The organism is Paenibacillus sp. DP01, assembly GCF_044784315.1.
GTDB lineage: Bacteria > Bacillota > Bacilli > Paenibacillales > Paenibacillaceae > Paenibacillus > Paenibacillus polymyxa.
The window spans coordinates 2,444,456-2,497,500 of record NZ_CP173059.1 but is presented as its reverse complement, the minus strand read 5'-3'; the positions used below and the strand labels follow the sequence as shown (position 1 = coordinate 2,497,500).

Below are 53,045 nucleotides of genomic sequence, written 5' to 3'. Positions count from 1 at the left end.
AGCTAAATTGTATTGATGAATCTCAAGTGAGTATCCTGCATTTTCTATAGGCTTAGAAGTATCTCCTACCGGATTGTAAAACAGCTCAATGGCAGTACGGGTTTTATCCAAGGATAGATACTGAGAAAAATACAGTTCCTCCGGTCCTTGAGGATTTGAGATCACTTGAAATACAGTAGCAGATCCGTTTGCTCCGATTACCCAGAAGTATTGAAAAACACCCCCGTTCCACGTCCAAACCGTCCCATTAAGAGGGGTTGGTCCAGTAAAGGTAGAATCTGCCGTACCCGAATAGACTTTAAATGAAGTTTCACCTGGGAACACTGTTGACATGTCATAAGTAATCGGATCTTTGACCCCTTGCTTAGTCCGGATTTGAATAATTCCATTCGTTGCAAGAGGGGCATTCGTTACCTGAAAATTATAGGTGGCTTTTCCGCCATGCCCATCATCCGCAGTAATCGTTACCTTGGTACTTCCTGCCTGATTACCTGGAGTAAGAGTCAGCGTTGATCCGTTAACCTCTGCATTTACCATACCGCTTGATTCAACAGTAGAAGTAAACGTCAAGGCATCCCCGTCAGCATCACTGAACAATTGAGATAAGTCGTAGCTTCTTGCATTCGTAACTCCTGCAGTCAACACTTGTTCATAAATGACCGCATCTACTTGAGGCGGCTGATTAGAAGACGGGTTAGGCAAGCCGGATGATTGGACGCTGACCTGGAAGCTGGTTGAGGTTTCCCCTCCACGACCATCCATAGCTGTGATTTCTATGCTCGTCGTTCCTGCACTTAGTGCCTGAATTTTCAATTGAGCTCCAGCGATTTCCGCCGAAGCAACGGACGGATCGGAAGAGGTTGCCTTAAAGGTCAACGTATCCCCATCAGGATCAGTAAAAACGGAACCTAAATCGAGTGAGTAAACCTCACCACCTATAGTAAGCGACTGGTCGGCAGGTTTAGTTTCTACTGGATTCTGATTCTCCGGAGTTCCAGCTGTGACGGTGGTTTTAAAAGTTTCGATCACTTGCCCTCCCCGGTCATCTGTTGCTTTGATCGATACTAATGTGCTACCGATCGTTAACGGTGTAAGAGTGAGCATATCCCCATAAACGTCAGCCGTCACAACAGTCGAGTCAGAAACACTAACATCGTAAGTTAAAATATCGCTATCAGGACTGGAGAAGAAATCGTTTAAGGACAATTGAATATCGCCTGTATTTATTTCTTTTATCTGGTCCGGAATCCCTGACGAAACTGGGGATTCATTGACAGTAACATCAAAATCAGTAGTGACCTCGCCCCCGCGACCATCTTCTGCTTTAAGCTGAATCGTTGCTGTTCCTGAAGAAATTGCATGGACGGTGACTTGGTTTCCGTTAACGGATACAGCAGCAACTGATGAATTCGACGATTCTACCGAAACATCCACAGGATCGCCATCGGGATCGTGAAATACAGAAGATAAATCCAGGATATAATCTGCATTGCCTAAAATCAGTGTCTGATTATCAGGCTTCTGATCTATAACCGGTTTTTGGTTAGGAACAGCGGTTACTTCCATTTGGAATGACTGGCTTGTGCTGCCTCCATGGACATCAGATGCTTTAACGGATACTGCTGTGCTGCCAATCTTTAATGGTGTAATGGTAAGCGTGTCCCCATTCAACACTGCAGTCGCAACCGAAGAATCGGAAATATCAATGCTGTATGATAACGTATCCTGCTCATGGTCGGTAAAGAAGTTGTTTAAAGATAATTGAATGTCGCCTGAATTGATTTGTTTCGTTTGATCCGGAATTCCCAAGGATGCCGGAGGTTCATTAACGGTAATATCAAAATTGGTCTTAACCTTGCCTCCAAGGCCATTTGCCGCTTTTAGCTGGATGTTTGCTGTTCCTGAGGAAACCGCATGAACCGTAGCCTGGTTTCCGTTAACAGAGACCGTCGCAATGGATGGATCCGAGGATTCTGCCGATATGGTTAGTGGATTGCTATCCGGATCAAGGAATACCGGGGATAAATCCAGGATGTAGTCCGCATCGCCAACAGTAAGCGTTTGGTTGCCTGGCTTCTGATTTACAACCGGATTTTGATTAGGTACTGCAGTTACCGCCAATTGAAACGACTGGCTTGCGCTGCCTCCACGACCATCGGATGCCTTGACGGTAACTTGGGCATGTCCTACAGTTGCCGGAGTTAATACCAATTGATCACCAGTCAGGGTAAAGGTGGCAATGGAAGAATCATCGATCGCAACCTCATAGGTCATGGGATCATTTTCAGAATCCGTAAAAAACGATCCCAAAGATAAGTTTACGTCGCCGCTCCCCAACTGCTTGCTTTGATCAGGGATACCCGATGAAACTGGAGATTCATTGACACGAACTTTGAAATTCGTTCCCGCTTTTTTCCCGGCCTGGTCATCGGCGGCAATCGTAATAGTTGCAGTCCCTTTGCCAACAGCCTTAATAAATAGATTTGTTCCCTCTACTCGAACTGTACTGATTTTTGTACTAGACGACAGTGCCGTATATTTGAGCTCGGACTGCTCCTCGTCCGTAAAATGACCAAGCAAGTCAATTTGAAGTTCAGAATCGCCCACCGTTACGGCCTGATCGTCATATTTGGTCACTAACTTCGGCGCTGTATTGGTCACAACCGTAGAACGCGAGCTGCCAGAAGAAGTTGTAGTGACTCCTGATACCGTCGAAGAGGACACACCTGCTGCAAATGAAGTATTCGTGACTTGGCTGGAGGAGGTTACACTAATATTTGCTGCAGAGTTATTTACTTGTAAATTTGAAATGGTTCCAGCTACCTCCAGACTGACTGGAGAGGAACTGTTCACAGTCACTGTATTAATAGAGGCTTGGCCTGTCAGAGCTACGGACCGATCGCTGTTGACCGACAATTGCTGAATAGTCCCCTGTAGCTCTACCTGCTGTGCACCGGCAAGAACATTCAACTGCAGTATCGTTGAGGATGAATCATTTTCAATTGTTGCATTGGAAGTCAACGTCATTTGATCCACCGTCGAATTTCCTTGAATGACAACGTGGACATCCTGTTTGGAAACCTCGACATCCTTCAGCTCAGATGCATCAAATAATACGGTGTTCTGGTCACCACCCTGAATATATGTTTTTCCTTGTACCGTAAATTTAGAGGCATAGAAATCATGTCCAAGGCTTGACGTAACTGTAAAGCTATTTTTGACATTCAAATTCATAACTGAAATGTAATCACCGTCAATAGTTAAATCTCCGTCAATCGTAGAGTTATGACCGTCTAATACAAGATTACCACTGAATTCGGAAGCTTGCCCTATCGGGGCTTGCCCGCTCGCATGGATGACTAGTTTGGTGATCGATTCAATGGTCCGCTGTGATGCTACAAATTGAATATCTGCTCCTTTGAGAATCTCCTGGTTAGAGGTTTGCAAGATTCCTTTAACTGAATCCGAAAGTTTATATTCAATCCCGTTAATCCAAGCCTTTCCATCCTCCACTTTTTGGAGTTGGACAACATGGTCCTTAGGGAAAAAGGTAGACATCATATACTGGGCTATATCTTGACGTTGAACAGACGATTTAGGTTTGAAAGCGGATTGATTCGTCCCCATGGAACCCGACTGTAAAGCCGTATTTACGTAAGGCCGTGCCCACGGGCTAACCCGATTCCAATCAGTAAGTTTAGCAGACTCCGTGGCGTCAGCTGTGATAGGAAGCCCGGCGGCCCGCATAAGCAGTACTGCCGCCTCCTCTCTGGTCACTACCGCTTTGGGTCTGAATTTGTTACCGTCGTCTCCATTCATGAGTCCTGCACGGTGTACAGCCTCAATATAGGGACTAGACCAACTTTTCGAGTCTACATCCGCAAAGCTGCTGGTTGCTGCTTTAGAAATAGAGAGTTGCAGAGCTTGAGTTAATAGAACCGCCATTTCTTGACGAGTCAACAAATCCGTTGGCCGATAAGATCCGGATGGGTCTCCACGCAGAAGCCCAGCTTCAATGGCTTGGAGGATGCTTGTCTTTTGCTTAGAAGCAACATTATTGATGTCTTTAAAAGGCAGGCTGGCCAGAGCTGCTCCGTTTGATGCATCACTGGCAGCAGATGCAATCGTCTGCAAGGCTGTTGGAGCAACAAGTGCAGCTAAGGCTAATGTAATCAGCCATTTATTAGGTTTAGAACTCATGATGTTCCCTCTATTCTTTTTATTCATTATGGCGCCTCGCTGCTAAAGATACCGATATTATCCGTATAATCGATTCCTTCATCAATCCATTCACTTTCCTCGTAGTGGCCTGCATTTCCATGGGTAACACCGGATTGTCTAGCTATAGTGGTATGAGGCTGAAACACCGCCGTATCAATCAACTGATTATCGTAATAGAGCGATAGAGTGACAGGTGCTGAATCATCGTTATAAAATCCCATATCCGTGAAGTAATCTACATGTGCATCACCAAAATACATGGTATCTCCTATCACAAAAGTAGCTCCACCTGGAATAAAAGCACCAGCGTCTTGACTTATCTCAATCGAATTTCCACCGTTACTGCGTTCAATTCTAATTTTTGAAGCATCCAATCTCTCTGAACCCGCATTATAAAGCTCAATAATCTGCATCATAGGGTCGCCCTCCCCCCATGCCAACTCGGAGAAGAAAAGTCCTTTCTTTTCTCCAACAGTGACTTGGAAGATCGTTTGAACGGTTCCCCCCTTTCCATCATCTGCGGTGACTGTTACTGTAGCACTCCCGACTGCTAGCGGAGTAATAATCAGTTGATCGCCTGTAACGGAAACCATTGCTACGCCAGGGTTCGATGAATCAGCAGAATACGTTAGCAAGTCCAAATCTTCATCTGCAAAAGTTGAAGCAAGTCCGATAGTTGTGTCCATAGCACCCGCTTCTGTAGAAATATCATTAATCGCGCTTTGAACAACAGGAGCATGATTAACAGCGGGTGGAGGAGTCACCGTTAGAGTGAAATTCGTATCCACCGTGCCACCGTTTCCGTCATTTGCCGTTACCGTAATCGTGGCTGTACCCGCGTTCACTGGCGTTATTTTCAGATCGCCTCCGTTTACCGCTACCGTCACTACGCCCGTATCTGTTGTAGTTGCGGTGTATGTCAGTACGTCACTGTCTTCATCTGCGAACACACCTGCAAGGCTCACCGTTTTGATGCCGTCTGCGACTCCTGTCGTTACATTGCTGATCGACGTTTCCACCGTCGGCGCATGGTTCACAGCTTCGGGAATCACCGGTGTGATCGTCACGTTGAACTGCGTATCCACTGTGCCGCCGTTTCCGTCATTTGCCGTTACCGTAATCGTGGCTGTACCCGCGTTCACTGGCGTTATTTTCAGATCGCTTCCGTTTACCGCTACTGTCGCCACGCCTGTATCTGTCGAAGTTGCAGTGTATGTCAGCGCATCGCTGTCTTCATCTGCGAACACACCTGCAAGGCTCACGGTCTTGATGCCGTCTGCGGCTCCTGTCGTTACATTGCTGATCGAAGCTTCCACCGTCGGCGCATGGTTCACAGCTTCCGGAATCACCGGTGTGATCGTCACGTTGAACTGCGTATCCACTGTGCCGCCGTTTCCGTCATCTGCCGTTACCGTAATCGCGGCTGTACCCGCGTTCACTGGCGTTATTTTCAGATCGCTTCCGTTTACCGCTACTGTAGTCACACCCACATTCGTCGAAGTTGCAGTGAATGTCAGCGCGTCGCTGTCTTCATCTGCGAACACATCTGCAAGGCTCAACGTCTTGATGCCGTCTGCGGCTCCTGTCGTTACATTGTTGATCGACGTTTCCACCGTCGGGGCATGGCTCACGGCTTCGGGGATCACCGGTGTGATTGTCACGTTGAACTGGCTGTTTATGGTCCCGCCCTTGCCGTCGTTCGCTGTAACCGTGACATTGGTTGTTCCTGCACTCACCGGTGTGAGAGTCAGCTGACTTCCGTTCACTGATACCCTCGCTACGTTCGTGGCAGAAGATTCTGCTGTGTAAGTCAGAGTGTCTCCATCAGCATCAGTAAAACTATTTGCCAGATTAATCTTTTTAGGCTCATCTGCTGTACTTAACGTAGTATCAGTAAACCCAGTAGTAACGCTTGGCGCATGGTTAGTCACTGAGTTTGTTGAAGTTCCACCTCCAGAGGAAAATGTCACGCTACTCGACGTAGCTGTAGTCGCTTCATGAACCGTCCCGTCAGCCGACTGAATTTTTCCAATCTGTTTTTGTACTTCGTTGTAATTTTGGATAACTTGTGAAACAGATACATCTTTAGGCAGCTGAATCATTTCAACTTTAAAATTCGGGTTCAATGTCACTTTAGCATTTGCGTTGGCAACTTTAAGCTCCCCAATTGTCCCTGTTCCTTTAATAGAAATACCATTGTTGGAATTCACAATAAGATGGTTTGCATTTCCATTCAGTTGGGTATTAGAGACACCGTCGTTAAGCTCGATTACTCCTTTGATATCTCCTTTAATCTGAACACCATCACCTGAAATTCGAAGCAGACTGCTTTCCGGTAGACCATTGGTGTTTAACACAACATCTTTTTGCACGATCTCCAATTGTTGCAGCCCGTCCACATTACGATTGCGCGAATTAAACTTTAATATAGCTCCTTTTAACGCATCTTTATTGGAGTTTCCGATCAACTCTTTCAACTTTCCTTCTATTAAATAAGGAACATTATCAATCGTTACAATGTCTCCATCAATGCTATTGATCGTAGCTGTTTGCTCTTGAGTTTTGAAAATATCCAAGAGAAAAGGAGCAATATCCTCCCTTTTTACTTCACCTGTGGGATTGAGCTTGCTGTCATGAATGTCAATTAAGCCCAGACGAAGTGCCGTATCTACCGATCCAGCCGCCCATTGGCTTACCAAGGACTGATCTTTGGGCAAAATGCTTGATCCGCCCTCTGCATTAACCCCTCCAACTGCACGAACAAACACGGCTGCCAGCTCTTCACGTGTAACAGGATCGTTCGGACGGAAATTCCCTAATCCATCCCCGGATAGAAATCCAGCTTTTTGTGCGGCCTCTATATATGGCGCAGCAAATTGTTTACTTTGCACATCTTTAAAAGTAGAAGAACTCGAAACAGGGTCCAATTTTAAAGCTCTGACCAATAATACTGCCAGTTCCTGACGAGTTAATGTTGCTGCAGGGCGAAAGGTTCCTTGAGGATCTCCCGATAAAAGCCCCTGGCGTACAGCTTCTTGGATGGCTGCCATTTTATCACTCGTCGTCACATAGGATGTATCTGAAAACAAATTATCGGCAGGCGTTGCAGCGTAAGCAGAAGTACCAAACGTCGCCTGAAGAGCAACAAGAGCGGCTGCCCACTTAAGTGAATAAACCTTCAATGGTTGTACCTCCTAATTTTACTTTTGAGTAAAACGATCCTATTCGATCTTCGAAATGTTTTTACATAATTCAAAATTAATAAAGCCTGTTCACTGAATTTATCGATAAATAATGCGTTTATATTAATTTTTATTCATATATTTGTCGAAAAAAAGTGATTTATGTCGTTTCAATTAATATATATGAAAGCTCTGAACCAATTCTGAACAAAAGTTATTATAATGATGCTAGTTGCATTAAGTCCCCAACTCTATTCTTCAAATAACTCATTTCCGCGTGTGATTTATCGAAATCCTCTCTTAACCGCGACTCTTTTTCTATAAAAAAATAATCGCAGGCTAGATACCTGCAATTATTTTTAAGTAAGACAATCTTATTCGAAGTATAGAATTACATTATAAAATGATTAGTTTGCCAAGATTAGCATTGTCGACAATTGTGCGCGTTCATTTTACATTGGAAAGCAGCAACTTCTCGTACCGTTCCGGGGAAACTGCTGCTTTCATGTTCTTATTACACTTTGGCACTTGCAAAATGAGCATGTTATCAAACAATCAGGATAAGCGGTACCGATTAACAGTGTTGGGATTGGAACAACGTGCAGTTTGAGCAAAACGTGCGTGATGCGATCTACGGCTTTTTCCAGAGGAGAAGTGATCCACATGGCAATGACAAATCGGGTTACTTGATTAAGCTTACTTAAAGCTAGTAAAAGAGTGTTACATTTGAGGCGCAAAATACATTTGTTATTCGCATTGTTTTCGGACGTAACTAGTCCGTAGATAACAAAAAAGCTAGGTTTACGAATTATCAACATAATCCGTAAACCTAGCTTTCGAAGAGTCTTACTTAAGGTTGTATTTTTTGTTAAAGCGATCCACACGTCCACCGATATCCACGTTTCTTTGTTTACCAGTGAAGAACGGGTGGGAAGCGGAGCTAGTATCTACACGGATAACTGGGTATGTGTTGCCATCTTCCCATTCCATCGTTTCTTGCGAATACTTAGTGGAAGCACTCAGGAAAGAGAATCCACAGCTAGGGTCTAAAAAGATAACTTTATTCAATGTTGGATGAATATCTTTTTTCATTTGTTTCACCTAATCTTTCATGTAGTTTTAGTTTCAAACTCAAACGTACTGCAGCAATGCTCCATCAGTTAGCAAAAAGAGCGGTTATGTCTCAGAAAAAAAGACGACAGATCGTAACAGTTGCGCTCAAGGTCGTAAACGACAAGCGAACGATGCCGTATATATTGCATCGCCCATTACACGAACGCTCCGTATCTTTCGTTAGCCTCCATCGTTATATAAGCATATTGTGAATGGTTCTCCGGCTCGTCCTGCATGCTGACATCAGCATAGGAGAACTCGGTGGCCCCGTGCTATCGATTCAAAAGGCAAAGCGTGCCATGTAGCTTAGCATCTATCAAACAACCATGAAAAGAAGCCGTCCTCTTAGGTGCTAGCTTTAACTTTGGACACTCTGTCCACTGGACTAATTCAAGTTTTCGCCGGTTCCATAACATAGGCTTTATGCAAACTTAACAGGCTCCGCTCACGAAGCAGAATCATTTAGGTTGCTATGCAGCAAACCACAAATTATCTAGTTTCACGATGAATCGTGTACTTTTTCAAACGCGGAGAGTATTTTCTCATTTCAATACGCTCCGGATGATTTCTTTTGTTCTTGGTTGTTGTATAGTTGCGATCACCGGATTCGGTGCATGCCAAGGTAACAATAACGCGCATTTGTTCTTCCTCCTCAATTGGAATACATGGTATACAATTACAATAGTAATTTTTACGATTAGTTCTATTCTATAATTCATGCTCCTCTTTGTCAACCTTGGAGTCGCGGTTTGTTGCTTCTTTTACCGTGTTCCAGCGATTACGGTACTGTACTAGCTTAGGATGAAGTTCCAAGGGTTCACTCGAAAGCACCAACCTGACGTTTCTAATCCATTCTCCAAAGGATACATAGGAAGCGCACAAATTAGCAGTTTCAGGACTCATATACAAAAAAAGCGGAGTTGCATACTTTTCCGCCAAAAAACGAATGGCTGCTTCAATCGGCGTATACTTTTTTCGCTTACCTTCCCAGTTCTCAATCACAACAGCACTCAAAGCCTGCTCTCGCTGCCACTCTCCCAGCTCGTCGACCCGCTTATAATACGAGCGTACTGGCTGCTTCCACATTCTTCTGACGGTTTCTTCATGTAGTGGATACAGCACCAACTTTGTAAAAGATAGTGCAGCCCCCGTTTCGGCAAAAAGCTCCAGCTCACTGGCTGTAGTCTGCTCAAACGTATCATAGTAGACCATAGTCCCTTTGTAGGTTTCGATTGGTGGTTCATAACCATAGGGTACATATTGAAGGTTTCTTGTCATGCTGGGCACTCCGTCCTTCCATAGAAAATTTCTCCTTCTATATTATACCCTTGTTATGGCATGAGCTTACATAAAATGTTTATCCTTATTCGACAGCAGGCCTATTGCCACGTGCCCCTCGCCGGAACTGCAACGCATAAAGCCCCATCGTCACAAGTGCAATCAGCGCAAGCACCGTAAATATATTGCTAAAATTGAACACCTGGACATTAGATACAACAGGATTCAAATGAAAGGACGAGGAACTATCTAACGTTTTGCCCAAAATACTTGTTGTGATCGCCCCGGCAATGAAATTCAACAGAGATAACAGCCCCATTCCAACACCAATCTGATCTTTCGACAAAGTACGAGAAATTGTGTTGGACATGGCAATCTGCATAAAGGTCTGACCTACATTCCCGAAAATAAGCAAAAACAAAATCAGATACGGAGACGCACCTACAAACGTGGACAAGCTGATAAAGCAGATAAATAATAGCGATACGGCTGTATACACCAGAACTGAATTCCCTTTGCTATCGGCCAAGCGCCCCCCTTTTTTTCCTAATAGAGCTGACGCAATAGCAGCGGGAAACATAATCAGTCCAATCGTTGCTGGTGTAAGCTGGTTGAGACTATTCAGAAACTGTGGTGCCAAGTAAGGCAATCCAAAGCTAATCCCCGTCCCTAAAAAAGCGATAAGAAGCCCATATGAATATTGCTTGTTACGGAACAGCTTCGGCTGGATGAACGGATCGTGGGCAGTATTAATGCGCCATATAAACAGTCCAAATAAAACCACACCGATCAGAAAAAATAACATATTGGCTTGTGAAATGGAAAGCAACAAGAAGGCCACTGTTCCACCCAGCAATAATCCACCCAGAAAATCAAACTTCTGATCCTCTCCTCGCTGATCGTCCAAGTATTTGCGAAAGAACGGCAAAGCGATCAGTGGCAGCATGGAAATGACGAACAGAAAACGCCAGCTCGCAAAGCCTGTAATCAAACCAGAAATAATAGGAGCCAGTGCAGTGCCTAATGCTAAGCCGATTGCTGTGACGCCCAAAGCTCGCCCTCTTTTTTCAGCCGAGAAATAACGAACAGGAACAATCATAGCAGTTGCCGGAATAACAGCAGCCCCTGTGGCCTGAAGCAAACGAGCTACAATTAACATCCAAAATTGATTGGCCAACAGCCCAATAAGCGAGCCTAGTGCAAAAAAGATAATCCCAAATGTCAGCAAATCCTTGAGACGATACTTATCTGCCAGCTTACCGTAGGTCACCGAGCCAACCGCATACACGATCATATAACCCGTCAGCAGCCAGCTTACATCGGAGGCACTAATATGAAATTCCTCCCGGATCACAGGCATTACTACATTAAACATAAAAGCGTTCATCACTGAAAAAACAAGTGTGAAGGCCAAAACACGCATAAGCTTATCCGCATTGGGATAAGTTTGTTCTTTTATCATTTGGTTTCTCCCTCTCCTGTTAACACCTTATCTAGGTGACTTTTTATAGCTTATGGATTCCCCATCCGGGCACATTTTTCTATTTATCCGTTCAAACGCAGGTATTCGCAGGACGGTAATCGTGAAGAATTTTTTTGAGCAAACCGCGCAGCGCCTCTGACTCTCCGACAGATAACGTTTTGCCTACGGAGCTTTTAATTTGCTCAATGGTACGTTCGGCTACCTTGTGAATCTCCAAGCCTTCCTCGGTCAAATAGATTTGCTTCATTCGCGCATCTTCCGGATGACTTTGGCGTACTGCCCAGTTTTTCTTAACGATCCCGTTAACCAGGCTGGTAACACTTGATTTATCAATAAGCAATAGCTTTTCCAAATCCGTATTGGTGACTCCAGGCGACATCGCCAGTATATAGAGCGTCTGCGATTGTGGGGAGGTAAGCCCCAAAGGGCGCAGTGCTGTTTCAATCTCACGCCGGACGGTGGTGAAAATCCATTTAATTAAATACATCGTGCTCTCTTCCTCCCATGGAAGACAAACGGGGTACACCTCACTTCCCATTTTACTGCTAACCTCCATATCTATCGAATTTTAATAGTTTGAATTCCAACTAATTTTAATCAGCCGCCTATTTGGTGTCAATACCTTCGTAAAATGATCGTCTATTAAATACAGCCAGTTTCAAAATAACGAATACATTCTATATATACTTATACATAGCAAAAAAACAGGCCCTGAAAGGAACCCGTCTTTTTACTGTCTATAGTTGCTTAGTCCGCAGTTTTCACTTGAACTAGCGGATAATCTTTCCCATCAACGGTAACCGTGCTAGCATCATTTAGCTCTAGCCGTTGCCAAATGGTCAACAACGTACGATAAGGATACTTGTCGAGGTCATATTCCGTTATTCCTGTACCATTATCGGACGTGCTGGTCGTGGTTTTATCAGTTGCTATACCGCTACCCTCAGTTGATATCTCTGAAGTCGCGCCTCCATCTGTGTTGTCTGTCACTGCTCCAGTCTGATCAGCGGTTTTTCCGCTGGATGTACCGTTCAGATCTGTAGAACCACCACCTGTGGATTCTCTGTCTGCTGTCTTACTTTTGGTGGTAGCTCCCTCAGTGTTAACGTCACCGGACGAACCATTGTTAGCTTTACTGGCTGCTTCCTTATCATTCTGTTCAGCAAGCGTAAAATTTTCGTATGAGTGCTCCTGTTGATCCGCGCCGACAATGACGAGTTTTTTAGGCTTAAATTCTGCCTGCTCTGCCGATGTTTGAAACGCAAACAACAGCTTGACCATTTTCGTAGTGGACTTGGTATTAGGTACATGTGTCACTATTGCAGTAGGCTCCTCTTTTACCGGCACTATAGGCTCTACTGGCTGTTGTACAGGCTTTGGAGCAGCGGCAGGCGTTGGTGTGTCAACAGATCCGATTACCCCGGTTGCTTTCAGGCCGCCTAATGTACCTGCAATAATGATTAATACGATCCCGGAAATCACCCCGCCTTTGCGGAAACGACGAAGCGTTTTGACCAAAGGCGTATCTGTCTCACGCTTTGCTGCCAAATAGAAATTTTTAAACACAGGCTTAGCAGATTCAAAATATTGACGCCAAAGCGTCTTTTTATGCAGTCCCTCTCGTCCTTCCTTTTGGAAGAATAAAAGCAACGCACGCCGATAGGCTGGCTCAAAACCACCACGTGGAGTAGCAAACTCAGCGTGTTCCTCCGACCAGCGGATAAAGCGGTACATCGTATCGTTATCCTTCGCCCATTTGCGGATCGAACTGACCAGGCGAGCAAAATCCAGTATTCCCTCGCCAGTACCATCAGAACGATAGAAAGCTGGCAACAGACGGGCAAAATGGCCTTCTGCAAGCTGCTGGGGCAGCCAACCATAAGCCCAATCTTGCACCTTTTCTACTTCGCTTGGCTCCAGACCGTCTAGCACCGATGGTTCCGGGTCCTCCGTGTTAAACCAATCATAAGCCGCAATCAATCGCACGGCTTGTCCCTTGAGAGGAGCAGGCAACTTTCCAACCCACTGTACCAAATCGGGCCGTGTGAAAAACGGAATCTGTACGACCTGATCAGGTGAAATTTCTTTAAGCTCTACTTCAGTGAGCAAATACCGATCCGCTGCTTCCCGTAAGCGCTCTGTCAATCCAGATTGCTCCAGCGGGGACAGTGTGCCCACGGCAGAACTACTGTCCCATTGACGCAAGCGTTCGTGAATGGCAGCCACAGCCTCTACCGGCTTTCTCTCAGCACGTAGCTTGCCCATCAATGCAGATTCGGCCAAAAGCTGAAAGTCGGCATTCGCCGACACTTCGATATACCGACTGCCCCATTCATGCACCACGGCCAACAGGCCCTTTACATCAGGCGTTCTTTTCATCTGACTGTCCATGTAGGGAATGAACAGCATTTTGGTGAGTGCCGGATTACCCAGTACTTTCGTAAAATAGACCTTGCCTAATGACGGATTCTCTTCAATCGTATGATAAATATATGTGACTGCTTCCGTATTCCTGGCAGTATAAGCATTGTTTAGCGAACGGATTAAATATTCTACCAGCCGATTTTCGCTGCTGCGTGCATGAACTTTATAATAGTCCTTGAAGCAATCGACCAGCCCTACATCTGGAATATGTCCATCCTTCACCCGATCAAACTCATGATCAAAAAATGAAAGAAACAGATCATTCAGCCGCATTTTACGTGGTAGCGCATCAGATGGCGATAAATAATCAGTCAAGCTTCGTAACACAGTGATTCGCTGCTCGTTGTATAATGACCGCTCTCCCTGTTCAATTCTGTACAGCGTAATGAGCTCATGATAGCTGGAAGGCATTAGTTCACGTCCTGCCTCCATGCCTGTCAGCATTTGCTCGGCAAATTTGAGAAAATCGTCCGCAGCCCCGCCATTCAATAGCGTACGGACAATCCAGTCAAAATAAGGCTGTTTCACCTGTTCTGCATCCACATTCAGTATTCGACTATTGTTAGAGAGGTCAAATACAAAGTCCTTTTCTACATTCCGATCACCGGGACGCAAGCTGAAAGGCTCAACAAACATTAAGTGAATGCCTTTTCTGCTGTTCGGTTCCTGCGCATATGTAAGAAATCCGAGTCTGTTGCGAAATGCATAAGGCAGTGCCGCGTACAACACACCCAGCAGTTGCTTGGCTGAGGATGCTACCACTTCTGCTGGCACATTCAGCGCTACATATACCTTTTTGCGACCCGCGGCTGACATCATGACTGCGTACAAGAGCTGCTTGAACACTTCTTCGCTCAGCTGCAATTGAGCCAGTACTGCAGACGGGTCAACAGCGGGAAATACACTTCCACCTGGTAGACGCTCTAATTCCGGTAATTCCGTTCCCTGCTCAATATCATAGGTATCGACAAACGAAGTGTTCAGCCACTGCTTATAATCAGATGGAGACTCACCATGTCCGGCCGGAATCACATAGTTATGCGTAAAAAAAGCGCTCCGCAGCCCAGTGAAATCCGCTGCTTTATAAATACTGCGTCCGAGCACTACATCCCCGGACTCTGTCCGTACCAGATGTAAAGCTTCTGGATAGACACTCTCCTGCTTCTCACCACGCGCTGTCAATGCCGCAGGCGCATCATACACACATAAAGGATGCAACACCTTTTTAATAAATGAAGTATCCAGTCCTTTGGAATTAGCCACGGTATCAAAGCCTTCGGTAGAACGGAAAATACCACGCCGTTCCCGTGTGTACATCTGCTGCTGTATCATACGAGAGGTAGGATAACTCACTGTGATTCTCTCCCCTCGATGTACTTCAACTTGTATAGCAGCCAAATGAATGGCTCATCTACACGGATCGGACTAACCAACCCTTGCAGCTTTTGCTCCACCGGATTGCTACCTAGAGCAGAAACCGCGAAATAGGCTGTATCTGTAAAATATACATCCATTGTGCCCTTGAAAGGCTTATCCACCTTCTCGATAAAGCGCCGAACTTCGCCATCAATGTTCGAGAACTCATCCAAATCCATGTATTTGCGATGTTCCATTGGATTAAAAATATTGCTGTTCGTCTTGATATAAGTGCCTTCTTCATCTGCCAGCGCAGTAAGCATGTCGCTTTTGGTCAGGACCACAGCGGTTGGAATGTCCGTCTTGCCTTTTTCCTGGTATGCGATAAAGTCACCGAACATCGTAAGTACGACATCACGCGGCTCATCATATTGCGAGACCCATTCACCAGGCTTATCGCCAAGATTAATCTTAATACGTTCCCGGATAGAACGGATTTGCAGTGGATCGACCATAAAAAGAATACCCGCAGAATTTTTAATATGCTGTCCATGCAGTCCCAGATAGTCCTGATCGACCATCCCCTCACCAGCTACATCAAAAAATACCAAAGTCAGTGGTGGCTTTTCCTCATCCTTAAATATAAACTGGAAAATAAAAGGCTCCTGCATCTTTTCTTTTTGCGTCGATGTAAGCAGATCGCCACGTTCAAACAGTGGTTCCTCATACATCGTTCGGAACTTGCGGCTGATCTCTGCATTGAGCGGCATGCAAGCCGCGTCAAAATGATCGGCCGTCACATGCTGCAGCGTGTGAATCAGGGAGGTCATATATACAGATTTCCCCGCCTGTGAAGCTCCAATAATCGAAATGATATTACTCGGCACCTTGCCTGCAGTTACAGGCAGCTCGTTATGGCAGTGTGGACACAGTCGGTGACGCGTCAGCTCACCGTAACGGTCCGTCAGACCTGTCAGCACATGATCTGAATACAAGCGATGCTCCTCAGGTACATCATAGGGATGAAGAATTGCCTCCATATCATGCACACTATCCAAGCCAAAACGCTCCCGATATTTGTTCAACAGCTCATCTTCACCCAAAGCGTAATCCTCATCATCTTCGCGGTGATGAGAAGCACGGAATACCACTTCCTCTGGTGAAAATTTACTAAAGCAATAAGGGCACACAATATCATAGAATAACGGCCGTGGCTCGGCCTGTGGCTTTCTTCTAAATAAATTGCTAAGAAAACTCATCGGTTGTGGCCTCCTTTCATTCAGGGACTAATTCATATATCGTGCCATACTTCTGACCGTCCGTAAAAAACAGCCGCACATACTCATCTCCCCCCACTTCAATAGCGGGTAAAACATTCCGTCCTGCGGCAAAGGGTGCCGTGAACGCATACAAGGTTCCATCGTCCCGGTCTGCCGGATAGCCACCGCGCTTCTTCACGTAGCAAAGCGCCTCCTGCGGAACAGGAACTTCGGCTGTCACCTGAATCTGGACTGTTTTGCGACTGCGAAACCAGCTTTTTTTATGGTGAACCGCATATTTGATTTTAGCCCTACCTGTGCTCAACTCCAGTTGGTTGGCTCCGTCTTGCTGGCGGATTACAAAGGTTTCACCAGCCTCCCGAACAGCTGGATACACGGTATACCGCACACGTCCAATGCCTTCAATTCGGTCACGATAGCTGCCAGCGGCTTTATATTCCTCGCGTGTATAAAGCTTCAGTCCAGAAATCGGTGCTTCATTCTGTCCATTCGCACCTGTATCAGCTGATTGTTTGGCAATATAGACCACGGCTACGCCTTCAGGCCACTGCCAGCGTAACACAACCCGGTTGTCGTCAATTTTGTGGCTCAGCTCCGAAATCACAGGATCATCGGGCTGTGCATCCCTATAATGCATAAGTTCCAGCCTCCCGTTCTAAAACCCACTGTTGCGTCGATTGCGCGTCGGGCCTTCTGGTGTCCCTCTCCGGTGGCCTGACGGTCCCCCCTGGCTCCCACCACCAGAAGATCGGCGAGTATTTTCCGCAATCGGCAGAACAAGCGAAAAGACAGCAATAAGGGCCGCCAGTACGAGCGCTGCCAGCAAACGAATCATCAAGTCACCTATAGGCGAGCCAGATAACCCTCTTTCCAAAATCAATCCAGCGAGCAAGCCGGCTGGAACTCCGCCAATTGCGAAATTCCGCGCGAGAAAACGGTTATCAAACATCAATCCAAGAGCCAACCCTAATAGAACCCCAATGATAACTAGAGCCGTTACGCGATAAATGGCAAAATACAGACTGTCGGCATACTCACCTGTCCGCTCCGTTACCAGCGTGCGATCACCAATTTTGTTATATATTTTACCGAACGCCTGAGTAAGTCCTTGGGCATTAGCTACATTAGAATAAGTTCCGCCCGTTAGGCTGGCAATATTTTGCAACAAAGCTATACCTTCCGATTCTGCCAGTTTCAGGCCGATCGTATTAATCGGAATCTGACGGGCAATGTAAGGAGCTAATGCGGTTTGCGTATCCAGTTCGCTAAAGCCGTCAGAGAGCATAATAACGAGTGAACCTTTTTCCGCATTGCCTTGGGTTTCAATCTCCTTGATCGTCTCGTCCAAAGCAAGCCCAATGTCTGTACCGGCTGACATTATAGTCTGCATACTATCGATTTTGGAATAAACCGCTTGCTTCTCTGCGTCTGTGCCAACGGGAGTAAATGGCTGCACCAACTGCGCAGTGGATTCAAATGAAACAATGGCTACGCGCTTATCACCATCCATTTGCCCAATTAGACTCTTGGCAGCCGTTAGGCGCTCATTATCGGGATCTGTTTGCTGCATACTCCCGGAATTATCAATCACAAGCACGAGGTCCTGTACACTCTTGCGCCCTTCAGGGTTAACCTGATAACCCAGTTCTAATAGCAGACCTGCCACGAACAACATGACGAGTGTAGCAGGTACTAGTAATTTCCAGGACAATCCGGAGTATCGTTGTCGCCATGAATGTCCATTTAACTGTGGCGAAATCAGTTCGCCGATAAGGCAGCCTAGACCAATGCACAGCGCCATGATGCCAAAATATAGCCCGATCACGATGATATGCGGCCAGTGGCCTATTAATTTGTGAAGAATAAGCTCTCCCAAGATGAAGCCTACTACAGCGCCCAGCAAGCCAAACACCAATAGGAGAACGTTAAATTTACGTTGCTTCATAAGATTCGTTGCTTCCTTCCATCATTAAAGTAGGATAATTATGGCTACCGCAATTCCGGCAACCGGTCCACGTCGATTCCATGAAACACGAAACCATTCGCAGTATATGTCTCATAATACGTTTTGCCGTTGCGGTAAACCATCAGATCCTCCAGATGGAAGCCGCCCATCAAATGCAGTTTTTCCACCCCGCTGCTGCGACGCTCATGTACAAAACCCAGCTTGTAAATTCGCGAAGTAATGTCCACATCCATCGCATAAGGAAGAAACTCGCCTTCGTAATCACCAAAGAAGTACTTTTCTTCATACCGATGCTCATGGGTGTAGTCGAGCAAACGTACATTAATTCCGCCATGCTCTTCTAACGTTTGATACAGTTTTTTAAACAGTTCATCCTTTGGAACGACCAGCCGATTTTCATATGCAGCAGCTACATTGGCACGACGTAATAATTCTTCTTCGAATGTCTGATTAAATGGCTGTGAGCTGAGAATCAAGGTACGGCAGGTCTGTGTAAGTCTATCCACCAGCGCGGATAAACCTCCATCCAGCAACCCAGATACAGGTCCCATATGCCGGGTGTCAAAGAATATAGATTTTCCCCGCTTGCTTTCTAGCTCACGCATGACATCCTCCGTCACACGCTCATAATACTCGAACAGGTTTTGGCCTGTGTAACTGTCAGCCTGTCGAATACTGTCCGTTGCAGTTTGATGTAATTCACGCTCCAGGTTGGCAAGCTGTACTGTAATATGCTTGGCCTGTGCATGCCATTTTTCCAATGCCAGTTCATAGCGGCGAAGTAGCTCCAAATCCACTTGAATCCGCAACATGTGCAATTTATGTCCGTAGACTGTCTCGGTCAGATAACGGATCAAGCTACGCACATTATGTTTATCCATAAGTGGCAGTCGTTGAAAGGGCTGATCCTCCACTCGTCCGCTATACAGCGCATCCAGTTCGGCTGCACTAATCTGCAAATCATTGGACGTATCACGAATCAGTCCCCGAATAGCCGTAAGCACATTTCCTGTTTGATTTTCATCTGTCCAATCTGACAGCTCGAAAAAGCCGATATGAGGATGTTCTTTAGCAGCTGTATTCACAGCCATCTGCAAACGCAAATCCGCCTGAAAATCTCCCAAGCGTTTATGTACGATCCGTTCGCAGTTGTCACGGAAAAAGGCTTCGCAGCCCTGACCAAACAAGGCTTCCTCTGCTTCACGTAATGTCATTCGTTTCAACGAGCCGTAACTGGCTCCGCTGGTCATTAGTGCGCTCATGTCCATGATCGCCTCATTGCCAGGAACTAGATCATTTCGCGTGCGGCCACGCTCGGCAGCATCTAAACCAAAATAAATTAGCTTATCGCGTATGTCCCACTCTTGCTCGGTTCTCATACGCTCTAACAACTTCACATAAAAGTGATACAACACCGTAAGGGCAATCGATTGATTAGGGCGGTTAACTCGGGAAAATCCAGCCGACACATAACCCTGCCGCCCGGATTCCGTCATGATGTTGTTCTTAAACGATGTATTATTGTAGCCCCCATCCTGTGACCGATAGGAATCTCCTGCCTGATAACGGTTTTTTAGAAGCTGAATGTGACAAATAATATCACAGCTCTCGCGCAGACTATTCGGTACCGTTACGCCGCGCTCATTCTTGTCTGACAGCACATAGACAAGATCAAACAACGGAGATGGAGCATGGGATACCGGGATGGTCAATTTGTCCTCGGTCATATGCAGCGGGGCGGTAAACGTATATGCTGGGCTCTGGATATAATCCAACTCCCGCATAAAAGCAACGGACGTTGCACTCCTGTAGCCGAATTGGGCAGTCTGATCGCTTTCGCTCACCAACACATACAGATCCATTTGTACTGATTTAAAAGATTGCGCAAAAATATACTCTGCCAACAGCGTAATTTCAGGAATTAATACGTTCATGGGATCATCCGCTGTTGTCAAGATCGACAAATGTACACGCTCGAACGAGGAATACAACCGTCCGTAATCGGCCAGATGTCCACTAGCACGGCGCAACGCGGTGTTAAGTTCAATTAACTTCGATTCATGGGTATAAAAAGCCTGGTGCAAGTCACGGCGTAGCGTTTGGTGGCTACTTTCTTCCGGTACTGCTATCGTATGAACGAAGGCATCCACCGAGCGGTCTACAGCCGCATGCTCATCCTGTGAGCGAATCTGAATATAGGTTACCCCTGTGCTGTTATCCCACTTGGTCCGGTTGATATCTGCAATTGTGTTCATCACCGGGCTCATGCGATCGCCGATAAAAAGAAACACGGACGGGAAATGGATGCTGCTGCGTCCATCCCCGCTTCCGATTAATTGGTCCTCTGCGGCTGCATAGTCAGCCGCATAACGTAACAGCTGCTCTCTCATACTTACTTCAACTTTCTGCGGATGTCGTTTAATTTTCCAGCCATTTGAGCATAGAATGCATAAAGTTCCGCTCCATTAGCCAGCTCTACCTTTTCATATTCCAATTGATTGCGAGCCTCTGTGTAAGTTGCAGCCAATTCATCCAACTTCGCCAGCAGTGGTGTAATATCCTCAGATGAAGTCAATACAGCATCACGGCGATCCGCCTTGCGCATTAGAGCTGCAAATTTCTTCTCTTCCAAACCACGGAAGTTTGTGAAGACTTCAAACTCCACATAATTGCGGCTTTTCATGACGTTGGCAAACGGCTCCCACGCTTCTTCCTCTTCATCACGATCATAGACGTACAAAGCGCCTTTTTTCGTAATTGTGTCCGTGTAGAGTGCCTGAATGAACTGATCCAACCATTTTTCTTCATCCTGATATTTGCCCAGCAAAGCTTCCAGTTCAGCGGCTTTTGCTTCAATTTGTATATATTTCGCCAGCTCATCACGAACCACCTGCGTTAGCTCTGGTGAACGGATCAGGTTTTCCTTCGCCATCTCTTCATTGATGCTGCCAAAAATATCCTTGCTTCCGGCCTGATCAAGCCCTTCAGCTAGTAGACGCTTCAGCTCAGACCATGCTCTTTTCACCTCGCCCAAATTCGGCTTGGATTCCTGCAATCGCATATCGTAGGCTGCCAGTAGCGCATTCAGATCTAGCGCTTTTGAGCGAATTACAGTAAAGCGGCTGCTTGTATTTTGATCAACATCCTTCTCACGAATTACGCCGAGTGACTTGGCTCGGTCGAAGTCATTGCGAATGCGGGCGTTGTGGGCTTGCACACGGGAGTTGACGTAAGTTTCTCCCCATGACTTTTCAGGAATCGGCGACGGCAAATTCGTCCAGTTGTTCTGACCTGTCTGCACCAGATGTCGGCCAATACCTTCGCGGTCAAGAATGGTTTTCTCATAGCTCTCTTCATACACTTTGAGCGGCGTATATACAAACAGAGGAACACCATTACGCGTATTGAGCCAGAAAATCCGGTTACGGACTTCACTTTCTTTAATAGTAAAGTGCGATTTGCCAATTGCATTATTTTGATAATTGCGAACGCCCTTCAGGATATTAGGCGACTGTACAGGTACCGAAACGAATCCCCATGACGGGAAGTACAAATTGCCAGAACTATTGCTCAAATGGAAGACAGGTACAGCCTCCTCATCCAGCTTGCTTGCAATGTAACGCTCCACAAATTTTTCAATTGCTTCGTCCTGTCCGTATTTCATAACCAGGAAATCTTCCATGGAACGGGTAATGAGATCACCGAATTTGTCAGTCAAGAAATTAGAAATCGAGCTGATGATATCCATATCCTGATCTTTCACCCATTGATCTGAATTTTCCAGCAATTCTTGGGCAAAATCACGGATCAAATCGTCACCATTGCGATTATCCAGCAGCTTGGTCACAACTTCCGAGATATCCGGTACACTTACCAGATTCCAATAGTACGTCTTGTTTCCTTTGTGATCGGATTGTTCCTCGCCGTTAATCAGCAGATCGCCGTTCTTCTCGAAAATGGCACTCAGTGCATTCAAAATTTCAGTAAATACATTATAAATGCGATTATTTTCTTTATTTAGTAGGTCATACAGATCTTCATAAAATTCAATGAGCTGCTCTGTACGTTCCACATCAGCCCGCAGCCAATATTCATTAATTTTTGCTTCAATATATGCATTTTTCTTCTTATCCTTGGATACAAACGCGCTCTTGGCATCACCCAGCTTCTCATTCGCTTGCTCACGCGCCCATTCAATGTCCGTTGGAATACGGTGCAGCGATTCACGCAGCGTTTCAACATAGGAAAGCAGCATTTTCAGCAAGCTAAATCCTTTTTCAGTATAAATCATGCGAGATACATAAAACGGTCCTTGCTCGGGATGCAGGAACATTCGGCGGATTTGGTCTGTAAACTGTCCTGTAATTTCACCGGGAAGTTGTTTCTTCGCTTTAATATACTCTTCGCGGGCACGCGTCAGGAACGTTTGCTCCAGCTCAGTGTCCATATTGACTACTTGCATTTTAACAACATTGTTATAACTTAACCGTTCACTGTTCTCAAAACCCGGAAGCGGCTCAGGTACACGAGATTCAAAGTTTTTGATCATGCTATCCAGATCGACACCCAGCTTGCGGGCAAACTTCTCTACATCCTCCTGATTCGGCGCTTGCTCAAACATTTTGGACATTTTACCAAACATCCGGTAAGCCAGATATGTCGTCATTTCCTCCATGGGCAGCACTGCCGAAGAAGCTCCGATAATATTGTAATCATAGTTTGCTGGATACGCCTTATTCATTTGCGCGATATTGGTACGAATGTTGCTGATATAGTCATGAATGGCGAACTCTTCGCCTGACTGTTTTTCCTCACTCGCCATAAAGTTGGTGATGTTCTCAGCGGTGACATTCATGCAGTAATCATAAGCATTTTCCAGCAGCTTGCCTTCCGTATTCGTAGCCGAAATAAGGTGACACAGATTAAATGGCGGCAACGGCGAGTTTACAGTCAAAATGTTACCGTACTGTTGCTTAAAGCGTTCGCCACGACTGTCCACATTCATCCAGTAGTCCAGTTCTTTCAATGCAGCATAGCCGTTCTTTTTAATATATTCACGCGTATGCTCGCTCAGGCTTTTATTCGCCAGATTAATATCCGGCGTGAACAGATAACCCAGTGTGTTAACACGGTCTACACCAGCGGAACCATAATCGCGCTCAATGATGCCTCGGACGATATATGAGATATCGAGGAAAGTACCACTTCCTGTACCGCCGGACAATCCAGACAGCAGGAATACCATAAGCTTCTTGTTGGTGCCTTCAGACAGGGTTTTGATTTTTTTGTCAATGCTTTGTACGACCTGATTGATTTTGGTGAACAATAACAACCGTCCAGCCTGACGCACCCCTGCCGCCCCGTTCATACCGTCGGTAATGCTCAGCTCAGGAGACAGCCAGTCAGTGATATATGGCTCTAGAATACTGCGGTTTTGCAGCAATCCACCGATTTCCGCATTGGATAGCAGTACAAACTCATTGATGGGGTCCAAACCAATCCCTTTGTATTTTTTGTTACGGTCTTGTTCATTCGTTTCAAAAGCGAGAAATTCTACATTATCCGGCTTCTCGCTCTTTTTCTTGGAAATCGGGTCTGCAGGCAGCTTGAATCTGCGGTTTATTTGATATTTCAAGCGGAGAAGAGCGTCAATCCCCGTTCCCCCAAGTCCGATAATTAAAATAGGATTATCAATGGTATCTACTCTGATCTTATCGCTTACGATCCCTCCGCCGAGTGATACGTCTAATTGTTGGATATGCTCTCTAACTACTGGTTTCATAGATATGACCTCCTAAGGGTTCGTTTAGCTGTTTACTGAAATAAACTCCAGTAAAATGGTTTTGTCCACACTAGCCAGCGGGATCGTCAGACGATCACCGTTTTTCAGTTCAAGACCGTTGCCTGTGTCTACAGCACGCCCGGATTTTTCAATCGTAATCTCCGGAGTGCTACGCACCACGATCCGATCCTGATTCGCTGGCGTGAACACGACCTTATCGGTTCCGGCAAATTCCGGCGCCAGTTGCAGCAACTGGTGTAAATTGAATTTGCCCCGGAAGGTGTTCAGCTTCTTATACTGCGGGTATGTCTTTTCGCCGGTATTTTCATCCCGGATTTCCAGTACGATCTGGCCGACAAAGCCACGATTAGCTTTTTTGACAGCCTTCCAGATGAAATATGCCGCTACCAGCAGAACGAGCAGTCCCACCCCTAAAAGAATGAGTGGCAGCAGCTTAGACTTCTCAGCAGGTGTCGTAGGCTGGGTTGTGCCAGTATTCGTACCACTCGCCGCCCCAGCTTTGGCGCTGATGGTTACAGGCTGCGTTTCACGGTAAAAGCTCTTCTCCTCTGCTCTGACGGTTAGTTCATAGTCATGCTCATCTGGAATCGTATAAGAGCCGGTAAAAGCATCCCCTGCGTTAGTTAGGGGCACTTCATTTGTTGTACCCGTATCAAGGTCTTTGACCTTCAGGACAGCATTCATATTCGCATACAATTCCTGATCCTGATACTGCTGGTTATTGCTCGTCAGATAGGAACGAATCTCTACCGTGTCACCTTTTTTGTATGATTTCGCAGGCGGTGCGTCCAGCTTCAACTCCAAATCATAGTTAAATACCAGATTAATATCAATCTTATCCTGCTGCACTCCCTTGACTTGAAGCTTCCAGTCGCCAGCTACAGGCTTGAGCAATTTAATCAGCGAGTAGCTTTTGGACTTGGACAGCAGTACATCGCTCGAAGGGATCGGCTTCGTATTGCCCGACGGGTCTATTAATCTCGCGTCCACTGGTTTCGAGGAAATAATTGAAATATTGGCTTCCAGCACGCTATCGTTTGGTACGGTTACCGTAACGTCCTGATAGTCGCCGTTGGCCGTAATGGACTGCAAAGGCACCACTTTCAATTTCAGATTGCTGGCGAAAATTTCACTCAAAATATTCGGCAGATCGTCCGCCGAGCTTGTAATAAAGGACTTGCCTCCCGTTTGCTGCGCGATGTCGGCGAGTTTATTCTTATTTAGCTTTCCATCTGCATTCAAACCGATGGTATAGATCGGCACACCGCTTTTTTTAGCCTCGGCTACAGCCTGCGCCATATCCTGAGTGGATTGGCTTTCAGTTCGACCTGTCGTCTTATTAAAATCGTTGTTACCATCAGCTAACATAACGATCATAGGCGCATGTCCGGCTGTTTTGCCATCCTGCAAAATACGGATCGCTTCCTTGACACCTACGGAGGTGTCAGTATACGCTCCCCGGTTCAGCCCGTCAATAAATGTCTTCAGTTCCTGCTTATCCGCTTCGGATGAAATATTAAGCAAGGCTTTCTCGCGTTGTACGACATCCGTATACGCTACAATCCCAACCTTGTCATTTTGCATTGACAACATATCAATAAACATTTTCATGGCTTCATTGCCAATCTTCCCAGGATCACTGGTGTTCATCGAATTACTTACATCGACTACCAACACCGCATCCACTTTAGAAGCTGAGGGTGAAGCGGCATTCGCCGTCTGTGGCTGCCAGGCCGAAATCGAAGTCATGATCATTGTACATATGATTCCGATGACCAAAAACCATTTTCTGTCTCTACTAAACATCGCTTGTACCCCTTTGCCGATTAATTCTCATTCTAAATTACAGTTGTACTCCACTACTATTAAATTATAATGAGTTTTACATGAGCGCTAGCTGAAAATCCTGCCCGGACGGCCTGAATGCGACCAAAAAGCCTATTATATCGCGAGATTTTACCAATATCCTGCAGTAATGATATAATTATACCCCAACAAGGGCAATCGGGCACCAGTCTTCTCCTTTATACGACAAAAATAACCCTAGCGAAACCCACTCATGTAAAACAGTAAAATAAAAATCTAAGCAGAAAGAGGAAGTACACTATGATCTCATACGGATGTTTGGCGATTATGTTTCTTTTTGTCGCCATTAAATCACTAATTTACTATATACATAAAAAACGCGCCCCGTCGATTGCACAAATCGACACCGAGCTTCTTGCGCTGCTGAATCGGAGAAGTGAGCACAATGAATAGTTCCAAGCAGGCTGTGCAATTTCGCCCCTTTACCCGCACAGAGCATGCCTTCCAAAAGCTGAGAGTCTGCAAGCGTTGCGGACAATTCACCGCCCTTTGGGAAGAGAAATGTACAGCATGTGGTCGGGATACGCTGGTTCCTGTAGAGCAATATGCTAAACTCAGAGCCAAACGTTATTTTCATAAAGACCTTGCTGTCGGCATTGCGTTGCTGGCTGCTTCTATCTTTTTCGCTCACTCGTCACAGCAAATGCTACTGTGCGGTATCGTCGGTGCGTTTCTCCTCCTGCCCTTGGTCCTTCTACAGCACCGCATTGTGCTTTATGAACAGCGTAGACAGCTTATACGCCTATTTAGAGGCCGTATAGGGCAGATCCAGGAAGGATTGAATGTGAATCATAAAAATGCGGTTGCCCTGCGGCAGCTCAGTGAGCGTGTCTGTTTTGAAATGCTACGCGAGATTGCCGTACTCATTCACAATGATCGGATAAGGCTCCAGCAGGTCGCTCTGCTGCAATCTTTTGTTCTCCGCAAAGATATGGAATTAACGCTCGATCCTCTTCTGATCAAAAGCTTTGAACCCCTTATGGTCAGATACATTGGAGAGGTTGCCAGACTCAATCGTGAGTTGATTAAGGATCGGACATTCCGATATGTGGCTTTTTATGAGCGCCGTATTTTGGAAATGGCCGGGGGCGAAGATATTCTCGTTCGCGTAGCCAGCGCAGCAGTCCGTAAAAAACGCTTCGTAGTCACCCATGCCGCTTTCATCTCCAGATATGTTCGGAAGCTACCAAAGGAACGAATCCAACGTTTATATCATATCATTCAGGAGAATCCGTTAGAACCCTTTGGAGATTTGGCCGATGAAGTGAAGATCATGTACCTGATGGAGCAGTATAAAAGCTGAGCTGCCATAATGCCCTTTTATATATGACGTATCCCAATCAATGAATCACTGCAATGAATCAGCAAAAAAACCGTCAGGATCGCCAAGGGGAACGGGACTGGCCCCATAACATGAGACAAATCAAAACACCTTCAAGAGAATCAAGCCATGTCGTAAGATATGGAGATAACCTTGGAGGTGTTTTTACGTTGGCAACGAGAGTGAGTTCCCCCTTAGAAATAAAGATAAAGGCTATTGAAATGAGATTGGCAGGAGTTTCGGTAAGAGAGGTTATGGAGCAGTTGGGAATACGGAATAAGACACAGAAAAAAACATGTATGAGGCGGTATCGAACAGGCGAAGTGCATCGTCTGGAGCAGCAAAATGGACCTAGTAAAAAAGTACAAGGAACTGGAAAGGAGGTGGAACCAGAAGTTCCCGTTGCTTGGATTGAGTCCATTCGAGACGAAGTGACGGTGTCTGAGGCTTGTACATGGCTCGGGATCGCAAGAGCGACCTACTACCGCTGGAAAGTACCCGTGGAGACAGAGCGCACAGAAGCTGTGACGGAGAAAATCAGTAAGCTTTGCATCCGTTCCTCCTCGCGCTTCGAACTTGAACCAGCAACCCACACCCCCGCGAGAAAAGCCACTCCGATAAAAAAGAACTTCAAATATTGCTCAATGATGCTGAACATATTTGGCCACTGCTCCCCGATAAAATAGCCGATAAACTGCCGGACTCCAGGAATGAAGAAGCTAACCAGCAGCAATGGGCCCCCGTATTTGTCATAGTAGCGGTGCGTCTTCTCGACCAACTCCTGCTTGAGGAAGAGCCAGTGGCCGTAACGCTCGATCACATGCATACCTGCCTTGTAGCCAATCACATACGTGATGCTGACCCTATAATCGATCCCGTCAGGGCCATCGCAATAGCCGACAGCCCATGAAGCACATCTTTAGAGGCTAAGAAACCGGTATGGGTCAAGGTGCTGTTGCCCGGCGGAACGGGAGCGCCATGAAGTCCAGCGGCAAGCCGATGAGCAAGACCAGGTATCCATATTCGTGAAATAATTGTTCAACTACCCCGATCAGGTCCATGAGCCTTCTCCCTCTTGTGCTGCAAAGTCCCGCCAGCCGAGACAAGCTTGTTTTGCGGCAAAATCAAATAAAAAAGTGCAAGAACCGCCAGTAAAGCAGCGCTGAGGCTAATGGCAGCAGCATTCGTATACTGGCTGGCTATCCATCCCCCGATGACCGGGCCAATCATAATACCGAGCCCTTCAATCCCGGAGAGTACTCCCCACCCGGTCCCCTTCTGATCCTCCGGAACAAGGTATGACAGCACCGCATTCCAGGCCGGAAGCACGGCTGAGTAAGACAATCCCAGCATAAAGGCAAACAGCATCGTTAATGCAGGCGGCGGCATGGATACGATTAACAGAGCCAATACGACCGTAAGCGATACGAAACCGGCGAACAGCATTTGCTTGTGCCCCCATCGATCGGCCAGCTTCCCCATCGGGACAAGAAACAGCATCGCGCCGGCCCCGCCTAATATGAGCATTAGCGAATATTGTGGCTGGCTCAAACCGAGATGGTCAGCGGCAAAACCGGGCAGTATCGGCAGCAGCAGTCCCGCGGCGGTCATCTGCAGAACCATGCCTGGCAGCAGCCATTTCAGCTGAACGAGTCTTCTTCGCAGTCCTGCCGCTTGTTCGGCAAAGCTGACGTTTTGGAGACGCAAGGAGGTTGTTCTGTTAATCCCGAACGATGCGATGCAGCCGACGGCGAGCAGCGCAACCATCAGCCGGAAGGCAGGTTCGAAGCCATAATCGAAGGTGAGATTGATTGTGACCGGCCCCAGACCGATGCAGGCCAGCCACACAGTGTATATCGCCCCAATCTGGGCCGCCCGCTCCGTCAGCCGGATTTTCTCCAGACAAATGAGCCATATAGGCGACGCCCCCATCCCAAGCATCACGGAACCGACAACGAGCCCCCAGGCATACGGGCTAAAGAACACGACGGCTAGTCCGGACAGCATCAGGACGAAAGTGGTGGGCAGCAGCCAGCGCAGCGAAAACCTGTCCAGCAAATATCCAGCCACACATTTAATCAGCGTATCGGCTGTATAATGAAGTGAGACGGCAAGACCGACCAAAGCAACGGTTTGCCCCGACTCGTTGACGGCAAAGTTCGGCAGAAACGAGAACAAGAAAGCGCTTCGGACAAACTCTGTGCAAAAAAGCACCGTGAACAGCGTCAGAGTAGAAAGCTTGAACGCGCTCCTCCCGCTCATCATATTCCACCCCTTCTTAAGGGACTTGCCTCAGGAAACAAATGCCGGACAATATGGTCCGCAGACGTTTTCTGCCTTACTGCGAGCAGCCCGTTCATCATCGACTGCTTGATCGGCTCAGAGGAGATCATCGCTTGTATCTGCAACACCAGATCATGAATCGTAAAGGCCACGACTGCCGCTCCTTTGCGCTGCAAGTACAGGGCATTTTCCTTCTCCTGCCCCAGAAACGGATTTAGGATGAAAATCGGAACCCCGGCCTGAATCGTCTCGGATAGTGTAACGCCTCCCGCTTTCGTGATGACGCAGCAGGCGCTGCTCATTAGAACATGCAATTGATCGGTGAAGCCGAATACATCCACTCTTGCATCATCCTCCCAGCTCTCCGCAAGCCTCCGTCTCCATCCTTCCTGCCGGCCGCAAATCACTCGAATGCGGACGCCTGACAAGAGCAGCAGCTTCCCGATGAGCTTCGATAGCGAATGCAATGTGCCGCAGACGTTAGCCATAAGCAGAATCACATGCTCATCTATTTCTTTAACGGAGCCAGAACCGATCATTGCCGCATCATAAAATGACTCCTTGACCGGAATCCCGGTCACGGTAATACGACTCTCGGGGACGCCCTGCCTGACCATAGCCTCTTTCACGTCGCTGGTAGGGACAAAATAATGATCTGGCTTGGCGAACAGCCATCTTCGGTGAACGTCAAAGTCCGTTATGACAACCGCAGTCCGGGGACGGATCGCAGATAATGCCTCGCTGCTTGGCAAGCTGCCGAACGGGAATGTATAAATGATGACTTCCGGCTGGTACTGGAGGATGATTTTCTTGAGCCTGTCGCCGCCAAGACTGTTCATCCAGGCTGCGATCTTTCCCTTCATGGGAAGCTGGTTGGTCAGATGGTAGGTCCATCCGTAATAGGGAATGCCCAGGCTGGCTGCATACAGGCTTTGCCGGTACAGATAGCGGATTATTTTGTTCAGTACAGGATAAGCTTCCCGGAACAAGTCGACAACCGCCACCTGGCTATAACCATTGCGAATCAAGCTTTGCTGCAACACCTTGGACACCTGATGATGACCTTCTCCGTAATCGGCCGTTAAAATTAAAATTTGCGGTTCATGTCCCACTATTGTCACCTCATTTCACTTATCAAGCCATTTCATCTAGACGAACGAATTGCAAGTTGCGTCCCTGTAATTGATGCAGTACTTCCTCCAGAGCCCGAAGCATAAAATATGGTGCGTGACAGTCCGCTCCCGGCGTATCTCCGCTGTCATGCAGCAAAATAACAGATCCGTCCGTAATTCCGTTCAGTAGCGTTGCCTTCAACTTCTTGCGGCAGCTTCTGCTGCGCCAATCCCCCGCCTTCAAGGACCAGAGTACGATGCGGTACGATTTGGGATGAAAGAAATCGAAAGCGTTCATGAGCCCCCATGGCGGACGATAGTGATCCGGCCTTTTTCCAATTATGGATTCAATAATATCTGCGGTCCGTTTCATATGATCACGCCGCACCGTCCAGGGAAGCATCAGCCAATTAGAGATGTGATCATAATTGTGGATTCCAATCTGATGACCTTCACGATCCATTCTTCTGATCAGATCCGGGTGCAGTTCCGCCTGTGAGCCAAGCACGAAGAATGTGGCCTTCACTTGATAATCCTGCAATAAATCCAATAATTCCGGTGTATACCTCGGATGCGGCCCATCGTCGAACGTGAACGCTACCTGGTTCTTGGTGGTTCCCTTACGAAAGGCTCCAAATCTGATGATTCGTGGCAGAAAACTTGGAATTAACATATACAGACTGATGAAGCCTATGAGCCCAATCATCAAATATTTAACAAGCAACGTCTTTATCCCCCTTAGTGAAAATTAAGCTTAAGCATACTGCTGCAAGGAGCAAACCCATTTTTCTTCCTGTGTATCGTTCTGCATGCTCAGAATTTGCATGACCGCATGTCTGGCGGAATCCTGCTGTCTGCACAGCCCTGCTTTCTCCCTCATTTCTTCCAATAGGGAAGGCTGTTGAACCAGCCGCTGAAGCTGATCCTGCAAATTGTCAATCTGACATAGATAAGCTACTCCCGTTTGAATCAAATAATCGGCATTATCCTTTTCCTGCCCCAGCCGTGGCTCCAGCAGCAGCATGGGAAGCTGAAGCGCCAGCGCTTCGGAGGTCGTCAGTCCGCCCGGCTTGGTAATCAATACGTCTGCGGACGCCATCCATTCATGGATTCCCTCCAGGAAGCCTGTCAGCATGACGTTATCCCTGTCTCCCAACGCTTCATGCAGGCGGTACAGCAGCTTCACATTGCGTCCGCATACAATGACAAATTGCACGTTAGGGGGAAAAGAGTCAGATTGCATTTGCTCGATGAAGGATTTATCGATAATCCCGCAGCCGCCGCCCATCACCAGCACGACAAAGGCGTCAAGATCCAAGGCCAGCTTCTCGCGCAGCCGGTCTTTATTGTCATGCTGACTGTAGGATGGGCGAACAGGGATGCCCGTTACAGCGATTTTGTGGTCAGCAACGCCTTTTCTCTGCAGAGCTGCACGCACGCCTTCAGAACCAACCAGATACAGATCCGTAGACGGATGTATCCAATAGCTGTGATCGGAATGGTCGGTAATGACCGTTGCCGCAGGCAGATCCGTCATCCCTTTTTCCTTAAGCAAGGAAATGGCGGCTGATGCCAGCGGGAACGTGCTGACAATCAACGTCGGCTGTTCCTCATTCAGAAGTTTGAGCAGCCGCTGCAGGCTGGTCGTGAGAAAATGCTTCAGGAAGAAAGTAAGTGTACTGTCCGTCCGGGTCTTCTGATACATATATCCGTATGAGGAAGGAAAATGCTTCACCCATTGCAGGAAGCAATACCGTTCAACCACATGCATGCGGGGATGGATCCATTGCATGAAGTCGACCACCTCTACTCCCTGTTTGTACAGCACCGATGCCTCCAAAATCGCCTTGGCCGCCTGCATATGTCCATCCCCGAGCGCGCCGGACAGAATCAGTAGCTTTTCCCGTTTCATGCTATTCATCAACAATCGCCTCCCTCGTGAAATTTAACTATGCATGAACAAAACAACCAGCACCGCCGTTAGGAATCCGACCATCCCACCAGCCACACAATCGATCGGATAGTGATAGCCCCAATAAACCCGGGATATGGCCACCAACAAGGCCAGACCAATCAAGACAAGCATAATTGCCGGCGATGAGGCCAACATAAAAGGTGTAACCAAGGCGAAAATAGCGGTTGTATGGCCGGACGGGAAGGAATAATCCTTCAACGGGAATTTGCCTACCTTTACCTGCTCCAGCTTGCGGAAAGGCCGGTCTCTGCGCACCTTTTTCTTGATCAGGACAGCAACGATATGGCTAACGGCCAGTGCGATCAAGCTTTGTAGCCCGATTCTGCTGAACTCCCCCTCGGCGAACCATGCCAAGGACACTGCGCAAATGATGGTAAACAAAGCTCCGCCCAAATGGGTAATCCATCCGAACAATCGGTCCAGGGTCCGACTGCTCAGCCGATGGTTGCACCAGAAGAACATCGTTTGATCAATTCGCCTTATCCACTGCATCCTGCTTTTCACCTCCGTTCCCTGTTTTTTCGATTGACTGATGTTCATTCCTTATCTTCCTCCACTCAGACAGCTTCCGTATCAAGAACCATATTGCAGCAATCGCTACACCAACGCCCACCAGCGTAATCGTGAGAACTTGGTTCACCATATTCTCTGCCGCGCGGCCATATATATAGAAGAGAAAACCGACTACATAAAACTTCACCGCTCGGCCAATGGCCGCATAGCTGAGCAACTTCCATAACGGATAATTCATGCATCCGGATAAAATCGTAAATATTTTAAACGGGATCGGAGTGAACGATCCGATCAGGATTGCGGCCTCGCCGCGGCGGGCAAATAAGTCGCTTGCCGAATCCAGCCATTTTTTCTTCATTACACCGCCCATAACATGCTTTCCCGACACCTTGCCGATCCCATAACCGATCGGTGTCCCAAGCAGACTTCCTGCAAATCCAACCGTAGCGAGCCATAAAGCCGACTCCGGTTGCACCGCGCTTAAAGAAAGCTGCAGGAAGAACGCCGGGATGGGGAAAATAATCGCATCAAGTATAGCGTGAATGAAAAGTCCCGTCGCTCCGAAGTTCTGTAAAAATTCCATAATTTTATCCATGAATGCCTATCCCGCCTTTGTTACAGAGCATGATGAAAAATAGGTTGCCTCCGGGCGGTATGGGTTCCCACTCGCTGTGTTCCAACTCCATACCGCCCTCCAAGAACTTACTCACCACGCTCTTAGTTTCTTTTGTTTTAATTAATTGGAGCATGGTTTGGGTAGACATAACTCCTTTGAAACGGACTGCCTCTTCACCGTCATAAATCGCTTCCTCAACGAGCTGCGGGAGTGAATCAGCATCATCGGTATCAATTTTTCGGTCTTGCGGCCAATCCGTTTCTTGCCTTCAGGGTGCATGACGGATAACAATAATCGTAGATAAGCCGTTGTAATGCGTTGAAGCAGATCGGACTTCATCGGTTGTTGTTCGAAACCAAGACCATGTATCAAACCACGATGAAGCAGCGTAATGCCGACTAACGCCTTCACCTCTCTGAACTCCGGCTGACTTGCGAATGCCTCGCTGATCTGCTGCATGGATTTCCGTGTAAGCCGGGCCGCCACGAGCGCCGCGCGGTCTGATTCTTCGGATTTGATCAGCGTCAGAATCGTTTCATTATTGAGATGGAGTTCCCCGACCAGATCGCCTTTATCAATGATGGTGGAGTCCGCACAGACGATGCTCTCCCCTCGGTGTTTCTTAATCATGACTTTGCAAATTCCAAAGTGCGATGTATGCGAGCCGCGAAAGCGTGAAATCCACTCGAACCCTCTTTCCCACACCATCCAGGCCGCCTGCATTGAAGATTTGCGTAAACGAAGCAACATTGATCCAACCATCCCTCATTCTTATTTTAATCGACAAATTTTATTGAAATTGTCAAACTGAAATGATATTTCTATGTGAATCTTGTCGATATTGGCAGCTTTATCGATAGCTTGATAAGTTGCCGTCTGACCCTCTGCGTGGACAGTTCCATTAGCCAGTGTACCCGCCAATATAGCTACCAAAGTAAGTGCCACTCTTTTTCGAATGGTGAATGATTTCATAACGCAATCGCTCCTATTATCTTAGAATGTTGTTCTGCTTTACCCCCTCACCTTATCTCCAATATTGTTAAATCGAACAGTGATAAAACCGCCAAGCTTTTGATGACATCGTACTTGGACCTGTCACATATACCGCATGACAAACTGTAAACTGTCTTATATGACGTGCTTGCTAAGCTACGTTCTAACCGCTGTTAGCCCACCCTCTTTCGCTTGGCGGATCGAGAAGTTATATTGCATGATAGGTCTGAATCATTCGGAAATTCATTTGCAAAAAAAATATAAGAAGGTGTGCGTAATTCGTGTTCTCGATAATGAAAAAAAGAAATGAGATTGGCAGGAGTTCCAGTAAGAGAGGTTATGAAGCAGTTGGAATACGGAATAAGACACAGAAAAAAACATGGATGAGGCGGTATCGAAAAGGGGAAGTGCATCGTCTGAAGCAGTAATTGGACCTGCTAAAAAAGTACAAGGAAGTGGAAGGTGGAACCAGAAGTCGTCGTTGCCTGGATTGAATCCATTCGAGACGAAGTGTCAGTGTCTGAGGCTTGTTCATGGCTCGGGATCGCAAGAGCGACCTACTACCGCTGGAAGCAGCCGTGGAGACAGAGCACACAGAAGCTGTGGCGGAGAAAATCAGTGAGCTTTGCATCCGTCATAAATTTCGGTATGGTACCGGAAAACCGCACTCCTTCGGGCAGAGCAAAAAATGAATCACAAACGGGTTCAGCGGATGATGCAGCGTGATGGACTACAGTGCCGCGTGAGGATGAAGAAACGAAAGGTCACTGGGCAGCCCGCTCATCCAGCAGAAAATCTACTAAAGCGGCAATTCCATGCCGAAGCGCTCCTGCAAAAGCTCGTCACAGACATCACCTATTTGAATACGCTGAATCAACTTCCAAAACTGACAAAAATGCTGCTTCATAACGACCAGGGAAGCGTATATCCGTCACACCGCTTATCAAGCAGCAGTAATGAGAAAAGGCATGACCATGAGCATGTTCCGTAAAGGAACGCCCGCTGATCATGCCCCCATCGAATCGTTTCATTCCACCTTAAAGTCTGAAACGTTCTACCTTGAAGATCTCATCTATACAACGATTGGAATCGTTGTATAGACCGTTCGAGACCACATCACCCTCTATAACTCAATTCGGATTCAAACGAAACTAAATAACCAGTCGCCCGTAGATTTCCGACGACTGGCTGCCTAAACTTGAAAGGTGTTTTGATCCCTGTCTCACAAACAGGGGTCAGTCCCAAGGTGCATCAAGACGTTTTTTTAATATGGGTTATGATAAACACACTTGAATCTTTCATTGGCCTTGTAGCTTATGCTGCGCATGCCTAATGGAAGTAAAGTTAAATGCTCGTACTCCCTTGCTATCATACACAATAATCTCTTTATTCAAATACGGATGTAGACCATTAAAATATCCGGGCATAATCAGTCTGCGCATAAAAAGGTTTTTACCCAGCAGACGGGGTGAATTGGTCGCTACGACAAGCATCTGCTGGGTTGCAGACCATGGACTAGGCTGAATATATGACAAACAGTAATCGCCTGCCGTAAAATCGTCACCCCATGCATACCCGTCCTCGGTACATGCAATTTGAAGATGCGCTTGATACTTCTGAAGCAGCTCATGTCTGGACAAGCCTGAAGTGATACAAATCACGTTGCTTTCAGCCAGCTCTTTCTCTGAAATATCTTTAGAAGAGACCACAGGATAATGAACACCAATGTACGGATTCCAAGTCGCTGTTCGTGGGCTAGCCAAGGCGTTCGCCGTTCGTTTCACTGCCTGCTCTTCCTCTGATGTAGTATAGCTGGATGGAAGAACGATGTGAAGTCGATCCATATAAACGTCAAGTACACCCATACCGTGACTAGCACCATTTCTTCCCACGCTTTGCAAACCCGCAATACTCTTAGCTGCATCCGCATTTTTGGTGGAGTCTTCACTGCTCTCTCCCTCCCGTTCAGCAATCAAACGGTATTCAGGTGAGGGGCGTTTGTGCGAGTGTGTTCTAACAAAGCGAAAGCGGCTGTATTCTCGTAAATCCAACATGAAAATGCGAGCTCCAATACGAACCTGAGCGAGTTCCAAGGACATGTCCTCTTGCGAGAGATGAATCACAAATTCTTCTGCGTGAACAGCCTCAATATCCAATTCACCAGTGGAGCTCATTTCGCCATACAACTCCGCATATTCCTCGTTTTCATCCATGCGCGTCAGTTCCAGCCAGTAAGCCCGATTATGTCTGCCCCGTTCCGTCCGATAGGCAATACGCTGAGGCACAACATCTCTTTTCCATTGCATAAGCCAACCCAGTATGCCGTCCAAAAGTCTTAACTCATGCGTATCCCAATGATTAGACTGTCGCTCTATCACACCTTTAAAATGGTTCGATGAAAGCTCTGTTACAGGAGCTGTGTATGCTTGGGCAAATAAATAATCCTGGTCACCACATACATCTAATATTGGCATATTGATCAAATTTTTCAGATGCTTGGGATGTGGCGCCCCTGAGATTACTGCAATAGCTGCAAACCGAGAAGGATAAGCCTGTGCCATCGCCCAGGCAGCATATGCGCCATTCGAGTAACCCGTCAGATAGATACGTTCTTCGTCCACTCGGTACGCTCGCAGTATGACATCTAGTCCCTCCAAAAAAGCTGCTTCTCCAATATAACTGCCCAGCGTAACGCCACGACACGAAAAAGTAACAAATATAGCTTCGTCTTCCCAGCCCTGCCCAAAACCTCTATCCTGAAAATCCGGCAGTCCCAGCTCATACCGCTTGCCAGGCATTAGAACGATCAGAGGATACCGTCGCTCAGCCGTGTAGTTGCTGGGAAGCTGGATTGTATACCGTTGTAAACTATTGTCCAAACGGGAGACAAAAAAACCTTCGCCAATGCCGTCAGCCGTCAAAAAAATATGTTCTTTCTGGAGCACCGATGGGTGCTGTGACTGTTCAGTATGTCCATGCATAAAAATTTGTTTTAATAGCTTGATATATTCACGCACCACCCGTGAATCCCAGATTTCAAAAGGATCTTCCGGCAAATCCGTTAATCTTTTTAATTCCTCAAGCAGGCCCTCTATTTGTATTTTCTGCGCAGAATGAAGAACGTCTTTAGCGCAGACTTGAATGAAATGATCATACTCTTCCTGTAAGCACTCCACGACGACTGACAAAGGCCGCACAAGTACCGAATACACAAAATGATGTTCTACGGCCTCATGATCCCGATATGTAACGGTGAAGTGCAGCATTCCCGTCTTCCTGGCCTTCTCCTCATCCCAGGCGTAGCTTTGCTCCTGCTCCCAATGGGCTGTAAACCGATCCAGCTTCATACCCTCATCATTCGTTACCTCGACCCATAACGTTTGATCTGAGGGAAGAAGTATCCGATCCTTACGCAGCAAGTAAAATAGGATCGGGCTGTTTTTTCCTTCCCTGCCAGCACTTTGCTCAACTTCTAACCAAGCCATATGATTACGTATATTACGCTCTACGAATTCACGATGCAGTTCTATCACATCTGGTTCATCGCATACCTGATTTCCACTGATACGAATAGAACGAGCCTCATCAGGAATAAACGCAGCAATGATAACGACCGTGTGGTCACCTTCCTCCAGATATAAGCGAAAGGGTCCAGATTCTGCATATACCAATGTTCCATCTATCCAAATTTGTCCAGTTCCTTCAAACGGTCTGAAAATCACTTCCTGTGCTGTCATACAACGTAGATTTGAAACCAGCAAAAGTCTTTCTTGTTCAGCCAAAGGCGGAAAAACACCTAGATTCAGTTCAGAGGTCCGGGGATCAAGCTCGGTCAATAACCGGCATGCTGCCCTTCCCCCTGCTGAAAGCTCAATTCCATCTTCACTACAAGCCTTTTCCAAATTCCATTCCTCATGCGTAAAATGACTAGACCATTCCCTGCCCACACCACAATTTTCCGGAAGCTCGACTGGACCGACTGCATAAGCAGACGCCAGACGTACCGGATGATCCAACAGCACAGTAGTTGCCTTTTCCAGATGTGTGAACCTCATAACATTCCCCCTCCAGGTTTTTGTTTCCTCAGAGACGTAGCCGCGTTATATTCGGTTTAACCTTCAAATGAACTATATAAAACTATTCGTTGTCACCTCTATGTACTCCTTTGTGCTTTCCAAAAAAGAAGCTATTCTCACAACAAAAAAAGAGGCAGCTTCTGCCACCTCTCTGGATCATTATGCTTATTTTCTTACAATGCTGATTGCAAGTCTTCGATCAAATCCTCCAGATCTTCAATCCCAACCGAAATCCGTACCAAGCCCTCGGTAATACCTAGCTCTGCGCGACGTTCTGCGGGAATGGAGGCATGCGTCATACGTGCGGGAACGCTAATCAGACTTTCAACCGCTCCCAGGCTCTCAGCCAGTGTAAAATACTGCACTTTTTTCAGGAGGGCAACCGCGTTGGCATCGCTACCTACATCAAACGAAATGATGCCGCCAAAGCCTTCAGCTTGAGTTTTGGACAGCTCGTGCTGTGCATGGCTTTCCAACCCAGGGTAGTACACCTTACTAACCTTCGGATGCTTTTCCAAAAAGGCTGCAATTTCCTTTGCATTTTTCTCGATTGCTTCCATACGCAGACCCAAGGTTTTGATACCGCGGATCAATAACCAGGAATCCTGCGGGCCGAGAATACCACCAATGGCGTTTTGCAGAAAATGAAGCTGCTCGCCCAGCTCTTCACTGTTGACTACAGCCAAACCGGCTACAACATCGCTGTGTCCACCCAAATATTTGGTTGCGGAGTGAACGACGATGTCAGCCCCAAGTGTAATTGGCGTCTGCCAATAAGGGGTAGCAAATGTATTGTCCACAATCAACAAAAGCTCATGCTTTTTCACCAGTTCTGAAACTGCGCGAATATCAGTAACTTTCAACAGCGGGTTCGTTGGTGTTTCGACGTACAATGCCTTCGTATTGGGACGGATTGCTTTGGAAATAGCCTCCAGATCAGTTGTATCTACAAATGTGGAATCAATCCCGATCCGACTAAGCACTTTACTTACAATACGATAAGTGCCCCCATATACATCATCGGTCAGCAAAATATGATCCCCTGCTTTAAACAAAGAAAATACTGCATGAATCGCTGCCATACCCGAACCGAAAGCAAAACCACGTTTGCCTTCCTCCAGTTCCTTGATCAGCTCTTCCAGCGCAAACCGGGTAGGGTTACCTGTACGCGAATATTCGTATCCCTTATGAACACCGATTTCCTCTTGCTCATAAGTACTTACCTGATAAATAGGAACGTTAACCGCGCCAGTATGAGGATCGGTAGGGAGTCCACCGTGAATCAGTTTTGTTTTGCGTCTCATTTTATATCCCGCCTTCATATATTTTTTTGCTCAGATAACGTTCACTGCTATCTGGGAAAATGGTAACAATATGTGCACCATCCGGTGCGCTCTCTGCTTCCAGTAAAGCAGCATGCAGGGCTGAACCGGAGGAACTGCCAACGAGGATACCCTCACGTTCCGCCAATTCCTTGACGCGGTTGAATGCGTCCACATCGCTAATGGTATGAATGGCATTAAAATAGCCTTTGTCTACAAACTCAGGGATCAATTCCATGCCGATTCCTTCTGTTTTATGAGGGCCTGACTCGCCACCATTCAAAATAGACCCTTCAGGCTCTACGATGACCGTTTTAATCACTGCATTTTGCTCCTTAAGGTAACGCGAGGTTCCCATAAATGTGCCCCCCGAGCCTGCTCCTGCCACGAATACGTCGACTTTACCGTCCAGATCGTTCCAAATTTCAGGTCCCATTGTCGTATAATAAGCCTCTGGATTATCAGGATTGCTAAATTGCTGTGGCAAGTATGCGTCTTTGATTTCAGCAGCCAATTGCTTTGTCTTTTCAATGGCTCCCTTCATCCCCTCACTTGTCGGGGTATGAACGATCCGTGCTCCCAATGCCTTCATCAGGTCCTGCTTCTCCTGGCTGAACTTCTCTGGCACAGCAAAAATAACCGAGATATCATAATGAAGCGCGGCCATCGCAAGACCAATACCTGCATTGCCTGCTGTTGCTTCTATTAAAGTCCCGCCCGGCTTCAACTGGCCTGTCTTTAATGCTTTTTCAATTAGAGCCTTTCCCACCCGGTCCTTCACGCTGCCGCCGGGATTCATAAACTCCAGCTTGGCGAACAGGCGAATTCCTCTGGATAGAGAATAGCTATTCAGCTCCACTAATGGCGTGCGCCCTATGAGTTCAAGGGTATTGCGATATACATTCATAATTTCAAGCTCCTTTTAATGGCGAATCCAAAATAAACCAACGGTCAAAAATTAGCGCCCATTGTCGGAGAAATTCGCTGTCTTCTCCAAAAACATAGTAATGCGGTAAGTATTGATGCAATAAGATTTTATGTGTATTTGAAGCTTTTGTCAAATGGACCAGTCACAACACCCACACCCTTGATATCCTGCCTCGATATGATGGAGAATAATCTCTCAAAATTCCCTTTTCTAACATAGGAGGATGCTATCTATGGGTAAGCAATGCTTAAAGATAGCTGCCGTATATTTTGCCCTCGGTGCGCTGCTCAGTGCAATCATTGGCGTGTCGGGTGATTATAGCCTGTCCCCTATTCAGTCTCATATCCATTTACTGGGTTGGACGACTCTTGGGATCATAGGTCTAATCTATGTGGCCTTTCCTGCACTTTCAGTTACGATTTTGGCACGTATCCATTTTTGGATACATAACATCAGTCTGCCAGTGTTGATATTGGCGATTATAGGTAAAAATTACGCGATTGTAGAGGCTGGAGTGTGGAGCGTCATAGGATGGGTCTTACTGGCAGCGGGTATTATGCTATTTATGGTGAATATGTGGGACAGACTGCGTTAGAGCACATAGGTTCACTTCACTGGTCATAGAAAAAAGGAGCCTGGTCATTGCCAAGGCTCCTTGATGTCCTCATTATAGGTTGCTATATATAGCTGTGCTAGCCATGTGCCCTTACTGTTAATTTACTGCTCCATCCTGTACATGTTCTTTACAGAAGTTTTCAACTGCTTGCAGCTCATCCTCTTCAAGTTCAAGCTCGATGTAACGATCCGTTGCTTTTTCAAACAATTCATACTTCAGCAGTCCTGTCTTTCCTTCGTCTACTAAATAAAGAGCACGGATATATATTCCGTTTTCAGTGTATAGCTCGTCGTCTTCCTCTACCTCTATCTCAATGATAAATTCATAACGCTGTCCACTCAAAATACCAAAAGCATCTTTAATTTGATCTACTGTATATGCTGTAAAATTCAACATGTTTTTATTCCCTCCGGTTTTCCTTCAATTACGGTGCATTCTACACCTGCAGGCAGTAGTTGTTCAACTTGTGTGCGTACTTCTGGACGATTCAAATCGTGACCCATGATCGAGATCCAGCCCTGATCATTACGCGAGCGGATTAAACGCCCTATGCCCTGTCGGAGCCTAAGTGCCATGTGAGGCATATCTATCTCATTGAACGGATCTGCTGCATCCTTGCGCAAAGCCGTAAAAACCGGATCGTTCGGAGGAAATGGCAGCGACCAGATGATAACATGTGACAGGGATGGTCCAGGGATGTCCAATCCTTCCCATAATGTAACAGCGCACAACACACTCTCCACATCATTCTGAAAAGCGGAGATCAGATGGCTGATTTCAGCCGAACCTTCATACAGAAAACGATAGGCAGATGCCTCTGGGTAAGCAGCGAGTCCTCTTTGGAAGGCAGTCAGTTCCTCCTGAGAAGGAAACAGGATAAGCGCTCTTCCCTGCGATTTCTTCAGTAGCGTCAGCGCTCTCTGGATTGGATTATGTCCCGCTTGCAACGGGTACAATGCCGCTTGCATCTGATCACTGTAGTCATAAGGTGAAGCGACGGAAAACGTTAACGGGTTTTCAATACCCAGACTCTGCGCCATATAATCAAATGAACCCTCCACGGAAAGTGTAGCCGAAGAGAATACGATTGGAATATGCTGCGCAAATACTCTTTCTTTGAGAATCTCTTTTACCATCTTCGGCATAACCACAAGCGTTAATCCATCCTGGTCCTCCGTCACCCACGAGATGAGAAGTTCAGGACGCTTAAACAAAGCCAAAGCAGTTTGAATCATTTCCAAATGTTCTTCTACAATTTTGACTTGATACTCATCCAGAGAGAATAACCCGCTTTCAAACACAAGCTCTTCCTCGATCGTGCCGATCAGTTCACCAAAACGGTTCACCTCCCGAATCAACGATTCATTCAGGATAAACTCCTTGCGATTAGACCCCTGTACTGGCTGACTGTTCTTATTGAGCGCGGCGAACAATGCCTCGCTTTGGGAGATTGCATCCTCGATCGTCATAGCCAGAGATTCCCGCACTTCCCCCTCTAGCAGTCGGGTAATAATAGACTCAAATTGAGTGTGCTTAAGCTTGTAAGTAAGCGCATTTTGTGCTGCTGTCTCCAGCAAATGCCCTTCATCAAAAACAACAGAGCTGTGCTCTGGCAACAACGGCAGTTGACCCTCGCGCTTTCTCGCTTCGTAGGTCCATACATGCTCCATGTAAAAGTCGTGAGAGCAGATGACCAGATCTGCCGCTTTGCGGTAATGATCACGAGACAACGTCTGTCCGCAACGATGGCGCTGATGACAAACGAGACAGTCTTGAAATACATCCCATCCCAGTCTGCTCCACTGTCCATCTGTTAGCTCGGGATACTCTTTCCGGTTCCCGTATGGAGTGAAGGACTGTAACGTATCTGGAAAATGAACAAAATCAGGCAGACCCTGATAAATATCGCGGAAAACATCTGCGTCCTCATCCAGTCCGCTTCGCCCCTCATCCAGCTTGTTCAGGCAAATATATTGATCCGGTGACTTCCCCAATCGAGCATCAATCGTCAAGCTTAAGTACCGTGCCAGCTTGGCGATATCTCCTTCTGGCTTCACCAGTTGTTCAATCAATGATTCATCCGCACAGGCGATAATCGCCGGTTTTCTCATGTATCTGGCATATGCAATAGCGTACAGCAGGTATACCAGCGTTTTGCCAGTGCCTACACCTGCTTCTGCAAAAATGGTCTTTTTTTCCTTATAGGCACGTTCCAGCTGGAATGCCATATAAATTTGTTCATCCCGAACCTCAAAGCCGACTTCAGGCAAAACTTCGTAAAATACATCTGCAATCCAGTCACTTGCCTGCTCAATAAACGGCTTGGACGGATCAAAGGCAAAAGGGTAAGTAGTCAATCGGGCTGTGCCTCCAATTCGTTCATAATGTGCATCCTTTCATTATAACGCAAAACAAGCTAAAAAGAACATGTAAACTGTAAGAATAACTTACATTTTTTATTTTTCATGAAATTCTATAAAAGATAGGACGTCGAGGGGTTTGTTTGTGAGGACGTTACACTGCCATAATGAAAAAACAAAGAAACCAGCAAATGCTTTCAGGCACTGGCTGGTTCCTTGTTTACTTTTGCTTCATCAAATCTGGAATTTGTTCCAGCAATCGTTCTCTCGTAATGGCATCATCAAAATTCCACGAGCTGTCAAGCGTATATACCCGTTTATTCTGAACGGCAGGAATCGTTTTCCACACTTCACTATTCATCAGGTTTCTGGCCGTTGCAATTGTTTCTTCACTCTGATCCGACAGAATAAAGAGTTCATCCCCGATAAATGAAGGAAGTACCTCGTTAGAAATGGTAGCAAAGCGCTCTTTTTTATCAATCAAGTCTGTCTGTACCTTGGAAGCTGGTATAAAGCCGAGCATATCATACAACGACACGGATATACCCTGATGTCCCATAACATACAGGTTATCCCCCATAACTAACAGCACTGTTGCTGTCTCTCCCGGCTTAATGTCAACATCCAGCTTGGCCTTCATTTGTTTGGCCTTCTCGTCATATAAGGTTTTAAACTGATCTGCCTCTTTAGTTTTCCCAAGAAGTTTACCTAGCTCCTGCATACGTTCAAAAGTTGCCAATTCGGAATTAAGAACCACGGTAGGTGCAATTTTAGCTAACGTGTCAATCGTCTTTACATCCCAATTATCGAAAAGAATAAGGTCCGGTTTCAGCATCGTCAGCTTTTCCAGATTCACCGGGGAGCCTATATCGATAATATCCTTGGTAAGGTCTGCGTACACTATTTGTGACTGAATGACACTCAGACTCGCACCTGCTGGACGTACACCCAAGGCAAGCAAATCCCCTGGATCACTGCCTACATAAACAATTTTCTGCGGATTTACCGGAATCGTGACTTTACGTTTTTGAAAGTCTGTATATTCCCGGGTGGTCGGCGTTGTAGATGCCATTTCCTTTTGATCCGTGCTGTTTGTAGCCTGTCCTGCCATAAGGGAAGTTTGGGCACCATTTTCTTGTGAGCTACAAGCTGAAAGTACAATGGCTATAATGAGCATTACACTCGTCAGCACGGGGAATCGAGGCGATATTTTTATATGTTGCATATGATGTATCCTCCAAGCTATGTAGTTTCATAGAAAATGATAATCATTATCATTTACTTTATATTACATAATAGTCCCATCATCTGCAACGGCGATTTCCTTAATTCATTCTATTAGAAGCTACTGGAGGTAGGGACGATTGCTGCTCATGTCGCTGCAACTCTTTTTTATTTACAACTAAGGTGCTGGCACAAAGATCGTGGACTCCCTGTTTTTTCGCAGTAAAAGCGACCACAATGTAAATAAGACGTAAAATCACAAAAGAAATGGCTTTAATCCAATAACGCCCTGAGGCATGTAAGAATCCAAGACGCTTTCCTTCCTTATCTACAACAACTAAAGAGAACACAAGCTTACCTGGTGTTGCTCTTACCTTCGACGACTCCCATAATACACAGTAAAGCCATGGCACCATGAGCCAAAAGATTAGCGGCCACCACAAAAGCAGCATTTGTATGAACACCGTCTCCTTTATACCCAAAATATCTGGGATGATGTAAATTGCTCCCCCTATTGAAAGGATTATGGCAGTAAGGATGATTAGATCAATCATAAACGCTGCCGTTCTTATCCAAAATCCTCCATAAATCTTTCTCACACTATCACTTGTCACTGTCATAATGATATAACTCCTTTGCATTCGTTAAAATCCATTTTATCCCTTTGCCCAAGGAGATATCATACGGCCACCTCCCTGAATTGTCAATTTACGAATAAACACTCATAAACAAGTGAAAAGACCTATTTCTATGCATTAAAATGGACATTTTCATAGGATTTAAGAGCTTATATACCGTGATTTTACTCTGATTAGGCACGAAATAAGCGCTGCTACAGTCTCTTATCTACCTACACGTAGTACTTTGGCATCGAATTAAAATCAGCCTTTTCACGCATAAAAAAAACAGCGTATGTGTAAATGAGTTTACACATACGCTGCCTCACTATTTATTATATCGATTTGACAAGCAACAACTCAGCTCGAATGAGCTTGTTCCTGACCATCTTACTCACTATATTTTTTGCCCTCCACACTAAACAAACCTTCCTCACCACGCAGCTTTGCCAATGCTTCGACAAAGAAATAATCGCCGTAGATGATGGGCACATTGATGTGTTTTTGCTCAGGATAATGTACGGTTCCGTTCATCAGCAATCCCTCATGTTCTTCGCCCCATGCCGTACACGTGTGATGCAAACCCTGAAGGATGGATTCTGCAGCTTTTGTAAATTGCTCTGCACGTGCCGAATATTTTGCTAGTTCCAGCAAACCGCTAGCTGCAATGGCCGCAGCTGACGAATCCCATGCTTCGCGGTGTCCTTCTTCTGCTCTAAAGTCCCATACAGGCAGACAAGCATCGCCCAACTGGGACAGGAAAAAGTCAGCCGTGTTCTCGGCCACCTTTAAATAACGCGAATCGCGTGTGTATCCATACGAAAGCGTAAAACCGTACAAAGCCCAAGACGTGCCACGTGCCCAGGCGGAACCGGGAGCAAATCCCTGTCCGCCATGCTCAGCGACCTTTTTTCCAATCTCCGGATCGAACTCAACCACATGCGCAATGGAGCCGTCCGAACGAACGAACTCACGTGCCACGGTATCTGCATGCTGGACAGCGAGAGCCGCAAAGCGTGGATCTCCACTTTCCTCCGAGGCCCAATAGAGCAAGGGTAAATTCATCATACTGTCTATAATCGCAACACCCCGTGTATCCATATCCTTCGAGTGGAAGTTCCACGCGCGAATAAAGCGGCCATTTACGTTAAAACGGGCAGCCAGCAAATTAGCAGCCAATAACCCCCGTCTTCTGGACTCTGAATCTCCAGTCAACCGATGGGCGGCAACACCGCTGAGCAGCCAAATAAAACCGAGATCATGGTCTACAGCTTCGCTATTATAGAGTATTTTTTCCAACCGGGCCTCACACCGTTGTGCAATTTTGGCAGACTCCCAATCAGGACGTGCCCGATGGGCCAGCCATAGCAGTCCCGGATAAAAGCCTGCTGTCCACCACGCTTCCTCACGATTATCATAACGGCCACCCTCTGCAACATGTGGAAAGGCGTCCCCCAGTCTTGCCGCCAAGGCAAGCGTTTTATCCAATGCCAGCTCCCACGATTGCTCCAGCCACGCTTCTGATTTTGTCATTCCTTTTTCCATCTCCCTTTCCACAGGATTGAAGATAACTATGTCTCCCGAACATCTATTCAGGTAACCGAATGATAAAGGAAATGCGACTGCCTCCACGCTCCAGACGTGCTCCCTTAAGTAAACCATTTCGGCAGGCTACGGAGGTCAATTCTTCTGGCCATACCACATTTGTTCCTTCCGTTGTGGGGATAACTTCAAGGCTTGCGCCCGCATATTCTACGCGAATGCTTTCGGTTTCTTCCCCGGCTGCCATCACATGATGAATCACACTTCGTTCCCGACCGTCATACGCCATCAATGGAATAAGTGCCCCCACATTCTGAATATTGCCCTGAAGCTCATACGACACTTCAATTTTGCCGGGCACCTGACGATAATGCGTTCGGATTTCCCTCACCCCCGGGAATGGACCTTCCCACAGCAGAGTGAAATCTGTCTCTCCATCAGACGCTGAGCTGCGCTCCATCTGTACGTTTCCTCCGCCATCCTGCGGATCAATCCCTCCATCACGATCGAACTCCAATGTACCGGGGATTCCTTCTGACAAGCTGTGCCATTTTCCGTCTTCGGTTTGCCAGGCTGGTGTATAGCTCAGCGGGAAAATATCTCCCTCCGCGAAACCCGTAAAGCCGCGATCTGCGTGTCCTGCTGAGGATGGGCCGATCAGAGACGGCAGCGCAGAACGTTGAATACGTACGATGCCCGGAATATTGTACGGATCGTTGATTGAGGTCTGAACAAGCATTTGCTGCCCGTCTACAGCTGCAATGACGGTCTGAAACCAGCCGTCCGTTGCCAACACCCGACTGCCGATCTCCGCCGGGATAGAGGTCGGAGGAATACGATCAATCTCCTTCCCATGTAGGAGGGTATGGGCCAGCACCGCTGCCGTCCACAGACTGTAGCAGGTATGATTCGAGTACACCTCAAAGCCATGGCGTGCCTCAGACGAATAATGGTTGCGGACGATATGCAGCTTGCCATCATCGGTCTGCCATCGGCTAATGGATTGCCAGCATAGATCTGCTGCCCGCCGAAATGCACCTGCAAGCCCATGCTCGCCTGCTGTATACGCCTGCTGTGCATGTGTTGTAAAAACAAAGGCCGCTGCAGCTTCGTTCCATTGGTGCTGCGCGCTTCTTCCACGCGGAGGAATTTCCCCATGCGGGGATAAAGTCAGCAATGAGCTAAGTGCTCCTCTGCGAAGGTAGTCACGCACTTCGAGAGCACAGCCGCCATTATATCCGCTCTCCATCATGACGCCCAGATGAAACCGTGTAACAATATCGTAGGCGAATGGGCTATTGGGCCGATCCAACGGACCATCTTGGTACAGCCCCAAACTGGTAAAGCGAGGTAAATGGTAGTTGCGGATATACGTCCCCATCCACTCAGAATCGGCTGCAATCCCTTCAGTGGCACGCAAAAACTCGCCGGAAATCATGATCGCGTTCCAGTTGATCATCCGGTTTGGATTTTTCATTTTGCTCATCGTAAAAATGTAAGTCTGCTCAGGTTGAATCCTGCTCAACTGCTGCTTCCAAGCCGTGGCTTGCTCTGGCAGCAGATTTTTAAGGATACGATACGCCCCCATCATCATAATTGGAAAAAAGTCCGGGTGATGATCTGGCGCTTTTTCGTCCACTACACAGGCTATGCTATGCGTTAAGGCCGCAGCAGCAGATTCGAGTAAATCATGCCGGCCTTCTTTGACCAGCACAGCCGCAGCCAACGCATAGGATGGGGTGGAGTAATACCGTTCACTTTCAGAATGAGGGTCAATGATAGCTCCGTTTTCATCTTGATACAAGGCATATGCACGAACCAGCTTTTCCAGCACAGCCAGCTTACGCTCGTGAGTCCATCCATCATTTTCTCTGTTTGGTGCGCTTTCCACCTGTTGTATAAATCTCTCCAGTTCCGTCTGCCAAGGGTATACGCTGCCTGTTTGAAGCTTATTCATTCTGTATGCCTCCCATTCAACATGAAGATTGATGTATGGTAAAAAATAGATTGCAATCGACACTTGCTGAGCCGCTCCAGCGATTGGAGTCCAGGTGCAGCGATGTCTTATAAAATACAAAGGGCACTCCGTCATGATCTATATGCTTCACAGCCTCCAGCCTCTGCCTCAGCACGCCAGCATCATAATCTAGCCTAACCACTGCATTCGTTCCCTTCCATTCCACGAAGCCTGCTCCTGTATTAGGCTGAATACGGCTGATCAAAAGCTCCTCCACATCCCACGGCTTCACGTTCATACTAGACGTTTCAAACTCAAAATGATCTGTGACAGTAAGCCTTGCTCCCTCGTTTCCCTCCAGTACACTCCAGGCAAAAGAACGGGTGAAAACAGCCAATTCATCTACAGCATAAGCAGATGTCAAGTCGAGCTTAAAGCTTGTAACTTTCTGTGCTCCCTCCTGCTCATCCATAGCAACATCCAGCACGACCGCCCTTGCCTTTGCCCCGGATTGCTGCGCGGTCCCATTGATAATAGGCACGGAATGGCTGCTGGAGGAAATATTGATAATCGACTCCCGTCCCGGTGAAAAATAGGCTTTCGTGTATAAGCCTGCTCCCAGATCACAGAGTAAATTTTCGCCACCACCATGAAGGATGAAATGTCCAAGATCATTATGATTGTGCGGCTCATTGTTATGCCCACCCTTGGCTGAAAAAGCAAGTACGGCATCTGAATGATCCTGCTGCCCCCCAGATCCATGATGACTAGAACTGAGGCTACGGCACATCAACCAGCCGAGTTGCGGCAAATAATCGATTTCGGCTTCACCGCATCCATACACCAAGGGATTCGTCCAGACTAGGTTACGCAATACATGAGCCCAGCGGCGACACGGATCTTCCAACAAACCAGGTACGCGAAAAGGAAGTGTAGATGGGCGTCCTAGCAAATAATTCACATGAGAGATGAGTCCGGAAGGTAACCGTTCAGTTTCACTACTATCTGAATAATTAGCGAAAATACCGTCCGACAAATGGACCCGTTCTGCGAAGGCTGCGATTTGCCTTACCTTTTCCGAGTTCAAAATATCCACAGCTCCCTCGGTAAACTCACGTAGCATATCGGCAAAATATATAAAGTACCCAAAGCCATACACCCAATAACCTACGCCTTCGGGACATCCCCCGTCCTCTCTGTAGCCTGCCAAAAAACAATCCAGTGCGCCCAGCATACGCTCGATGGCTACCGCTTTGGAAAAGTCGTCTTTTGCCAGCAGCAATGCAGCAATTCCGCAACCCGAAGCGCATACTGCCGACCAGTTATGCTCTGCCGTTTCCCAATCATAATGATGAGGCTGCCAAAAAACAGGTTCCAGTACACGGTGTTCAACCTCTTTGTGCACCTGAACGACTACGTGATCAGCCAGCTTTTCTCCAAGCAGCAATAAAATTTCAACCAGCATTTGCGCTGTTTCGGACGCGAATAAATCCACCTGCTGCCAAGGCGGTGTTACAGTGTCCTCTTCGTTGACATGTGCAGGAAGCGCCCAAGTGTACTCGCTGCATATGTCCAGCAGTCCGCTTTCCACCTCTTTCATCTTCCGAGGCACCGGATCGGCAACAGCTGCCAGCACGATAGCAACTAGTCGTCCGCGCCGTTCGAAGTATACATCCTCATACGGCTTGCGCTCCCCTGTATTAGCAAATTGCCGGAACAGAGACAATGGTAGTTCAGGCCAAGGCGCTTCCCGAACATCATTGCAGATGCGTTCGATGTCCTTCCAAAGCTCGGCGAATGCCGGTTTATCGACAGTTGCCCGTAGCCTTTGGGTCCAATTGCTCCTTAACCGTTGTCTTGCTGAACCCTGCACTCCGCCAGCCAGCGCGTTGACGAGCCGCGAAGCAGGCCAAGCCTCCTTCAGAAGACTCATTCGCATTTCCTCCCCATGAGAAGCATTCGTTTCACCCTCTTTTTGTTAACGCTTTCATTGTATCTAACAATCAGCCTAAATTCAAAGGGGTAGGAATACAATTGGAAAAATATAAAAGAACCTCCACGCCACGTTGTCGTGGTCATGAAGGTTCTTATTTACATTCTTAAGCTCCGTCCAGGTTCGCTTTGGTCCATTTTTCTAAGCTTTAGGCTTCTCTTGTTTCCAGTTTCTAATCCCGTCATCCTCTAGAATCCCCAATGCGGCATCTGAAATATTAGGATCACGCAGCAGAGCATCCTCGACTCTAAATTTGATATCATCAGCATCGGCCAGCGTCATGCCCGAAGTAAGCTCAATTACCCCTTCGACGTGATAGTAACGCCCCTCCTGCAAAATACGCATTTGAGAAATATCGGTCACATGTGTATCTGCCAGGATAATGGAAGCCACACGTTCTTCGATATCGGGAGGTGCTGATACACCAATCAAGCCCACCATGTTGTCATAACCGACCCGGAACGCTACACCGACCATCAGACAGCCGATGAGAATACTCGAAATTCCGTCCAGCAACTTAAAATCTGTCAGCGATGTGACCACTACAGCTAGCAGGGCGAGTACCCCACCTGTCGTTGCAACCAAATCCTCATAGAATACCAAACGGGTTGGTGGCGCAGCACGTCCCACATGACGAAAGGCAGAAGTAAAAATACTTAGCCCCTTCGCTTCCACTCTGGATTCATGCAGCACTTCTTTCATTGCTTTGCTCCATACAAATCCGTCAACCGCCAATGACAAAACCAGCACCACTACATTAATCCAAAATCCTTGTGCAGATTCAGCCGGATGCTGTAGCAAATGAATTCCTTCCAATGCAGTTTCGTAGGCCATAATCGTTACGACAATAACAGCAACCATACAAAAAAGATTAATTACCCGTCCAAAGCCAGTAGGAAACCGTTTCGTAGGTTTTTTCTCTGCCAATACACTGCCCGCAAATACAAACATTTGGTTCACTGCATCCGCAATGGAATGCATCATCGTAGCAAACATAGAGCCACTGCCTGTCAAGGCAAAAGCAATCCCCTTAATCAGGGCAATGCCGGTATTACCCAATGCTGCTGAGCCTGAAGATTTATTTCCTTTTTTGACCATACTCCAAAAGGAGTCCTCTCTCTGTTTCACTTCCATCTTGTAGCTCCTCCTGAGGTATACATAATCTGACATATCCACATTATGTAATCGCTTGTTATGTATTATTTTTAACCCGTCCATATTCTACCTAACCAACTGAGGAGAATCAATACAAATGATAATATATTCCTTCTAAAAAGAATGCTCCACGCCACCCTACTGGCATGAAGCATTCTCGTTACAACCTGCTATCAGATAAACATACAAATAATTAATCGGTTTCTAAATTACCAGCTAGATTTCGTAATACCTGGAATTTGGCCTTTATGGGCCAGCTCGCGGAACGCAATTCTGGACAGCTTGAATTTGCGCAGGTATCCTCTCGGTCTGCCTGTCAGCTCGCAACGGTTTTTCAAGCGGGTTGGGGATGAGTCCCGAGGAAGCTTTTGCAAAGCCTCATAGTCCCCTTTTGCTTTTAATTCACGTCTCAAATCCGCATATTTCGCTACAATTTCCTGACGTTTCTTCTCTTTTACGACTTTCGATTT

General features: G+C 46.8%; 41 protein-coding genes (2 of these 41 running past the window's edge). 6 read left to right on the top strand and 35 right to left on the bottom strand.

Annotation, left to right across the window (positions count from 1 at the left end; all coding sequences use genetic code 11):
• The 14 genes from ACH59B_RS11305 to ACH59B_RS11240 form a co-directional block, all read right to left on the bottom strand.
• A protein-coding gene (locus ACH59B_RS11305; RefSeq protein WP_404303768.1) for an S-layer homology domain-containing protein crosses the window boundary here: on the bottom strand, positions 1-4,200 show its 5' portion. The gene continues 360 nt to the left of window position 1, outside the view; 4,200 of the gene's 4,560 nt are visible here — the first part of the coding sequence; its start codon is at positions 4,198-4,200; the stop codon falls past the left edge of the window.
• A 26-nt stretch (positions 4,201-4,226) separates the two neighbouring features.
• Positions 4,227-7,403, bottom strand: a complete 3,177-nt coding sequence (locus tag ACH59B_RS11300; protein WP_404303766.1) for an S-layer homology domain-containing protein — start codon at positions 7,401-7,403, stop codon at positions 4,227-4,229.
• An 846-nt stretch (positions 7,404-8,249) separates the two neighbouring features.
• Positions 8,250-8,495, bottom strand: a complete 246-nt coding sequence (locus ACH59B_RS11295) for a type B 50S ribosomal protein L31 (RefSeq protein ID WP_016821159.1) — start codon at positions 8,493-8,495, stop codon at positions 8,250-8,252.
• A 510-nt stretch (positions 8,496-9,005) separates the two neighbouring features.
• Positions 9,006-9,155, bottom strand: a complete 150-nt coding sequence (gene rpmG / locus ACH59B_RS11290) for a 50S ribosomal protein L33 (RefSeq protein ID WP_013370941.1) — start codon at positions 9,153-9,155, stop codon at positions 9,006-9,008.
• A 69-nt stretch (positions 9,156-9,224) separates the two neighbouring features.
• Positions 9,225-9,794, bottom strand: coding sequence for a hypothetical protein (locus ACH59B_RS11285; RefSeq protein WP_017428410.1), 570 nt, complete (start codon positions 9,792-9,794; stop codon positions 9,225-9,227).
• 85 nt (positions 9,795-9,879) lie between these two features.
• Positions 9,880-11,256, bottom strand: a complete 1,377-nt coding sequence (locus ACH59B_RS11280; RefSeq protein WP_017428409.1) for an MFS transporter — start codon at positions 11,254-11,256, stop codon at positions 9,880-9,882.
• Between the two features lie 91 nt (positions 11,257-11,347).
• On the bottom strand, positions 11,348-11,815 hold the full coding sequence (locus tag ACH59B_RS11275; protein ID WP_016821155.1) for a MarR family winged helix-turn-helix transcriptional regulator: 468 nt from the start codon (positions 11,813-11,815) through the stop codon (positions 11,348-11,350).
• A gap of 209 nt (positions 11,816-12,024) precedes the next feature.
• On the bottom strand, positions 12,025-15,054 hold the full coding sequence (locus ACH59B_RS11270; RefSeq protein WP_017428408.1) for a hypothetical protein: 3,030 nt from the start codon (positions 15,052-15,054) through the stop codon (positions 12,025-12,027).
• Positions 15,051-16,316, bottom strand: coding sequence for a hypothetical protein (locus ACH59B_RS11265; protein WP_404303762.1), 1,266 nt, complete (start codon positions 16,314-16,316; stop codon positions 15,051-15,053). Before ACH59B_RS11265 ends, ACH59B_RS11270 begins: the two co-directional genes overlap by 4 nt.
• A 16-nt stretch (positions 16,317-16,332) precedes the next feature.
• A complete protein-coding gene (locus ACH59B_RS11260; protein ID WP_250247250.1) occupies positions 16,333-16,974 on the bottom strand; it encodes a beta-mannanase in 642 nt (213 codons plus the stop codon).
• 18 nt (positions 16,975-16,992) lie between these two features.
• Positions 16,993-18,282, bottom strand: coding sequence for a VWA domain-containing protein (locus ACH59B_RS11255; RefSeq protein ID WP_117289424.1), 1,290 nt, complete (start codon positions 18,280-18,282; stop codon positions 16,993-16,995).
• A 44-nt stretch (positions 18,283-18,326) separates the two neighbouring features.
• Positions 18,327-20,693 (bottom strand): transcription initiation factor TFIID, encoded by a 2,367-nt coding sequence (locus tag ACH59B_RS11250; RefSeq protein WP_404303759.1) that lies wholly within the window; start codon positions 20,691-20,693, stop codon positions 18,327-18,329.
• Positions 20,694-20,695: 2 nt separating this feature from the next.
• Positions 20,696-24,085, bottom strand: coding sequence for a tubulin-like doman-containing protein (locus ACH59B_RS11245; RefSeq protein WP_017428403.1), 3,390 nt, complete (start codon positions 24,083-24,085; stop codon positions 20,696-20,698).
• 24 nt (positions 24,086-24,109) lie between these two features.
• Positions 24,110-25,912, bottom strand: coding sequence for a VWA domain-containing protein (locus ACH59B_RS11240; protein ID WP_404303757.1), 1,803 nt, complete (start codon positions 25,910-25,912; stop codon positions 24,110-24,112).
• 300 nt (positions 25,913-26,212) lie between these two features.
• Between ACH59B_RS11240 and ACH59B_RS11235 the strand changes: the two genes are divergently transcribed.
• Both ACH59B_RS11235 and ACH59B_RS11230 read left to right on the top strand, forming a co-directional pair.
• Entirely contained in the window at positions 26,213-26,365 is a 153-nt protein-coding gene (locus tag ACH59B_RS11235) for a hypothetical protein (protein WP_017428401.1), read from the top strand.
• Positions 26,358-27,275, top strand: a complete 918-nt coding sequence (locus ACH59B_RS11230) for a hypothetical protein (protein ID WP_404303755.1) — start codon at positions 26,358-26,360, stop codon at positions 27,273-27,275. The genes ACH59B_RS11235 and ACH59B_RS11230 overlap by 8 nt, the downstream gene beginning before the upstream one ends.
• 499 nt (positions 27,276-27,774) lie before the next feature.
• On the opposite strand, the gene ACH59B_RS11225 is transcribed toward ACH59B_RS11230, so the two are convergent.
• The 9 genes from ACH59B_RS11225 to ACH59B_RS11185 all read right to left on the bottom strand — a co-directional run bounded on the left by ACH59B_RS11225 (position 27,775) and on the right by ACH59B_RS11185 (position 34,764).
• Positions 27,775-28,140 (bottom strand): DedA family protein, encoded by a 366-nt coding sequence (locus ACH59B_RS11225; protein WP_180361585.1) that lies wholly within the window; start codon positions 28,138-28,140, stop codon positions 27,775-27,777.
• Between the two features lie 191 nt (positions 28,141-28,331).
• Positions 28,332-29,555: an MFS transporter gene (locus tag ACH59B_RS11220; protein ID WP_230681853.1), complete on the bottom strand. Its 1,224-nt coding sequence runs from the start codon at positions 29,553-29,555 to the stop codon at positions 28,332-28,334.
• Positions 29,555-30,688: an MGDG synthase family glycosyltransferase gene (locus ACH59B_RS11215; RefSeq protein WP_117289436.1), complete on the bottom strand. Its 1,134-nt coding sequence runs from the start codon at positions 30,686-30,688 to the stop codon at positions 29,555-29,557. The genes ACH59B_RS11220 and ACH59B_RS11215 overlap by 1 nt, the downstream gene beginning before the upstream one ends.
• Before the next feature lie 22 nt (positions 30,689-30,710).
• Entirely contained in the window at positions 30,711-31,412 is a 702-nt protein-coding gene (locus ACH59B_RS11210) for a polysaccharide deacetylase family protein (protein WP_017428395.1), read from the bottom strand.
• A gap of 30 nt (positions 31,413-31,442) precedes the next feature.
• Positions 31,443-32,609 (bottom strand): MGDG synthase family glycosyltransferase, encoded by a 1,167-nt coding sequence (locus tag ACH59B_RS11205; protein WP_031463414.1) that lies wholly within the window; start codon positions 32,607-32,609, stop codon positions 31,443-31,445.
• 24 nt (positions 32,610-32,633) lie between these two features.
• Positions 32,634-33,155: a phosphatase PAP2 family protein gene (locus ACH59B_RS11200; protein ID WP_016821141.1), complete on the bottom strand. Its 522-nt coding sequence runs from the start codon at positions 33,153-33,155 to the stop codon at positions 32,634-32,636.
• Positions 33,133-33,759: a YqaA family protein gene (locus ACH59B_RS11195; RefSeq protein ID WP_117289546.1), complete on the bottom strand. Its 627-nt coding sequence runs from the start codon at positions 33,757-33,759 to the stop codon at positions 33,133-33,135. The genes ACH59B_RS11200 and ACH59B_RS11195 overlap by 23 nt, the downstream gene beginning before the upstream one ends.
• 153 nt (positions 33,760-33,912) lie before the next feature.
• On the bottom strand, positions 33,913-34,542 hold the full coding sequence (locus tag ACH59B_RS11190; protein ID WP_126665641.1) for a YkoP family protein: 630 nt from the start codon (positions 34,540-34,542) through the stop codon (positions 33,913-33,915).
• 21 nt (positions 34,543-34,563) lie between these two features.
• Positions 34,564-34,764 carry a hypothetical protein gene (locus tag ACH59B_RS11185; RefSeq protein ID WP_244944262.1) on the bottom strand — a complete coding sequence of 67 codons (201 nt, stop codon included), beginning with the start codon at positions 34,762-34,764 and terminating at the stop codon, positions 34,564-34,566.
• Between the two features lie 483 nt (positions 34,765-35,247).
• Here ACH59B_RS11185 and ACH59B_RS11180 point away from each other — a divergent pair, with 483 nt between their 5' ends.
• The 3 genes from ACH59B_RS11180 to ACH59B_RS11170 all read left to right on the top strand — a co-directional run bounded on the left by ACH59B_RS11180 (position 35,248) and on the right by ACH59B_RS11170 (position 35,981).
• Positions 35,248-35,511 carry a helix-turn-helix domain-containing protein gene (locus tag ACH59B_RS11180; protein ID WP_080942653.1) on the top strand — a complete coding sequence of 88 codons (264 nt, stop codon included), beginning with the start codon at positions 35,248-35,250 and terminating at the stop codon, positions 35,509-35,511.
• Positions 35,512-35,533: 22 nt separating this feature from the next.
• Positions 35,534-35,776: a hypothetical protein gene (locus tag ACH59B_RS11175; protein WP_376739985.1), complete on the top strand. Its 243-nt coding sequence runs from the start codon at positions 35,534-35,536 to the stop codon at positions 35,774-35,776.
• A 124-nt stretch (positions 35,777-35,900) separates the two neighbouring features.
• Positions 35,901-35,981 carry an IS3 family transposase gene (locus tag ACH59B_RS11170; RefSeq protein ID WP_373888227.1) on the top strand — a complete coding sequence of 27 codons (81 nt, stop codon included), beginning with the start codon at positions 35,901-35,903 and terminating at the stop codon, positions 35,979-35,981.
• Between the two features lie 102 nt (positions 35,982-36,083).
• Here ACH59B_RS11170 and ACH59B_RS11165 read toward each other — a convergent pair whose 3' ends face one another.
• The 3 genes from ACH59B_RS11165 to ACH59B_RS11155 all read right to left on the bottom strand — a co-directional run bounded on the left by ACH59B_RS11165 (position 36,084) and on the right by ACH59B_RS11155 (position 41,090).
• Complete coding sequence (locus ACH59B_RS11165) at positions 36,084-38,840, bottom strand: PHB depolymerase family esterase (RefSeq protein ID WP_404303750.1); 2,757 nt, start codon at positions 38,838-38,840, stop codon at positions 36,084-36,086.
• Between the two features lie 194 nt (positions 38,841-39,034).
• On the bottom strand, positions 39,035-40,165 hold the full coding sequence (locus tag ACH59B_RS11160; RefSeq protein ID WP_044785680.1) for a bifunctional cystathionine gamma-lyase/homocysteine desulfhydrase: 1,131 nt from the start codon (positions 40,163-40,165) through the stop codon (positions 39,035-39,037).
• Position 40,166: 1 nt separating this feature from the next.
• Complete coding sequence (locus ACH59B_RS11155) at positions 40,167-41,090, bottom strand: PLP-dependent cysteine synthase family protein (RefSeq protein WP_404303747.1); 924 nt, start codon at positions 41,088-41,090, stop codon at positions 40,167-40,169.
• A gap of 253 nt (positions 41,091-41,343) precedes the next feature.
• Between ACH59B_RS11155 and ACH59B_RS11150 the strand changes: the two genes are divergently transcribed.
• The gene (locus ACH59B_RS11150; protein ID WP_090886962.1) at positions 41,344-41,706 is read left to right on the top strand and encodes a hypothetical protein; all 363 of its coding nucleotides are present in this window, start codon (positions 41,344-41,346) and stop codon (positions 41,704-41,706) included.
• A gap of 117 nt (positions 41,707-41,823) precedes the next feature.
• Here ACH59B_RS11150 and ACH59B_RS11145 read toward each other — a convergent pair whose 3' ends face one another.
• The 9 genes from ACH59B_RS11145 to rpsN all read right to left on the bottom strand — a co-directional run.
• Positions 41,824-42,123 (bottom strand): DUF6509 family protein, encoded by a 300-nt coding sequence (locus ACH59B_RS11145; protein ID WP_019687094.1) that lies wholly within the window; start codon positions 42,121-42,123, stop codon positions 41,824-41,826.
• The gene (locus ACH59B_RS11140) at positions 42,117-44,084 is read right to left on the bottom strand and encodes an ATP-dependent DNA helicase (protein ID WP_404303745.1); all 1,968 of its coding nucleotides are present in this window, start codon (positions 44,082-44,084) and stop codon (positions 42,117-42,119) included. The genes ACH59B_RS11145 and ACH59B_RS11140 overlap by 7 nt, the downstream gene beginning before the upstream one ends.
• Positions 44,085-44,307: 223 nt before the next feature.
• On the bottom strand, positions 44,308-45,312 hold the full coding sequence (locus tag ACH59B_RS11135; RefSeq protein WP_404303743.1) for an ABC transporter substrate-binding protein: 1,005 nt from the start codon (positions 45,310-45,312) through the stop codon (positions 44,308-44,310).
• 100 nt (positions 45,313-45,412) lie between these two features.
• Positions 45,413-45,931, bottom strand: a complete 519-nt coding sequence (locus ACH59B_RS11130) for an RDD family protein (protein WP_016821127.1) — start codon at positions 45,929-45,931, stop codon at positions 45,413-45,415.
• Positions 45,932-46,318: 387 nt separating this feature from the next.
• Positions 46,319-47,461, bottom strand: a complete 1,143-nt coding sequence (locus ACH59B_RS11125; RefSeq protein WP_117289548.1) for a glycoside hydrolase family 88 protein — start codon at positions 47,459-47,461, stop codon at positions 46,319-46,321.
• A gap of 55 nt (positions 47,462-47,516) precedes the next feature.
• Positions 47,517-49,427, bottom strand: a complete 1,911-nt coding sequence (locus tag ACH59B_RS11120) for a glycosyl hydrolase (RefSeq protein WP_404303740.1) — start codon at positions 49,425-49,427, stop codon at positions 47,517-47,519.
• Between the two features lie 16 nt (positions 49,428-49,443).
• Positions 49,444-51,360 (bottom strand): heparinase II/III family protein, encoded by a 1,917-nt coding sequence (locus tag ACH59B_RS11115; RefSeq protein ID WP_404303738.1) that lies wholly within the window; start codon positions 51,358-51,360, stop codon positions 49,444-49,446.
• 201 nt (positions 51,361-51,561) lie between these two features.
• Positions 51,562-52,554 carry a cation diffusion facilitator family transporter gene (locus tag ACH59B_RS11110; protein WP_016821124.1) on the bottom strand — a complete coding sequence of 331 codons (993 nt, stop codon included), beginning with the start codon at positions 52,552-52,554 and terminating at the stop codon, positions 51,562-51,564.
• A gap of 230 nt (positions 52,555-52,784) precedes the next feature.
• Positions 52,785-53,045 carry the 3' portion of a 30S ribosomal protein S14 gene (gene rpsN, locus ACH59B_RS11105; protein WP_016821123.1) on the bottom strand. 9 nt of this gene lie beyond the right edge of the window, so the window shows 261 of its 270 coding nt (coding positions 10-270); the start codon falls outside the window, past its right edge — the gene reads right to left on this strand; its stop codon occupies positions 52,785-52,787.

Coding starts and splice junctions, on each gene's coding strand:
- ACH59B_RS11245 (WP_017428403.1), bottom strand. CDS start 24,085: ATGAAACCAGTAGTTAGAGAGCATATCCAACAATTAGACGTATCACTC.
- ACH59B_RS11230 (WP_404303755.1), top strand. CDS start 26,358: ATGAATAGTTCCAAGCAGGCTGTGCAATTTCGCCCCTTTACCCGCACA.
- ACH59B_RS11275 (WP_016821155.1), bottom strand. CDS start 11,815: ATGGGAAGTGAGGTGTACCCCGTTTGTCTTCCATGGGAGGAAGAGAGC.
- ACH59B_RS11110 (WP_016821124.1), bottom strand. CDS start 52,554: ATGGAAGTGAAACAGAGAGAGGACTCCTTTTGGAGTATGGTCAAAAAA.
- ACH59B_RS11115 (WP_404303738.1), bottom strand. CDS start 51,360: ATGAGTCTTCTGAAGGAGGCTTGGCCTGCTTCGCGGCTCGTCAACGCG.
- ACH59B_RS11165 (WP_404303750.1), bottom strand. CDS start 38,840: ATGAGGTTCACACATCTGGAAAAGGCAACTACTGTGCTGTTGGATCAT.
- ACH59B_RS11255 (WP_117289424.1), bottom strand. CDS start 18,282: ATGAAGCAACGTAAATTTAACGTTCTCCTATTGGTGTTTGGCTTGCTG.
- ACH59B_RS11150 (WP_090886962.1), top strand. CDS start 41,344: ATGGGTAAGCAATGCTTAAAGATAGCTGCCGTATATTTTGCCCTCGGT.
- ACH59B_RS11195 (WP_117289546.1), bottom strand. CDS start 33,759: ATGGAATTTTTACAGAACTTCGGAGCGACGGGACTTTTCATTCACGCT.
- ACH59B_RS11155 (WP_404303747.1), bottom strand. CDS start 41,090: ATGAATGTATATCGCAATACCCTTGAACTCATAGGGCGCACGCCATTA.
- ACH59B_RS11145 (WP_019687094.1), bottom strand. CDS start 42,123: ATGTTGAATTTTACAGCATATACAGTAGATCAAATTAAAGATGCTTTT.
- ACH59B_RS11220 (WP_230681853.1), bottom strand. CDS start 29,555: ATGAGCGGGAGGAGCGCGTTCAAGCTTTCTACTCTGACGCTGTTCACG.
- ACH59B_RS11240 (WP_404303757.1), bottom strand. CDS start 25,912: ATGTTTAGTAGAGACAGAAAATGGTTTTTGGTCATCGGAATCATATGT.
- ACH59B_RS11135 (WP_404303743.1), bottom strand. CDS start 45,312: ATGCAACATATAAAAATATCGCCTCGATTCCCCGTGCTGACGAGTGTA.
- ACH59B_RS11235 (WP_017428401.1), top strand. CDS start 26,213: ATGATCTCATACGGATGTTTGGCGATTATGTTTCTTTTTGTCGCCATT.
- ACH59B_RS11190 (WP_126665641.1), bottom strand. CDS start 34,542: ATGTTGCTTCGTTTACGCAAATCTTCAATGCAGGCGGCCTGGATGGTG.
- ACH59B_RS11200 (WP_016821141.1), bottom strand. CDS start 33,155: ATGCAGTGGATAAGGCGAATTGATCAAACGATGTTCTTCTGGTGCAAC.
- ACH59B_RS11120 (WP_404303740.1), bottom strand. CDS start 49,427: ATGAATAAGCTTCAAACAGGCAGCGTATACCCTTGGCAGACGGAACTG.
- ACH59B_RS11250 (WP_404303759.1), bottom strand. CDS start 20,693: ATGAGAGAGCAGCTGTTACGTTATGCGGCTGACTATGCAGCCGCAGAG.
- ACH59B_RS11175 (WP_376739985.1), top strand. CDS start 35,534: ATGAAGAAACGAAAGGTCACTGGGCAGCCCGCTCATCCAGCAGAAAAT.
- rpmG (WP_013370941.1), bottom strand. CDS start 9,155: ATGCGCGTTATTGTTACCTTGGCATGCACCGAATCCGGTGATCGCAAC.
- ACH59B_RS11205 (WP_031463414.1), bottom strand. CDS start 32,609: ATGAATAGCATGAAACGGGAAAAGCTACTGATTCTGTCCGGCGCGCTC.
- ACH59B_RS11260 (WP_250247250.1), bottom strand. CDS start 16,974: ATGCATTATAGGGATGCACAGCCCGATGATCCTGTGATTTCGGAGCTG.
- ACH59B_RS11130 (WP_016821127.1), bottom strand. CDS start 45,931: ATGACAGTGACAAGTGATAGTGTGAGAAAGATTTATGGAGGATTTTGG.
- ACH59B_RS11125 (WP_117289548.1), bottom strand. CDS start 47,461: ATGACAAAATCAGAAGCGTGGCTGGAGCAATCGTGGGAGCTGGCATTG.
- ACH59B_RS11265 (WP_404303762.1), bottom strand. CDS start 16,316: ATGAGTTTTCTTAGCAATTTATTTAGAAGAAAGCCACAGGCCGAGCCA.
- ACH59B_RS11285 (WP_017428410.1), bottom strand. CDS start 9,794: ATGACAAGAAACCTTCAATATGTACCCTATGGTTATGAACCACCAATC.
- ACH59B_RS11160 (WP_044785680.1), bottom strand. CDS start 40,165: ATGAGACGCAAAACAAAACTGATTCACGGTGGACTCCCTACCGATCCT.
- ACH59B_RS11280 (WP_017428409.1), bottom strand. CDS start 11,256: ATGATAAAAGAACAAACTTATCCCAATGCGGATAAGCTTATGCGTGTT.
- ACH59B_RS11295 (WP_016821159.1), bottom strand. CDS start 8,495: ATGAAAAAAGATATTCATCCAACATTGAATAAAGTTATCTTTTTAGAC.
- ACH59B_RS11185 (WP_244944262.1), bottom strand. CDS start 34,764: ATGAAATCATTCACCATTCGAAAAAGAGTGGCACTTACTTTGGTAGCT.